Here is a 57,671-nt window from a genome sequence, read left to right on the forward strand (position 1 = left end):
GGCAAGTCCTCCGGAGGACCCCCCGGATCCGTCACCATCAGCCGCGGGCTCGAACGACTGGCACCCGCAGCAGAGATGCTACGGGTGCTCAGGGAGAATGGGCTCGCGAGATGAGACCAATGCTCAGGCCCTGGTTCGGGTCGAGGGGCGAATAGCCCCCGCGGGGCCCGGGGCAGCGCCCCGGCGCAGCGGCCCCAGGCTAGGCCTCGGTGAGCGGAATCCCGCAGAGATTCGCGATGAGCGAGACGAGTCGCCCGAGGTCCACCGGTTTCGGCACGTGCCGCTGGAATCCCGCGGCGAACGCGCGCTGGCTGTCCTCCGTGCGCGCATACGCCGTGAGCGCGATGGCCGGGGTTCGCCCGCCATACTCCGCGGGCAGCGTGCGGATGCTGCGGATCAGCGCATATCCATCCATCCCCGGCAATCCGATGTCGCTCACGAGCACGTCGGGTCGGGAGCGCGAAAGATCATCGAGGGCCTCGTCGCTCGACGCGGCGAGCGTCACGGTCGCGCCCTTCTCTTCGAGCACACGCCGCAAAAGCGCGCGCGCATCCTCCTCGTCGTCCACCACGAGCACCTTGAGCCCCGAAAGCCGCACCCGCTGCTCGTTCGCGGCCGCGGTCTCGTCCTCCGACGCACGCGTGGCAGGCGTGCTCCGGATGGGCAGCTCCACGGTGAACGTCGAACCTTTTCCGATTCCGTCGCTCACCGCGAAAATCGTCCCGCCGTGCGCCTGAACCATTTGCTTGACGAGCGCGAGCCCGAGGCCGAGCCCGCCATGCCGCCGCGCCGTGGACCCGTCCGCCTGCCGGAAGGCCTCGAAAATGTACGGCATGAACGAGGCATCGATGCCCTGCCCGGTATCCGTCACCCGGAGCAGGAGGTTCGAACCCGAAAGAAATGCGCTGAGCTCGACCGTGCCGTCCTTCGGCGTGAATTTGATCGCATTCGAGAGCAGGTTCCAGACGACCTGCTGGAGCCGTTCGGGATCACCGAGCGTGAAGCCGAGCGGGCCGAGCGCAATCGCTAGCTTCACGCCGCGCGCCTCCGCGACGGGCCGGAGGGATTCGACGGCTGCCTGCGTGACCTCCACGAGGTTCGTCGGCACCATGTCGAGTCGAAACTTGCCGCTCACGATCCGCGAGATGTCGAGCACATCGTCGATGATGCGCGCCTGCGCCCGTGCATTTCGCTCGATGACCGAGAGGGCCCGCTCGACCTGCGGCGGCGCTTTTTGCCGCGCGAGGACGGCCCAGCCGAGGATCGCATTGAGCGGCGTCCGGAGCTCGTGCGAGACCGTGGCGAGGAACTGGTCCTTCGCTTGGCTCGCGAGCTCCGCCTCGGCGCGCGCCGCGCGCTCGCGTTCGAGCAGCGCGGCGCGCTCGGCCTCGTGCGTCGCGCGCTGGAGGTGCCTGGCCACGGCCCAGGCCGCGCGCTCTGCCATCGCCGCAAAGAGCCGCTTTTCCGCCTCCGAGAAGCTCGAGGCGCGGTTCGATCCGATGAGCGCGACCCCGACGACCTCCCCGAAATGGAGGAGCGGCATGCCGTAAAGGGCGCGCGTGCTCCCCGATTGGAGGCAACCGCAATCGGGGAAAGTCGACGTGCCCTCCACCTCGACCGGCTGTTTGCCCGCGGCAATCGCCCCGCAGAGACCCTCACCGATCCGCACGGACATGCCCTCGTCCACCCCGTGCGGACCCACCGCGGCGCGCACGCGGAGCTCCTCGCCCTCCCGCAGCAGCACGGTCGCCGTATCCGCGGCGTCGGCGGCGCCGAGGAAAATATCGAGCAGCTCGCGCAGGAGCACGCCGAGGTCGTCCGTGTCGAGCGCCGCGGTCGCGATACGCTCGAAGGCCACGAGCCTGCGCACGGCCTCGTCGCGCTCCCGCGTCCGCAATTCGACCTGCGCTTTGCGGATCTCTTCCCTTTGCTGGAAGAGATCCACGAACGCCTTCACGCGGGCGCGGAGCACGTCGACGTTGAACGGCTTCGTGATGTAATCCGCTGCGCCGATTGCATATCCGCGCCGCGCGTAGGCCTCGTCGCGATGGATGGCCGTCAAGAACAGGATTGGCACCTCGCGGCCGTGCTCGGTCGCGCGCATGCGGCGCGCGACCTCGAAGCCGTCCATGCCCGGCATCTGGACGTCGAGCAGCACGACGGCGAACGGCTCGCGACGCACGCATTCGAGTGCCTCGACCCCCGATTTCGCCTCCACGAGCCGCGCGCCGAGCGGCTTCAGCACCGCGGAGAGGGCGAGGAGGTTTGCCGGTGTATCGTCGACGAGCAAGACACTCGCGAGCGGCGTCGGTTGTTCCGCGTTCATGACTTCCTGGGGGGCCATCGGTTTCAATCGAGCTGGCTCGGGCCGACGTGCTTCTTGAACCGCCAGTCGTGAATCACGGCGAGCAGCCGCTCCGGATCGACGGGCTTCGTCACGTAATCGGAGGCCCCGGCCGCGAGCGCCTTCTCCCGATCACCCTTCATCGCCTTCGCGGTGAGCGAGATGATGGGAAGCGATTGGAACTGGATGATGTCGCGGATGGCGCGGGTCGCGGTGAGCCCGTCCATCTCCGGCATCATCGTGTCCATGAGCACGAGGTCGACGTCGGGATGCACCTGGAGCAATTCGAGCGCGATGCGCCCGTTCTCCGCGTGGAGCACCTCGATCTGGCGCGCCTCGAGCACCGTTCGGAGGGCGAACAGGTTGCGGTTGTCGTCGTCGACGAGCAGCACCTTCATCCCGCTGAAATCGACATCGGGCGGCAGTCGAAGGACGGTTGTGTCCGTCGACGGCGGCATGGCGCTCGATTCGTCGCGGTCCGGCGCCTCCGGTCCGACGTACGTCGCCGGCAGGTACAACGTGAAGGTGCTGCCCCGGGCCGGCGCGCTGACGACGTCGATCGTGCCGCCGAGCAGACGCGCAATTTCGCGGCTGATCGTGAGCCCGAGGCCCGTGCCGCCGTATTTGCGGCTCGTGGTCCCGTCGGCCTGCTGGAACGCCTCGAAGATGAGCTTTTGCTTCTCCGGCGGAATGCCGATCCCGGTGTCCTGCGCGGCGAAGCTGATCATCGTCTCCCCTCGATCCCCCGGCGCCACGGCGATCGTCATGGATACGCCGCCCTCGCTCGTGAACTTGAATGCGTTCGAGAGCAGGTTCTTCAGGATCTGCTGGAGCCGATTGACGTCGGTGTAAAGTGTCTCCGGCAGCCTGGGATCCATGCGTACCTCGAACGACAGCGACTTCTGATCGGCGACATGTCGGAACGTCTGCTCCAGGTAATCGCGGACGTCCGACAGGCGGAACGTCCTCGGATCGATCGGCATCTTGCCCGCCTCGACCTTCGAGAGATCGAGGATCTCGTTGATCAGCGCCAGGAGATCGTTGCCCGACGTGTACACCGTCTGCGCGAAGCGAACCTGCTCGGCCGTGAGATTGCCATGCTGGTTGTCCGCCAGCATCTTCGACAGAATCAGCAGGCTGTTCAGCGGCGTCCGGAGCTCGTGCGACATGTTCGCGAGGAACTCCGACTTGTACTTCGAGATGAGCTGGAGCTGTTCGGCCTTCTCCTCGAGGCTCAGGCTCGCGAGCTCCACCTCGTTGTTCTTGATTTCGAGGAGCTTCGCCTTTTCGTTGAGCTCCGCCGCCTGCGCTTCGAGCTCCGCGTTCGACTTCTTGAGCTGCTGCAAAAGCTCCTCCGTCCGCATGCTGGAGGAGATCATGTTGAGGATGACGCCGATGCTATCCATCAACTGGTCGAGGAACGCGAGGTGGTTCGCGATGAACGGCCTGAACGAGGCGAGCTCGATGACCGCCTTCGTCTCGCCCTCGAAGAGCACCGGCAAGACGACGACGCTCCGCGGCGGCGCCTCCCCCATGCCCGTTGCGATGTAAATGAACCCGTCGGGTACGTCGTGGAGCATGATGCGCTTCTTCTCGAACGCGCACTGCCCGATCAGGCTCTCTCCCAATCGATACGAATTCGACAAGTTCTTGCGACCGCCGAAACCGTAGCTCGCGATGAGGTGCAAGACGGGATCGCCGCTCGGGTCGCTCTCCATCATGTAAAACGCGCCGTGCTGGGCGTCCACGAGCGGGGTGAGCTCGGACATGATGAGCCGGGCGACGGAGACGATGCTGCGCTGGCCCTGCATCATGCTGGAGAACTTGGCGAGGTTCGTCTTGAGCCAGTCCTGCTCCTGGTTCTTGTGCGTCGTGTCCTTGAGGTTGCCGATCATCTGATTGATGTTGTCTTTCAGCGCGGCAACCTCGCCTTGCGCCTCGACCGTGATGTACCGGGTCAGATCGCCCTGCGCGACGGCGGTGGACACTTCGCCGATCGCGCGAACCTGCGCCGTCAGATTGCCGGCGAGCTGATTGACGTTATCGGTCAGATCGCGCCACGTGCCGGCCGCGCCTGGCACCTTCGCCTGGCCGCCGAGCTTGCCTTCGATACCGACCTCGCGCGCCACCGTGGTCACCTGATCGGCGAAGATACGCAGCGTGTCGGTCATGTTGTTGATCGTCTCGGCGAGCGCGGCGACCTCGCCCTTCGCTTCGAGGACGAACTTCTGGCTCAGATCGCCATTGGCGACCGCGGTCACGACCTTCACGATGCCGCGCACCTGCTTCGTCAGGTTCGAGGCCATGATATTGACGTTGTCGGTCAGGTCCTTCCAGACGCCGGAGACGCCGGGGACCTTGGCCTCCGCGCCGAGTTTGCCCTCGATACCGACCTCGCGCGCCACCGTGGTCACCTGATCGGCGAACGTGCGCAGCGTGTCGGTCATGTTGTTGATCGTTTCGGCGAGCGCGGCGACCTCGCCTTTTGCTTCGAGCACGAACTTCTGGCTCAGATCGCCGGTGGCGACCGCGGTCACGACCTTCACGATGCCGCGCACCTGCTTCGTCAGATTCGCGGCCATGACGTTGACGTTGTCGGTCAAATCCTTCCAGACGCCGGAGACGCCTTTCACGTCGGCCTGGCCGCCGAGCTTGCCTTCGGTGCCGACCTCTTTCGCGACGCGCGTCACCTCCGCGGCGAACGAATTGAGCTGGTCGACCATCTTGTTGATGACGTCCTTGATCTGAAGGATCTCGCCTTTGACGTCGACCGTGATTTTCTGCGTCAAATCGCCATTGGCGATGGCCGTCGCGACCTTCGACACGTCGCGGAGCTGAACCGTGAGGTTCGACGCCATGGCATTGACGTTGTCGGTCAGGTCCTTCCAGGTGCCATACACACCTTTGACGTCGGCCTGGCCGCCGAGCTTGCCTTCGGTGCCGACCTCCTTCGCGACGCGCGTCACCTCCGCGGCGAACGAATTCAGCGTGTCGACCATCGTATTGATGGTGCTCTTGAGCTCCAGGATCTCACCACGCGCGTCGACCGTGATCTTCTGCGAGAGGTCGCCTTTCGCGACGGCCGTCGTGACCTTCGCGATGTTACGGACCTGCGTGGTGAGGTTCGCCGCGAGGACGTTGACGTTATCGGTGAGGTCCTTCCACGTGCCGGAGACACCTTTGACGTCGGCCTGGCCGCCGAGCTTGCCTTCGGTGCCGACTTCTTTCGCGACGCGCGTCACTTCCGCGGCAAACGAGCGAAGCTGGCCGACCATGACGTTGATCGTGTTCTTCAGCTCCAGGATCTCGCCACGCGCGTCGACCGTGATCTTTTGCGAGAGATCGCCCCTCGCGACGGCGGTCGTCACGTTCGCGATGTTGCGCACCTGCACGGTGAGGTTCGCCGCGAGGACGTTGACGTTGTCCGTCAGGTCTTTCCACGTGCCGGAAATGCCCTTCACTTCGGCCTGGCCGCCGAGTTTGCCCTCGGTGCCGACTTCCTTCGCGACGCGCGTCACTTCCGCGGCGAACGAATTGAGCTGATCGACCATGACGTTGATCGTGTTCTTCAGCTCCAGAATCTCGCCGCGCGCGTCGACCGTGATCTTCTGCGAGAGATCGCCCTTGGCGACGGCGGTCGTGACATTCGCGATGTTGCGGACCTGCGTGGTGAGGTTCGCCGCGAGGACGTTGACGTTGTCCGTCAGGTCCTTCCACGTGCCCGACACGCCCTTCACATTGGCCTGACCGCCGAGTTTGCCCTCGGTACCGACCTCCTTCGCGACGCGCGTCACCTCCGCGGCGAAAGAGTTCAACTGGTCGACCATCTTGTTGATGACGTCCTTGATCTGGAGGATCTCGCCCTTGACGTCGACGGTGATCTTCTGCGTCAAATCGCCATTGGCAATGGCCGTCGCGACCTTCGACACGTCACGAAGCTGCACCGTCAAATTGGCCGCGAGACCATTGACGTTGTCCGTCAGGTCTTTCCACGTACCGGAGACGCCGCGCACCTCGGCCTGGCCGCCGAGCTTGCCTTCGTTGCCGACCTCTTTCGCGACGCGCGTCACCTCCGCGGCGAACGACGAGAGCTGGTCGACCATGACGTTGATCGTGTTCTTCAGCTCGAGGATCTCGCCGCGCGCGTCGACCGTGATCTTCTGCGAGAGGTCGCCCTTGGCGACCGCGGTCGTCACCTTCGCGATGTTACGCACCTGGGCCGTCAAATTGGCGGCGAGACCATTGACGTTGTCCGTCAGGTCCTTCCACGTGCCGGAGACGCCTTGCACCTCGGCCTGGCCGCCGAGCTTGCCCTCGTTGCCGACCTCCTTCGCGACGCGCGTGACTTCCGCGGCGAACGAGCGGAGCGTGTCGACCATGGTGTTGATGGTGTTCTTGAGCTCGTAGATCTCGCCGCGCGCGTCGACCGTGATCTTCTGCGAAAGGTCCCCATTGGCGACCGCGGTCGTGACCTTCGCGATGCTGCGGACCTGGGCCGTCAAATTGGCGGCGAGGCCGTTGACATTGTCGGTCAGGTCTTTCCACGTGCCGGAGACGCCTTTGACGTCCGCCTGCCCGCCGAGCTTGCCCTCGGTGCCGACTTCCTTCGCGACACGCGTCACCTCGGCCGCGAACGACGAGAGCTGATCGACCATGACGTTGATCGTGTTCTTCAGCTCGAGGATCTCGCCGCGCGCGTCGACCGTGATCTTCTGCGAAAGGTCGCCCTTGGCGACGGCGGTCGTCACTTTCGCGATGTTACGGACCTGCGCGGTCAGGTTCGCCGCGAGGCCATTGACGTTGTCCGTGAGGTCCTTCCACGTGCCGGAGACGCCTTTGACGTCCGCCTGGCCGCCGAGCTTGCCTTCGTTGCCGACTTCCTTCGCGACGCGCGTGACCTCGGCGGCGAACGAGTTCAACTGATCGACCATCGAGTTGACGGTGGTGCCGATACGAAGGAATTCGCCGCGCACCGGGCGACCGTCGATTTCCAGGACCATCTTCTGCGAGAGGTCGCCGCGGGCGACGGCCGTGATGACGCGCGCGACCTCGTTCGTCGGGGCCACGAGGTCGGAGATGAGCTGATTGACGGACGCCATGCAGCTCGCCCACGACCCCTTCGCGGGGCCGACGGAGGCGCGCTCGTGCATCTTTCCTTCCTGTCCGACGACCTTGCCCACGCGAACGAGCTCGCTCGTCATGTGCTCGTTCAGGCCGATGATGTCGTTCAGGAGCTCGCCCGTGCGGCTCAGAATCCCGTCCTTCTGGTATTCGAAGCGGACGGTGAAATCGCCTTGCTTGACGGCCTTCAGCACCTCCTGGAGGTGCTCGACCTCGGCGCGATTGTCGTCCGAGAGGCGCTCCCACTCCGCAATGGTCGAGGCCGCGCTGCGGCTCCGGGCGCTCCTGCCGAGGCCCCTCGCGCCATTCTTGGCCGTGCTTTTGCCGTGGAGATGGCCATCGATGCCGTTCGAGGTCTTGTGCGCGCCATTCGCGCGCACGGTCCGGCTCTGCTTGGAGACGACGACTTCTTTTGCGCTCATTCCTCGTTCCCCAGGGACGTCCTCGGTCCGCTGCACGACCACCCCCTGGATGAGCGGTCCTCACCCAGCGTGGTCGAGGAGCAGGCTTAGCTTTGTTCGGGGCGGCACGCTTGCATCATCCTGCATGAGGCCGGCACGTCCCTTGAAATTCGGAAATGCACGTTCCGCCCGCCTCGCAATGCTGTCGTCGCCTGGTTGCACCGTGTTCGCGCCGGTGGTACGCCCCACGCGGGAGCGACATTGGCCGAAGAGCGCCGATTACCCGACGAGGTCGCGCGGTTCATCGCCGACCACATCACTTCGGTGGAGCAACTGGAGATCCTGTTTCTCCTGCGCGGCGCCCCGGACGAAGACTGGAGCCCCCGCGCGGTATGCGAAGCCCTGCGCACGAGCGAGCAATCGGCGAGCCGCCGCCTGGCCGATCTGGAGGCGAGCGGCCTCCTCACCTCGCGCCTCGACTCCAAGCAACGCGTGTACCGGTACGCCCCAGCTTCGCCGTCGCTCGATGACGATGTCGCTCGTTTGTCGGCGGCTTACACCGAGCTCCGTTACAAGGTGCTCGAGAGCATCTTTTCGAACCCGATCTCCAACCTGCAGGTATATGCCGAGGGGTTTCGGTTCAGAAAGGATCGGGATGGCTGAGACCGTTTATTCGCTGTGCCTGCTGGCCAGCCTGGTCTGCGCGGCGCTTCTCCTCAAGAATTACAGGCACACGCGTCTGCGCCTCATCCTGTGGACGGGCCTCTGTTTCTCCGCGATGGCTCTGAACAACCTGCTGCTCCTCACGGACCTCTTGATCGGGCCGCTCGCCGATCTCTCCATTCCGCGCGTGGTGACCGCGGTCATCGCGGTGGGGCTCCTTCTTTACGGAATGATCACGGAGGTCACGTGATCCAGCTCCTCTCGGGTGTATTCGTCGGAATGGCCCTGGCCGTCTGCCTGTTTTTCGTGCGATTCTGGCGGAAGAGTCGCGAGCGGCTGTTCGCGCTGCTCGCGCTGGTCTTCGCCCTCCTCTCCGTCGAGCGCAGCGTCCTCGCGTTCGTCCCCGGCGGCTACGAGAGCCGTCACTGGATCTTCCTCGTCCGGCTGCTGGCGTTCGCGCTCCTCATCGCGGGCATCGTCGACAAGAATCGGCGCCAGCCGCACCGCGCCGTCCCGCGGGCGCGTTGATTCACTTCGTGCAGGAGAAGACCTCGGCGTGGGGGCGGCGTAGGTATTCGCTCCAGTAGTCGACCCCGAGCGCCGCGATGCCCTCCGGGGCGACCGCGGGCGGGTGCCAGACGATATCGCGGAAGCCAGCTTCGCGCAGGGCAATCTCGTAGGTGGTGCGTTTCCGGTAATAAGCCGAGATCGTGAACGGGAGCTCCGGCACCAGGCTCTTCACCGTGACGACGTCGCCGTCCTCGCCGGGCGACGCCGCTTCGAAGCCGTATTTCCGATAATACGACGTGTCTCGAAGCTCGATGTCGGGGCTCATGCAGATGGACACGAGGCGGCCGCCCGGCCCGAGCGACGCGTGGAGGCTCGTGCACATGTCGCGCAAGACCTCCCGCGACGGCGCGTAATGCAGGAGGTAAGTCGCGGCGACGATGTCGAAGGTGCCGAGGCCGCGGGCGTTCTGCGCATCGAGCACATGGTATTCGATGCCGAGCGGCTGTGATGCTTCGAGGTGGCGGGCATAATCGACCATGCCCTCGGAGTTGTCGATGCCGACGACGCGGGCCGCGCCGCGCTGCTTGAACCGACGGCTGTAGAGCCCCGTGCCACAGGCGACGTCGAGCACCGAGCGGCCCGTGATGTCGCCGAGCGCCTGGAAAAACGTGTACTCCTCGAAAAACTTCCGGAGCGGCATGTCGGCCGTCAGGTTCGTGATCGCCGCGAGCGTGTCGTACTGGCTTCCCATCTCGTTCCTTTCTTTCAAAGTTCGATCAGCGCCTGCGCCGCGACCAGGGGAATCGACGGCCGCGCGCTCGCCATGCTGGAGAAGCGCACGGCCGCGGGGTGTGGCACCCGCGCGAGCGTGTCGAGCTCGGTGGGACGCACCGATTGATACAAAACCTCCACCGTCACGCGTCGGATCGCGGCGCCGCCCTCGATCTTGTACGTGACGCGGTCGAAGCCGGGCTGGAACGTACCGTCGCCCGTGACGCCGACGGGCCCGATCCAGTCGATCCACGGATCCGCGCTCGACCAGCCCAGGGGAAGGAGGCGATTGTCCTTGACAAACCCAACCGAGGCGAGCGGCCGGTGCGTGGGGGCCCCGGTCGCGTCTTTGGCGATGGCCTCGTAGACCTGCACCTCGGATTCCTTGGTGACGACATCATGGTGCGGCAGGACCGAATCCGATCGATCGAGCCGCGCGCCGGCACGATCCACGAGCGCGCCCGTGGCGTCGAACCCGCCCGATTCGAAGAGCACCTCGCCGCCCGCGCCCTCGGCGCGCAGATGGATCCAGGCACGCCGGCTCGGATATCCGGTGGGGAACTTGTGCCCCGCGTGATTCTCCACTTGCACCTCGACGGCGAGCGCGCTGCCCTGCATCGACGCCGAGAGAATGCTCACGACCGCTCCCTCGGCGACGTGCGCCTCGGCCCGCGCCGCCGATTGTTCGAGCTCCTCGGGCGCCACGCCCGCGCCCGTCCATTCCGCGTTGTCCGCGAGGATCCGCAGCATGTAGGCATTCCCTCCGCTGAACCGATGCTGGCCGTACGGCGTGCGCGCGCCGAGCCCGGCGGGGAACTTGGCAATAGGCGAGGAGATGTCGACCTTCGCTCCGTCCTGCGTGGGCAAATGGCAGGTCGCGCAAGGAACACCCTCCGCGAACGTGGAGTTTTTCCACTCGAGGTAGGGCGCCTGCTCGAGGAAATCCCCTACACGCTGGTCGCCTTTCATGATGGGCACGAGCACGGTGTGGCACGTCGCGCAGACCTCGCTTTTCGTGATGTGCGCGGAGGCGGTGGGCGTGTAATTCACGATGAGCTGCATCGGGTCGACCTTGGGCACGAGGTGTGGGCCATAGATCTCCCGCTCGTATCCGATGACGAACCCGCCGCCGAAGCTCTGCGTTTTTCCGAGCCCGTCGTCGGCGATCTGGTGGCAAAGCGTGCAGGTCACGCCGTCGCGGGCGAGGTTTGCCTCTTTGCCGTCGCCCGCGACGAGGGCGTCGAACGTCAAATGCCCGCCCGCCTGCGCTTGCTCCTCGGACCCCGCCGGCGCATGGCAGCGCGTGCACGTCTCCTCGACGAACGCCTCGCGGCCCGAATGCTTGACGAGCTCCTCGCCGAAGACCGCGAGATAATAAGGATCCCGCGCCGCGAAGCCCATCATCGAGCTTCGCCACAGATACACCGGGGAAATGTCGTTCCCGGCGGCGTCGTGCATGACCGTGGTCTCCGGGCCGGCGAAGTGGCATTGCCCGCACTGGCTGCTCGTCGCAAAGCGGTCGGTGGTCGTGAGAACGACGGGCGGGAGCGGATCGAGCGGCGGGGGGAGCTCGACCTCTGGCTCGGGCTCGGGCCCAGGTGTGGTGCCGCCGCCGGGCGGCGTCTCCCCGCAGGAAAACCCGAGGGGCAAAAGAAGCAGCAAGACGCCTGCGCGAAGCGCGTATCGGGTGTTCGTCGCGTTCATGGCAGATTCCTCCGATCGGTGGGCCCGGACGACATCAAACCAGAGCCCCGCACGAGAGGCGATGACATTGTGCAAGCCGCGAGAATGATGACGGAACGCAACGGAAGGTGCCTCCTAACATTCTGGTACGATGTCCACGCCGCCGAAAAACTCGTCCACGAGGATCTTCCAGGCACGGCCATTCTCCTCGGGCCCGCATTTGAACGCCGTCTTCGCGAGTTTTTCGCCGCGGAGCACGGCGCGCGTCTCGCGGTAATACCGGGCGGCGAGGTCGGCGCCGTATTCGTTCACGGCGTCGCCGTTGTTCGGCTGGAAAGCGTAATACGTGCCGCCGCGGACCATCGTGGGCGTGGGCGCGTAGGGCGCGAGGCACGAGGGCTTCGTGCTGCATTTCTGGAGGATGGCGTCGTGGATCGATCCGAGCTTCTTGCGCGACCATTGCTCCGGCCCCGAGAGCCGCGCGGCGTCGTTCAGGTGGAAAATCTCGTGGAACAGGGTCTCCCGCACGGCCTCCGCGGAGCCGTGCAGCGAGCCCGAGACGTTGTACCCGATGCTCCAGCCGCTCGCGTAGGCCGACGGGGTCGTGCGGCCGACGGAGCGGAAAAACTTCCAGGAAATGGCGCGATGTCGATACTGGACGCCTGCCTTCGCGCGGGCGGCGACCGCGTCGAAGAAGGCGTCGAAATCGGCGCTCGCCTCGGCGACCCAGCCGAGGTGTTTTTCGTAGCGGCCGACGGGCAGCTCCGGGACGATACGAATCGAGCCGCGGAAGCCACCCTCCATCACGTAAGGCTCCTCGACGCCGACGACGCTGCCGGTCTTTTCGTAGAGCGAGAGCACGGTGGCCCGCGCGGAGGCGTGCCCGTCGTAGCGTTTTCCGAGCAGGCAACGAATTCGCGCCCGCGCGTCGGCTTCGGTGCAGGCCGCGGCGGCGGACGCCTCGCCCCGGAAGAGCAGCGTAACGGCTTCGTCCGCCGAAATGGCCGGGGGCGCGGGAACGCTCGCGGGAGCGGGCGCAGGCGCGGGCGCGGAGGCGGGCGCGGAGGCGGAGGCGGAGGCGGGAACGGCAGCGGATGCGGAGGCGGATGCAGGCGCCGGATCCGACGACACGGCCGGCGCCCCGCAGGCAGCAAGCAAAAGCGACGCGACGAATCGGGGTTTGGCCAGGCGTATCATTGTTCCATCGCCGGAGGTCCGGGCCGAGGGGCGGTCAAATTCTTGCCGGTAGCATACTGCGAGTCGTGACTTCCGAAAAGGCGTGGTAGGGTGTGAGCCGGCGTCCGGGTCCCGGTCGCCGATGGAGGACGACATGCTTCGTTTTGGCTTGGTTCGTGCTGGTGGGATGGTGGTGGCGGCCGCGGCGCTCGCGCTCGCGGCGTGTGGTGGAACAGTCGAGGGAGGCGGAGAAGGCGGGTCCGGCGGATCCGGCGCGCAAGGCGGCGTCGGTGGCGTCGGCGGCGTCGGTGGCGCCGGCGGCGTCGGCGGGACGGGCGGTACCGGCGGCATCGGGACGGGCGGGGCCGGCGGCGTCGGCGGCGCAGGCGGCGCGGGCGGTGCGGGTGGCGGCGGGCAAGGCGGCTCCGGCGGCAGCGGCGGGAACTTGCCCGATTGCTCCGGCGGCCCGGAGATCGTGCTCGCCATGAATCACATGCTGATCGGCGATACGGATCCGGACGGGACGGCGAATCCAGTGAACGCCTGGAAGCAATACGGAAGGAACATCGACGGGCTCGTGTCCACGAAGGAGTCGACCGGCCTCTGCAAGCCCGCCTTCGGCGGGTCGCCGGCCGCGGTGTATCCCGACGGGATCAATGGCATCGATAATGCGTTCGGAAAGAACGTGCTGCCCATTTTCCTTGGGCTCACCGCGGACTTGAGCGCGCGGACGAACGAGGCCATCGCGAACGGCGAATACACGTATCTGCTCTCGATGTCGAACGTCGGTCAGGAGGCGTGCACGACGTCGAGCAAGCTCTTCCTCGGCGGGAACCTGGGGCAAACACCGGCCTTCGACGGGACCGACGTCTGGCCGATCGACGTGTCGTCGCTCACGGATCCGGCCGATCCGACGTCGGCGATCTGCTCGTTCTCGTCCACGGCCATCACGCAGGGCGCGGTTGACACGATTTCGCCGAGCCAGCTCACGCTGCGGCTCAGGTTCCCGGACCTCTTCGACATGCACCTGCCCATTCATGAGGCCCGCATTTCGATGCAGCTCGACGCGAATCAGCAGGGCGCCACGGGCGGCCAGATCTCGGGCGTCATCTACACGCAGGACCTCACGGACGAGGTGGCGAAGCTGGCCTCCCAGTTCGACGAATCTTTCTGCGACCCGAGCAGCCCGACGCTGCAGAGCATCCTGAATCAGCTCCGCCAGGCCTCCGACATCATGAGCGACGGGACGCAGGATCCGACGAAGGAGTGTGATGCGATTTCGATCGGGATCGGCTTCACGATGAAGTCGACGCAGCTCGGGAGCGTGGTACCGGCCGTGCCGCCGCCGCCGGATCCGTGCGTGCCCTGAGGTAACGAGCGGCCATCGCAGGGGGGAGCCTAGAGCATCGACCGGTTCGATGCTCGGAAGATCGTGAAGCGATCTTCCCTCGGGGGGTGAATCGGCCGGGCTTTGCCCGGACGAGAGGGGGACGCGAGGCGTCCCCCTCGGGACAAGAGAGCTAGAACATCGAGCGGTTGCAAACCGATCGATGTTCTAGCGCTCTCCCACGCCCGATCGAAGAAGGCGGCAATCTTGCTCCGCCCTCCCTCGGACCTCCTGATCACGCAGAGTGCCCTCGCGGCCACGGCACATCGTGCTCGCGCTAGGCCGCGAAATTTTCTAGATCAAGAAGGCCATGCAGGACCACGCCCCCATCTTCGGGTTCAACGCGGCGCGGGAAGACATCGTGCGGACCGTGATCTCGCGCGTCGTGCTCTCCACGAGAGATCCCCTGCTCGCGCTGAACGACGCGGCTTACCACGAGACGAAGCGCCTCGAAGCCAGCAAGCGCGGGCCCGAGGAGCAGAAGGAGCTCGCCGAGTGGCAACGGCTCGCCCGCGCCTTGAGCCGCATGGACGACGGCGAACGGCGCCAGAAGCTCGTGGAGATCGTCGATCACATCGGCTGGGACGTGGCCGGGAACTTCGATCCACGCGTGTTCAAGGTGTCGTCGAAGCTCCTGCCGCCGATCGTGACGTACCTGCTCGCGCCGCGGACGCTCGTGCGCCTGGCCCGCGATCCGAGGCACCTCGTGAGCCTGTCGGCGCTCGATGACAAGGTGCGCGTCGAGGGGCCGGTCGAGGAGCTGCGCGAGCTTTCGCGGCACGGGACGGCGGTGTACGTCCCGACGCACCTCTCGAACATGGATTCGATCGTGTTCGGCTACGCGCTCGAGCGCGCCGGTCTGCCACCCGCGACCTACGGCGCCGGCAAGAACCTGTTCACGAACCCCGTGCTCTCGTTCTTCATGCACAACCTCGGCGCCTACCGCGTCGACCGGAGGGTCCGGCACAACCTCTACAAGGACGTGCTGAAGACGTACTCGTGCGTGCTGCTCGAGCGCGGCTACCACTCGCTGTTCTTCCCGGGCGGAACACGCTCGCGCTCGGGCGGCGTGGAGCGGCGGCTGAAGCTCGGGCTGATGGGCACGGCGATCGAGGCGTACGCGCGGACCTTGCTCGCGAACCGGGAGCGGCGCGTGTACTTCGTGCCCGCCACGATCAACTACCTCATCACGCTGGAGGCCGAGACGCTGATCGCGGACTTCCTCGCCGAGGCCGGCAAGGGGCGCTTCATCATCGAGGACGACGAGTCGTCGCGCCTCGGGCGCGTGACCGCGTTCATGCGCAAGATGTTCGACATGCAAGGCGCCGTGGTGATCCGCTTCGGCAAACCCATCGATCCCTTCGGCAACGTGGTCGACGAGCGTTGCCGATCGTTCGATCGGCGCGGGCGCGAGGTGGATCCCGCGAGTTACGTGAAGGATCTCGACGGGCGCGTGACGCTCGATCCGGTGCGCGATGCGCAGTACACGCGCGAGCTCGGCGACGAGATCTGCAAGGCCTACCTGCGCGACACGGTGGTGCTGGAGACGCACGTGGTCGCCGCCGCGAGCTTCGAGCGGCTGCGGCGCGCCTCGCCCGCCGGGGATCTCTTCACGGTGCTCCGGCAGCGCGACGTGGTCGTGGTGCCGCGCGACGATCTCGCGCGGGACGTGGTGAAGCTCCGCGATCGGCTGGTCGAGCTCGCGGATCGCGGGGAGATCGTGGTGGGCGGGTTTCTGCGGACCGCGTCGGGCGGCGACATCGTGGAACGCGCGCTCCGGGCCTTCGCCGGCTACCACGCCTCGCCCGTGCTCGCGTCGCGGGCGGACGGGATCGCGATCGTGGACACGAATCTATTGTTTTATTACCAGAACCGGCTCGCGGCCCACGGGATGGCCTGGGACGTCATCGCGCCCCCGGGCGTGCCGCCCGCGCGGCCGCCGGTCTTCGCCAAACCCGAGGCGCAAGAGGCGGCGCAGGGAGGTTTGTCGTGACAGAACAGAGCCAGACGCCGAGCGTGGGGATCGTGGGCGGCGGGCCCTGGGGGCGGGCGCTCGCGACGGCCGCGCGTCGGACGGGCGCGGAGGTGGTGCTGCACTCGCGGCGTGATCAGCCGGACAGCGATCCGGGGCTGCATGTGACGGTCGATTACGCGGAGGTCGCGAAGGCGCGGCTCGTGGTGATCGCGGTGCCGTCGTCGGTCGCGCGGAACGTGCTCAGGGCGCTCGGCGATCACCTCGGCGGGCAGCACCTCGTGGTGCACGGGGTGCGCGGGCTCGGGTCCGAGGAGCTCGAAACGGTGAGTGATCTCGTGCGGGAAGAGACGCCCGCGCGGCGGCTCGGCGCGCTCGGTGGGCCCGTGCAGGCGGGCGAGCTCATCGAGGGGCGGCCATCGGCGATGGTGATCGGGTCGCGGTTCCCCGAGGTGATCACGGCCGTGACGCGGGCGTTCCAGAGCCCGAGCCTGAGGGTGTACGGGACGAACGATCTGCGCGGGCTCGAGTGGGCCTCGGCGCTCGTCGGATGCCTGTCGATCGGGGTCGGCTACGCGGAAGAGGCGGGCGCGGGGCCGGGGCTTTTGGCGGCGCTGATCTCACGCGGGGTCGACGAGGCGGCGCGGCTCATGGCCGCCGCGGGCTGCGAGGAGCGGACGATGTTCGGGCTCGGCGGGTACGGCGATCTGCTCGCGTCGATCGCGCTCGAAGACCGGCCAGAGGTGGTGCTCGGCAAGGCGCTCGCGCGGAAGGTGCCGCTCGATCAGGCGATCGCGATGGCGAAGCTCCGCGTGGAGGCGATCCCGCTGATCCCGCGGATCGCGCGGTTCGCCGAGGAGCACCGCGTCACGGCGGGAACGTTCCGGGCGCTCTCGGACATCCTCGCCGGCGGGCGCCCGCAGGCCATGCTGGATCGCATGTTCGCAGGGTAGTCGCGAATCTGGACGGACCACGTCGAAAATCTGCCGCTACGGCGCGGCGGATCCCGCTTGCACCGATGCACGATCCTGACCGAACATGAACTCTGTGTCTGCCGCGCAAAGCCTATCCGACAACGAGCCGGTGAGCGTCGGCAAGTACAAGCTGATCGCGAACCTCGGCCGCGGGGGAATGGCCGACGTGTTCCTTGCCGTGGTCGCGGGGCCCCTGGGCGTGAACAAGCTGCAGGTGGTGAAGCGGCTGCGCGCCGAGTTCGCCGAGGATCCCGAGCGCCGGGAGATGTTCCTCGACGAGGCGCGGATCGCGACGCGCCTGAATCACCCGAACGTGGTGCAGACGTTCGAGGTGCACGCGGAAAAGGGCGTGTACTTCATCACGATGGAGTACCTCGAAGGCGCGCCGATGAACCGGCTCATCAACCGGTCGTCGCGCACGAAGACGCCAGCGCCGCCCGGAGTGCTGCTCCGGATCCTGGCCGACGTGCTCGCAGGGCTGCACTACGCGCACGAGCTCGCCGATTACGACGGCAAGCCCCTCAACATCGTGCATCGCGACGTGAGCCCGCACAACGTGATCGTCTCGTACGACGGTCAGGCGAAGCTGCTCGATTTCGGGATCGCGAAGTCCGAAGTGCGCATGATGGAGACGCGCGCGGGAATCATGAAGGGGAAGCTCGGGTACATGGCCCCCGAGCAAGTGCGCTGCAAGCCGCTCGATCGGCGCGCCGACGTGTTCGTCGCAGGCATCGTGCTGTGGGAAATCCTCGCCGGCCGCAAGATGTGGGACAAGGCCGCCGACATGGAGGTGCTCCACAAGCTCGCGACCGGTGATCTGCCGTCGATCGAGTCGGTTCGTCCAGACGTACCTCCCACGCTCGCGAAGATCTGCGGCAAGGCGCTGTCATACGATCCGGTGGATCGATATACGACCGCCGCGGAGATGCGGACGGCGATCCTGGACTACCTCGACAGCGCGAAGATCCGCGTGACGCCGGAGGACATCGGCAAATACGTCACGGCGGTCTACGCGGACAAACGCGCCGAGATCCGGAAGATCATCGAGCGGCAGATCGCGAAGCTGCGGCAGAGCGAGGCGTCGTCGCCGTCCGCAGAGGACATGCCCGCGTCGTCGATGCGCGTGGCGCGTGTGGACACGGCGCACGGCGGGAGCGAGCCCGGCGTGGGGGCAAACCTGCCGAACCTGCGCAGCATGCCGCCGTCGATGGAGGCGCCCGACACGATCGCGCCTTCGATCCCGCCGCCGCCGAGCCTGCCCGCCCCGGCGTCGCTGGAGCCGCCGCCGGTGACGCCGACGCTCGACCGAAACGCGGGGCCAAAGACCGAGCCGCCCGCGGTGCGGAAGAAGCAGCTCACGCCCGTCGTCGTCGAGCCGCCGGCAGAGCTGGTCGAGGCGGGGCCGGAGTCGTCGCGCGGATCGGAGCGCGTTCGCTGGCTCGTGGCGCTCGTGGTGGTGCTCGCAGCGGCGGTAGGCGCGTTCGTGGCCCTCAGGCTGAGGCAAACCCATGCGCCGCCGACGCCGCCTGCGGCCGTGGGGACGTCGCCGCACGATTCGAAGCAGCCGAGCTCCGGGCCGGTCAAGCCGGCCGCGACGACGACGGCGCCGAGGAAGTGACGCGCTTGCCGGGGCGGCGTGCCCGCGCTAGTCGGCGGCTCGACATGAGCCGATTCTCCCCGCGCGCGCTGATCTTCGACATGGATGGGCTGCTCGTCGACTCGGAGCCGCTCTGGCACCACGTGGAGCGCGCGTTCGCCCGCGCACGCGGGGGCGAGTGGACCGACGAGATGGCCCTCGCCTGCACGGGGCAAGGGATCGGGCGGATCGTGCACATCATGGGGGAGCAGATCGGCTTTCCGGTGGACGAGGCGCGCGACGTGGCGGAGCTCGAGGATCGCTTCCTCGCGCACGTGGAGAGTCTTTCGCTGAAGCCGTTTGCCCGGGCGTTCCTCGACGAGGCGCGGGGGCGGCTGCCGATCGGGCTCGCGTCGTCGTCGCCGCGGCGGCTGATCGACGCGAGCCTGAAAAGGTTTGGCCTGACGGACCATTTCGACGTGACGGTGTCCGGGCAGGAGGTGCCGCGGGCGAAGCCGTGGCCGGATGTGTATTTGCGCGCGGCGGAGCGGCTTTCGGTCGGGGCCGAGGGGTGCCTCGCGCTGGAGGATTCGAAGAACGGGGTGCGGGCCGCGAAGGCCGCGGGGATGGCGGTGATCGCGGTGCCCGAGGGGGATGGGGCCGCGTTCGTGGAGATCGCGGATGTTGTGGTGAGGAGCCTGGAAGAAGCGCGGGCGCTCGTGCGGTTGCCGTAGCGCCCGCGCGCTTCGTTTCCGGTCAGCTCTGGCGACGGCGACGCGCGAGGAGCGCCGCGACGGCCGCGAAGGCGGCGAGCGAGGCGCCCGCCGGGACGCTGGAGGAGCCGGGGACCGAGCAGTCGCAGCTCCCATCGTCATTGACGGGCGGGGTGGCCGGGTTGCCGCCCGCGCCGCTGCCACCGGCGCCACCGGCGCCACCCGCGCCACCGGCGCCACCCGCGCCGCCCGCGCCGCCCGCACCACCGGCGCCGCCCACGCCCGACGATTGGTCCGGGGTGAAGGTCAGGTTCGTGAAGAGGCCGTCGCCGTCGCCGGAATTGGCGATCATCACGTACGCCGTCTTCGTGCCGGCCGGGACCTGCGCCGTGGTGGTGTACGCATTCACGCCCTGGGAGCCGCCGCCGTCCGGCGTGAGGACGACGGTGTCGTCCGTCGCTTTGAAGGGCCCATACGTGAACTGGAGGGGCTCCTCGCCAAAGCGGACGAGGACCCTGGGCTCGAAGCTGCCGCCGCCAAACGGAGAGCCGCCGCCCGTGGTCGCGCCGTCGAAATCGATGGTGAGCGCGTCGGTGTTCTCCGGCAGGGTCACGCGGACCTGGACGACGCCGGGCACGTACCCCTGCTGGTTCGAGCCGACGTTCGCCGCAGCCACGCTCGGCGCGAACCAGACGCCGAGGGGGGCGCCGCCGCTGGTGCCGACGAGGAGCGGGCCCTGCATCGTGGAGCCGGTGAATTCGAGGATACGCTTGCACTCGGGCAGGACGCCGCGCGTGGTGAAGGCCGCCTCGAGCTGGGTGGCGACGGCGTCGCCGAGCGCGGAGGTCTTGACCTGGGCAAGGATGAGCTCGGCCATGTCGTGGTAATGGAGGTCGCCCGAGGGCGCGGCCTCCATCGCGGCGAAGACGGCGAGGTCGAGCTCGCCTTTCTGCACCTCGGTCAAACCCTTGCGGACGTCCCAGAGCGCGCCGGAGAAGAGGGTCGCGTCCTGGTGGACCTCGCCCGCGATGGCCGTGGGACAGGCGTCGGGGGCCGCGAGGCTGCGAATGGCCTTGCCGCTCGGATCGGCGTCCAGAACGGCGTATTCGCCGACGTCGGGATCGCCGGTGATGGCCGACGAGAAGTAATCGGCGAGGCCCTCGTTCATGCCGCCCGGCGAGTAGACGATGCCATACGCGTCGAGGTGCGGGGTGCCGACGAGCTGGATCGTCGCATTGACGACGGCGTGCGTGAACTCGTGGTAAATGACGTCGCCGTCGTAGGCGTAATCCTTGACCGGGCCCTGGCCGAACATCATGGCGCCGCCCGAGATGTTGAAGAGCGAGCCCAAGGAATCCGGCGGCGAAAAGAAGGCATTCTGGAAGGGAACGAGGGGAACGTTGGGGTTGCCGATATTGGCCGGATTGCCGCCGAAGAGGCCGTCGGGCATGCGCAGGTTCGCGACCGCGTCGAGCGGGCCCGCCTGGACCAGGAAATCGGGCTTGAAGGTCCGGAAAAACCGGTATGCGATCTCGGTGTGCGCATACATGTGGAGCTCCGAGAACGGATCCTCGGCCGCCGTGTCCTCGGCCGGCGTCGTCGACGTGAAATCGAGCGACCCCGAGTCCGCCGTCACCGTATGCACGAGCTCACAGGTGTGGATGGTGATACCCATGATGGTCGTCGTCGTCTTCATGTCGATGCAATTGCGCGCGACGACGAGGGGGCTCGAGAGTTGGTCGGCCCCGTCCGGCAAGTTCAGCGTGATGGTCTTCGTCTGCGGCGATTTGACCGGGTTCGACGGGAAGACGTCGGCCTGGTGCACCGAGACGGCCGCGTTGTAGCGCGCGACGACGTCGCCGGTCTTCGCGTCGACGACGACCACAGGCGCATACGGCATGGGAAGACCGGGCGCATAAAAATGCCAGGCGAGGACATTGCCGCCGCCCGAAGGCCAAATCACGAGCCGGGCCGTCTTGGGGTTCATTTTGATGCCGGCCGATTTGGAGGCTTTTTCAGCGACGTCCTCGGCCGAAAGCGCGGGCACGACGTCGGCGGGCAGGTCCTCGGCGAGGCGCGCCGTGACGATATGCGCGATGCCGTCGTCGCCGTACGAGACCGTGGCGCCACGATGAAGCACGGGCACGCCCTGGTGCATCTGCGGCATCTTGACGATGCGCCGGCCGTCACGCAGCGTCGCGTTGCGCGCAGGGCCGAGCGAGAGGCTCTGCGACCAGGGCGCGCGCTCCGCGAGGATGGTGCGCGCCGAGGCCTCGAGCGCCTGGGGCTCCGCACCCTTGACCGAGGCGAGCGACTTCTGCGCGGCGGGCGCGAACGAACCCACCTCGAGCAGTGTGCGCGGCCCGGAGGCGGCGAACGCCGTCCCGCCGAGCGCGAGGACCATCAAGCTTGCCGAGAAGGAGGAAAAAAAGCGCATCGTTGACCCTTGCTTTGGGAAGTCCGAGGACGTGGGACACGCACGGGAAGGGCGCGTCCGAATGGATCCTAGGAAGCCCCGAAAGCGAGGGCAACGATTGGAATCGTCCGACGAGAATGTAGCGTCGGAAAATTGACTAGTCGCGGATGCTTTCGCACCGCGGGCAAGCCGCCTTGAGCCGCTCACTCGCGCGATCGATGCGCTCCTGCGCGGCGGCACAACGATCGTCCTCTTTTCCAGCGAGGTCGCAGAGGCGCGTGGCGGCGCGTTTCATCGAGGCGTACGCGCGACACGCGCCATGGCAGGGGCTCTCGTCGCCGCCCGCCGCCGACATGCCCTCGGGCGCAGGCGTCGTCGGCTTGGTAGGCGCCGCAGGCGCTCGCTTGTGCTGCGGCGCTGGAGGCGCATCCGCGGCAGCCGAGGACTTCCTTTCCTCGTCCGGCACGCCCATCACGTTGAGGAACGTGCTCTCCCAGCGCGAAAGGGCCATCTGGGCGTCGTCCGGGGTCCGCAGGTCGTCGGAGGAGACCTCCGACGGGGCCATGGCCGTGGCCGCAGGCGGCGGCGGCGCCGGCGCCGGCGCGGGCTCGGCCGCGAACTCGGTCGCCGTGGTCGGGGCGTCCGAGGACTTCGGGGCCGCCGCGCAGGCGGTGAGCGCGAGGAGCGCGAGCGGAAGGGAAAAAGACGCCGGACGTAGGAGACGCAAGGACATGTCGAAACCCCCAAACGCGAAAAAGGCCGGCACCTTACGGTGACCGGCCCTTTTCTCTTTCTGACTCGCGGTCCGTGTGGACCGTTTCGGGGTGCGAAGGGGGGGACTTGAACCCCCACGGTGTTACCCGCTAGCACCTCAAGCTAGTGCGTCTGCCAATTCCGCCACCTTCGCTCGGAACCGCTTGCTTCGAGGCGACGGAACCTACCCGTTCCGCCTCCAATGTCAAACACTTTTTTCACGAGGCCGTCGAGCACACCCATCAAACCGTGAGCGCCGCTACAATCTCGCCGATCTCGAAGGGCTTGCGCACGGCTTTGACCTCGAAGGACGCGGGCAAACCCGAGAGGTCTCGCACGTTGCCCGAGATGAGGACGATCCGCACGGATGGGTGCGTCTCGCGGATCTCCACGAGCGCGCCGGGCACGTCCGCACCGAACGGCGAGAGGTCGCAGAGCGCCGCGTCGAGAGTGCCCGTCTTCAACGCACCTCCAAGCTCGGCACGCGTGCGCGCATGCACGATGGTCGCGCCACGCGCCGCGAGCGCCGCCTCGAGCAGATCGAAGACGGCGTCGTCGTCCTCGACGATGAGGATACGTTTGCCCGCGAGGACCATCGCAGGCTTGCGGGCCGAGTGCGGCGGCGCCGGCGGCGAGGAGGGGCGGCGAGGCCAGCGAAGCTCGAAGCGCGCAGAAGGCTCGGCACGCACGAGCGAGAGCGTTCCGCCCGACTCGCGCGCGAGCGCCGCCGCGAAACGAAGGCCGATGCCCGCGCCACCCGCGCGCGTGGTGACGCCCGCGTCGAGCAGGTTCGCGCGGCGCTCGACGGGCACGCCGGGGCCTTCGTCGGTCACGCCGAAAACGACGTCGTCGAGTCCGTCGAGCTTCGCGTCGAGGAGCACGGCGCCACGCGCAGGCGAGACGGCGACAGCGTTGAGCAGGAGGTTCGTGAGGATCTGCAAGATGACGGAAGTGCCCGGCAAATGCGCCATTTCGAGTGCAGGGTCGAGCGAGGTGCGGAGCTCGACGCCGCCACGCTTGGCCTCGGGCTCGCAGCCCTTCGCAGCCTCGGCGAGGATCGACGCGACGGACGCAGGGACGTCGTCAGGGACGTCGGCGCCGATCGCACGGCGGACGATCTGCCGCGCATGGCGCGCGCGTGATGCCGCGATGGCGAGCGCGTCCTCGACGGTGGGGAGCGAGTCGATCTCGCCGCGCGCGCGGTCGATCCATCCGAGCACGACGGTGAGCGCGTTCGAGACCTCGTGGAGGACGCCCGCGAGGTCTCGATCGGTCGGGCGTCGCGACGTTGGGTCGACGTCGCTCCGCGCGCTCTCTTTGTCGGCCAAGGGCCCGCGGCTCACGTCCTCGGAAGACCCTCGTCCGCGCGCCGCCTCGTCCCTACCACCGGTGTCGGACTCCGCCACGCCTCCAGCCTATCCCGGACCGAGGCGAGCGTGTACCCCCGGGACGCAGACGCGTGGCAGCACGCGGGCCTACCTCGAAAGCGCGAGGGACGGAGCGAGGGGCAACTGGTAACGACCGTCGAAATCCGTGGCTCCCTCCGCAATCTGAATCACCACGGTCTCCTCGGTGCCCGATGCCTTGACCGGCATCCACGCGCGAAGGGTCGCATTCGGCACGATCTGTCCCAGGGGATCACGGACCTCGCCGCGGAGCACGACGGGATACGGGAGGACGAGCGTGTCGAAGTTGACGGCCTGGCCGACCACGACCTTGGCCTGCGGGTTCGCGATCCACGGATAGAGCGAGCCAGGCGGCGGGACGACGAGCAGATCGGCAAGGCCAGGATCGGCGAGCAAGGAGAACTCGCCCGCGAAGCCGAGCGGCGTTGACATCGGCTGCGAGGCCGGCGCGTCGGCGAGGAGGCTGCGCGAGAGGTACGGGCGCGCAGGCGTTCGCGAAGGAAAAACGGAGGCCGAGCCCATCGAGAGGGGGCTGCCGTTCGGCAGGACGACCTCGCCGGAGACGACGGATTTGTCGTGGACCGTAAAACCCTTGCCGCAGACGCAGTCGCCGTCGGCGGGGACCTCGAAGCCGTCCTCGGTGGTGACGGCTTTCGTGAGGTCGAAGGTGGGGTGCGTGGTGACGCGGTACTTGCCGGGCGGGAGGAGCGCCGTGAAGATGCCCTCGTTGTCGGTGTCGACGACGGCGCTGTAGATGGCGCTGTTCGAAGCGTTGCCGGAGAGCTCGAGGCTGCGGAAGGAGACGGTCGCGACGACGGCGGCGTCGTGGGCGTCGACGACGTACGACGTGACCGTGCGGCCGACGGCGTCGAGGTCGATGAGGGTGAGGTCGGCCTGGATGTTCTTGTTGTCGGGGTTGAGCGGGCTCAGCGAGGCGACCTGCCAGAAGAACTTCGGCGCGTCCGGATCGTCGGGCGGCGGCCGGAGGCGGAGGATGGGCGAGCTCTCCTGGCCGAAGTCCCAGTAGTACTCGAGGTTGTATTTCGTGAAGAGCGCGAGGGGCGGGTCGACGGTGAGGACCTGCGTGCGCGAGACGGGGATGCCGTGCTTGGGCTCGACGACCTCGATGGACCAGCCGTTCAAGTCCTTGCCTTCGGGGAAGGCGATGCTGCCAGAGATGACGCGCGGTGCCTCGGAGAGGTGGAGGTCGATCTTGCCGCCCTGGTTGAGGTCGATGCCGCGGTAGTACATGGGCGGCGGCGGAGGCGCGGGGCAGTTCGCAGGCGCGCGCGGGACGACGTGCACGTCGTAGATGCCAGGCGGGATCTCGACGGAGTAGGCGTCCGTGCTGCCCTCCTGGATGACGGCCTTGGCCTCGTGATCGGGCAGGCCCGCGTGCTGGGCGTCGCGGAAGAAGGTGAAGTCTGCTTCGAGTTTGCCCTCGGGCGAGAGGGGGCAGCCCTTGTAGTCGTAGTCGACGTAGAGCTCGATCGGCGAGACGACGACGTGCGAGAGCCGGATGTCGTGCTCGACGACGAGGCCCGCGCTCGAGTGGTCGACGAAGCCCTCGCCGCCGAACGGGACGAGGTAGGGCGTGTTCGCGCCGGAGTTCGCCTCGGCCGTGGGGCGCACTTCGAGGATGAGGCCAGGAAGATCGGCCTTGGTCCCGACGCAGGTCTGGAAGCCGTCGACGCTGGCGCAGACGCCGCCGCCCTCGCAGTCCTCGTCGGAGGAGCAAGCATTCACGGCCTCATCCGCGAGTCCCCCGAGCGCGAAGCATCCGGAGAGGGTGGGCACGGCCGCTAGCACGAAGAGAGCAGAAGTCAAGGAGAAGGCGCGTTTCAAGGTCAACCTCCCGTGGTCCCGGCGTCGTTCGGGTCGCTCGTCACCACCGTGGGATCGAGCGGGCAGCTAACTTCGGCGGTTGGACAATTCTCCAGGACCGGCGGACAGTCGCCGACGTCGCATTGCCGGAAATGCCAGGTGATCTGGCTCGAATCCCGGAGGTCTTTGGGACAACCGGTCCTGGTATCGAATTCATGCGTGACGACGAGCGTCAGGCGATGGCAGCCGGGCTGAAGCGCAACCACGCCCACCTTGTAAAGAACCCCCACGAGCGGGCGTGGCCCGTCCGCCAGCGTCGCCGCCGGTAGCTCCGGGAAATTCGGCAAGATATTCCGGAAGGGCTGTTCCAAGGGGTTCTCGAATCCGTAATCGATGTAAAGAGCGGCCTTGACGGATTCCCCGGCGTCCTCGGAGGCCACCGACGCAGCAATCGGAAATTCGGGCAAGCCGAGGTCGCCGCCCACGAGCAGGATGGAGCGCGGATCGGGGTCGAGGCCCGAGGCGACGAGGATCGGCGGTGTCTGCTGCGGCTCGTACGTGACGGGCTCCGCGGTGACGAGGCAACCCGGGGCGAGTACGACGAGCCAAAGCGCATGAAGCGATCTTCGGGCCAGCGGGCCAAGGCCCAGGAAATGGCCTTCAGGCGAAGACGGACGGCGCGGCACCCCTGACAGCGCTGTCAGGTCTTGGAATGCCTCCGGCACGGGCCTTCGAGGCGCGCTGCGAGGTTCGAGCCGACACGCGGGCGAGAGGGCGGGCGAGAGCGGACGAGCGACGAGCAAGGGCACCTCCTTCTGGGGCGGGGCACGGCGCAGCGGCCGCCGCGCGAGCCCCTTCCATCAAGTGCCACGGAAGCGGCTCGGCGGTCCGTTCTTGTTCCCTTCGGTGGAAGGCGCCGCGCGGAAGCGGGCCTCGGCATACTCGCTACGCGTGGCCAGTCGAACGAGATCGGCGAGGGCCGGATGCGCCGCGCAAGCCCGCGCAAGGCCCCCCTCGGCCGTGAGGGGCATATCGAGCTCGAGCTTGAGCTCGGCGACGACGAGGCGAAGCGCCGTGGGAAGGTCGCCGCTCGCAAAAAAGCCGGCGCGGCGGGCGGCACGGCGGGCGCTTTCGATGGCGGCCTCGTAGGTGATGCCGTCGGGCTGGGCGAAGATTTCACGGAGGCGACGGTCGCCACGAGGCGGGACGATTTGCCAGAGGTCCTGGCCGAGTCGCGCGACGCCGGGGTCGGTGCCGCCAGTGGGGCCGACGGGGCCGAAGGCGGCGCGGAGGGCCTCGATGAGGGTGCGCAGGTGCTCCTCGGGGAGGCGGACGAGGACGTGCTCGGGCATGGCGCCGGCGATGGAGGCGCCGAGGAGGTAACGAAGCTCGGGGGTCTCCTCGCGGATCTCGCCGGTGAGGACGACGGCAGGCGGCGCGAGGAGCGCGACCTGGACGTTGAGGGCGGCCTGGTTCGGGGCGCCAGCGGGAGCGCGGCGGTGGAAGAGCGGGGGGCGCGCAGCGCCGAAGACACGCGTGACGGAGCCCCAAACGTCGCCGAGGACGGTGGGGGCGCCGGGCTGGACGCGGAGAGCGCCGGTGAGGCCGTAGTGGCTCGGCTCGCGGCGGTAACGGCCGGTCTCCCAGGTGATGGCGAGGGCCTCGTTGATGGGGCTCTCGACGTTGCGGAAGAGGAGCGCGAGGACGAGCTCGGGGGCCGAAGCAAGGGCCGAAAGCGGTGGCGGCGCGACGGCGCGGCCGGCCGGATCGAAGCCGGCGAGGACGTGATCGACGGCGCGGGCATAAGCGCCGTTGCGGTCGAGCAGGGCAGCCTCGTGGAGCTTCTGGAGCGTGGCGCGATCGCCGGGGCGCAAGGAGGCCTGGTGCTTGCGCACGACGAGGAGGTCGCGCGAGCGCGCCTCGGCATTGCCGCCGTAGAGCTCGACGAGGCGCTCGCCCGCGTCGTACGAGCCGGCCATGAGCTGCTCGAAGAGCGCGGTCTCGCGCGCAGGTCCGCCGCCCGGCGCGGGGGTCGGCGGCGCGGTGCGGGCGCGCGGCTGCGCAGGCGGCGAGGGCTCCTCGACGATCGGCGTGGGGAGCGGCTTCTCGGTCGGCGGAGGCGGAGGACGGAGGCCCGTCGGCATGGAGCGGATGGCGCTCGCCGCGAGGGGGATCGGGATGTCGTCGTCGTCGTCCGCGGCTTCGCCGAAGGCGTTCTCGAACGCCTGTTCGAGGTCGAAGACGAGGGCCTGGCCATCGTCGGCGAGGGGCTCGTCGGCCGGAGGCGGAGCCGGAGGCTCGGAGGGCTCGACGATGAGGCGGGGCCTGCGCGCATGCGCGAGTTCCTCGGCGATCTGCGCGGCGAGGTTGCGATCGGGGGCCGCGAGGGGGAAGGCGTCGGCGTAGAGGCGAATGGCCTCGTCGGGATCGGTGGCGACGACGAGGCGGCCGAGCTGGTAGAGGAAGCGGGCGCGATCGAGGCCAGCGCTCTGGCGGATGAGGTCGAAGAGGGCCGCGCGCGCAGCCTCGGGTTCGCCATACCCCGCGATGAACTCGAGCTTCTTGCGCATCGCGATCGGGCGGGTGTCGGGCTCGACGGCGGCCGTGTCGAGCAGGCGCGAGGCGGTCTCGAGCTGGCCCGCGGCGAGGGCGGCGTCGGCCGCGGCGAGGGCGACACGTCCGCGGCTGCGGAGGCCGCGGAGGTCGCCGCTCAAGGCGCGCTCGAAGAGGGGCAAGGCCGCGTCGAAGTTCTTGTTGCGTACGAGGCGCTCGGCCATGCCGAGGGCGATGAGCGGCGCGGGGCCGAACGCAGCATGCCGGCGCGAGAGCTCGCGCATGCCGGCGCCGCCGCCCTGGATGACGTCGAGCTCCTCGGCGAGGAGGAACGCCTGGAGCTCCATCTGCTCCGGCGTGAGGTGCTCGCCGATGCGCATGAGCTCGTCGATTGCGTGCTGGGCTTCGCGAGGCGTGCCGCCGCCACGCGCGCGGTACTCGAGGCGGCGCGCTTCGAGGACGGCCTCGGCCGAGTGCGGAGCGAGGCGGACGGCGCGGCGGACGCGGTCGAGGGCGGTGGCCTCGTCGCCGGTCGAGGAGGAGGCGCGGGCCGCCTCGACGAGGTAACTCGCGCGTTTGTCCGCGGGCTCGCGGGAGGCGGTGGCGAGCTGATCGAGGGCCTCGGAGAGGGTGCGGGCGTCGCCCTGGTGGCGAGCGATGGAGACGCGCAGCTCGATGACGGCGTCGCGCGCGGCGATGGGCGCGATGCTCTCCAGGATGTTGCGCGCAGCCTGGGCGTTGCCGCCGGCGAGCCAGTCGTTCGCGGCGCGGATGCCGTATTCGGCGCGCTCGTCGGTCTTCGCGGAGAGCTCGCCGAGGCGCTGCCAGAGGGGCGCGGCGCGGAGGGGCGATCCAAGGCGCTCGCGGATGTCGGCGAGGAAGCGGAGCGCGCTCGGATCGTCGGGCGTCTCCGCGAGGAGCGCGTCGAGCTCGGCGCAAGCGTCCTCGAGGCGGCTGAGGCGCTGCTCGAGGACGGCGGCGCGGCGCAGGCGGAGCGTGCGGCGGAGATCGGGCGCCTGTGCGGCGGCGATGCGCTTGCCGAGGATCTCGGCGACGGCGGCGTGATCACCCTGCGAGGCCGCGTGCGCTTCGAGGCCTTCGAGGGCCTCCTCATTGTCGGGCGCGAGCTCGCTCGCGGCCTTGAGGTGGGCGACGCCGGCCTTGTGATCACCGAGCGCTTCGAGGAGCGCCGCGAGCTCACGCAGGATGGAGGCGCGCGTGACGGCGTCCTCGGTGCGCTGGAGCTGGAGGTTCAGGAGCGCGACCTGCGCGGGGCGATCGCCGGTGCGGCGCGCGAGGCGCAGCGTGGTCGCGAGCAGCTCTTCGGTCGGCTCGCTGTCCTGGAGGATGCGCTTGAGGACGTCGAGCGCGGCTGCGTCCTCGCCGCGGCCCGCGAGCATGGTCGAGAGGTCGACCGCGATGCGCACGCGGGACATGGGCCCGAGGTCCTGGCGCGCGAGCTCGGAGGCGAGCACGGCCTCGGCCTCGCTCGCGCGCTCGGACAGGACGAAGAGCCGGCGCATGCTCGAGAGCGCGGCCTCGCGTTGCTCGGGCGTGATGCTCGGCGAGCGCAGAGCGCGCTCGAGTGTCTCGATCGATTCGGCGAAGTTGCCCTCGCGCTCCCTGCGCTCGGCGACGTGCAAGAGGGCCGCGAGGCGAACGTCGGGAGGGACAGCGGTGTCGAGGTCACGCGCGAGCGCCGCGTCGCCCGAGGCGAAGACGGCTGCGTCGGCGTCGCTCACGAGCAGCTCGTCCTCCGGGGCGCGGCGCGCCGCCTGGACGAGGAGCGTGCCCGTGACGAGCGGATCACCGAGCGCATGCGCGAGCTTTCCGCCGAGGCGGAGGAGCGCGACGCCCACGCTCGCGTAAGGCTTGGCGACGGCTTGCAGCAGCGATTCGAGGAAGGCACGTGCCGCTGCGGCGTCGCCCGCCGCAGCCGCGGGCGCGAGCTCGACGAGCGTGTCGTACTCGTCGATGTCGCCGTCCGCGGCCACGGCGCGCTCGACGAGCGAGAGCCCGAGCGCGTGCGCGCCGAGCGCGCTGAACGCTACCTTGGCGAGGGCCACGGCGACGCGCGCGCCATCCGGCCCGTCGGTGCGTTTCAACGCGGCGAGGGCCGTGTTCTCGAACCGGGCGACGAGCGGCCCGACGTGGCTCACGGACGCGACGAGCTTGCGCAGCGTCTCGCCGATCTCCTCGACGGTCCCGAGGTCCGGCCGCGCCGAGAGGGCGCGCAGCAGCAGGTCGAAGCGCATGCGGCTGCCTTCGCCCGCGGCCTTCGCGAGCGAGGCGGCGCGCTTAAGCCACGCGGCCCGCGCGCCTCCTTCGGCCGCCTCGGAGACACGCTCGATCGCGCGGATCGCCTCGGTGGGGTTGCCGCCGCGCTCCGCGAGGCGCGCCATCAGGAAGTACGACGTGCCCTCGGACGGGACGGCCTCGAAGCACGCGACGGCATGGCGCAGCGCCGCTTCGATGGCGCCTCGCCGTTCGAGCTGACGCGCGCCGCGGTAGTGTGCCGCGCGCCGTCCGTAACAACCGAGCGCGGCCGCGGCGAGCACGTCGTACGTGCGATCGAGCACGTCGATCCCACCCTCCACGGCGGACGATCGTTCGACGATCGCCACCGCCTCGGCGCGTGATGGATCGATCTGGATCGCGCTCGCGCCGATCTCGAGCGCGCGCTTCGGCAGCCCGTTCGCGACGGCCAGGTTCGCCGCCTCGATGAGCAGGCTCGCGCGCCTGCGCGGCTCGTTCGTGAGCGTCTCCGAGCGCCGCACGATCGCGTCGAGCGCGGCCGAAGATCCCGCGAAGGTCACGAGGTCCCGCGCGTACCGCTCCATCCCGCCGCGCGGCGCGGCCACCGCGGCTCGCCAGAACGCGTCCTCCGCGCCTGCCGGATCCTGCGCGAGATCCCAGCGCACGGCCCCGAGATCTCGAAGCCCGCTCGACAGGTTCTCCAGGGCCGACTGCTCCGGCCCATCCACGAGCTCCCCGAGCGCGCGCACCCTCGCCTCAACGAACGAGACGAGCCCATCCGAGCCGAGCGACGCGCCGCTCTGCTGCATCTTGTCGTCGAGCGCGTCGAGGTGCTCGTGCAGGTGATGCGACTCCGCGCCCTTCCCCGCGGCCCGCGCGAGCTCCGCTGCCGCCCCGTCCCAGTCCTCCGCCGCCGCGCGCCGCTGCGCCAGATCGAAGAGCCGCTCGATCGTGCGCTCGTTCTTCGTGTCGGCCGACACGAGCCGTTCGAGCAGCACCACGCCGAGCGCCGCGTCCCCCGCGCGATCACTCATCGCGAGCAGCCGACCTCGGAGCCCGGGCACGCGCGGCCCGTACATGTCGAGCGCGCGCCTTCCGACGTCGATCGCCCGCGGCGCGTCGAGCTCGAAGAGCAGCGCGAGCGCGTCGCCGAAGAGGCTTGCCATGTCGTCGAGGGGCCGCGGCTGCGCGAGCACCCACCCGAGCGCGTCCTCCAGCCGGTCCGGATCGTACGCCTGTGAAGCGAGCCGCACGAGCTCGCGCATCGCCTCCGGGCACCCCGGTCGGAGCGCGAGCCAGCGCTGCGTCCACGTCACGGCGAGCGCCATCTCCCCGACCGTCTCGAACGACTTCGCGAGCCCCTCGCAAAGCGTCGAGCGGATGAGCATCGTCGACGCGCCGCCCTCGACCGCCATTGCCGCGTCGAGATCGGGAAGCGCGATCGTCGCCCTCGCCAGCGCCGAAAGGGCCCGCGCCGACGTCGGATCCGTGAGGCACGCGTCTTCGGCCGTCCTCCGCGCGAGCGACGCGATCCCGAGCCCGAGGTAGCCCTCCGCGGCCACCGCGAGCAGGCTCGCGCTGATCTCTCCGCTCGTCTCGGCCGCGATCTGCACGAGCGCGTCGGCACGCTCGCGCTCCTTCGACGCGCCGAGCGTCGCCTGGAGCAGCGCCGCCGCCGCGACCTCCGAACCTTTCGCGCGCGCGGCGATCGACGCGATGCTCCCGCCCTTCTGCCGGAGCTCACGCCGCACCGAGGCGATCCCGTCAAGTGACGCCAGCGCGACAGCGCGATCCGCGAGCAGCCCCAGATCACTCTCGACCTCGGCCACGATCCCCGCGTCGAGCACGGCTGCGATCGCGCGCGCCGCGTTCCCCTCGTCGAGCGCCCGCGACACGCGGCGCAGGTGCACCTGCCGCGCGCGGTACCGGTTCGTCTGGAAGGCGGCGAGCGCGTGATCACGCAGCGCCTCGTCGGCCGCTCCCGCTGCACCGCGCGCGGCGAGCGCGTCCACCATCGTGTTCGCCGCCATCTCGTCTTCGGGCGCGATCTCGAACGCGCGCAGCCGATCCTCGAGCGCGCTGTCCGCGTCTTCGAGCGCCTCGTGCCGCGCCGCCGCCGTCAAATACCCCGCCGCCGCGTCCGCCTTCGGGATCGCTTCCTGCGCCCAGGCCGCGATCGTGCCGATGAGCTCGAGCGGCATGGGCTGGCTCGAATCGAGCGCCGCCGCCTCCTTCAACGCCGCCGCCGCGCCCTTCGGATCGGCGCCTCGCGCGAGCAGCACCGCGATCTTCAAGAGCGTCTGCGCCGACGAAGCGGGCCGCGACGGATGCACCGACGCACGCAGCACCTCCGCTGCCGCGACCGGCTCGCCGAGACCCGCGAGCCACTCGGCGACATCCGAACGCAGCGCCTCGTCCTCGCCGAGCTCGAGCGCGCGCCGCGCCGTGTTCACGGCCGTATCGAGCTCCGTCTCGCGCGACGCGAGCAACTGCGCCAGCGCCTGCGCGGATTCGCGCTCGCCCGCCGCGTCACCGGCCTCTCGACAACGCGCGACCCTGCCCCGCAGATAGGCGATCTCGGCGCGCGGCCCGTTGTGCCGCAGGATCGGCTCTTCCGTGCGGTTCGCCTCCAGCACGAGCGAACCTGCCGAGGTGGGCGCCGGCCGATCGGCGAGCTCGGGCGGCGGCATGGTGGCTCGCCGCGCGACCGGCGCGGCGTCTTCATCCGTCGCGGAGAAATGGGCCGATGAGCTCATGGAAGGGCGCGGCCAGGCTATCAGAGGCCGCGGACGAGCGGTGAGCTCAACGCACGATCAGGCCGAACGGCATGGCCGCGAGCGTTCGCTCGCCCGAAAGAAGGGGCGCCATCGACCCCAGATAGCGGGCGACCTCGGGCAGAAGCGCGCCCACCTCGGGCAAAAGAGCGTCCACGGCGGCCTGCCGCGCCACCTTCGCCGCCGCGCTCTCCTGCGCCGCGCCCGCCTCACCGTTCTCCGACGCTTCCAGGAGCTCCAGGAGCCCCCCGCCCTCGCCCACCACCTCGGCCGGCGCATCATCCGGCAGATGCGCGAGCTTTCGCGCGAGCGTCACCGCGTCGACGAGCCCGCCGAGCTCATCGACGAGACCCCGCTCCTTGGCCTCGACGCCACCGAAAATCCGACCCTCGGCGCTCTCGGCCACCTTCTCGACGGCCATCCCGCGCCCCTCCGAGATGCGCCGGACGAACAGATCGTAGATCGACTGCATCGACCCGAGCACCTTCTGCCGCGTCGGATCGTCCCACCCCTGGAACGGCGACATGTACGTCGCGCGCTTCGCCTTCAGCGGATCGGGCGCGGCCGCGATCGTCTCGGTCGTCACGCCGATCTCTTCGAGCGTCTTGCCCACGGCGAACTTGCCCGACACGACGCCGATCGACCCGAGGATGCTCGTTGGTTCTGCAACGATCTTCGTCCCTGCGCAGGCCAGGTAATACCCGCCGCTCGCGGCCATGCCCCCGACCGACACGACGAGCGGTTTGTCCCCGCGCAGCTTCATCAGCCGCTTCCACAGGAGATCCGACGCGAGCGCCGATCCGCCGGGCGAGTCGATCCGCAGCACCACCGCCTTCGTCGACTCGTCCTTCTCCAGCCGCGCGATCGTCTTGCCCAGATCACGCTCGTTGATCCCCTCGCTCCCGCCGAGCGGCGACGACGGCGCGCCGCCCATCGAGATCGCGCCCGTCGCCGGCACGATCGCCACGTGCGGCTCTCCGCCCGAGCCCGGCCCGGCGAGCACCCGGATCACGTCGATGATCCCGCCCGACACCGGCTCCGGCGACGCGCCTCCGCCGAACCGCACGCTCACGCGCTCCGCGCCCGCGAGCTTCTTCGCCTCCTCGCGCGCCTCGTCCGCGTAGCCGACCTCGTCGACGAGCCCCTTCGCCTTCGCCTCCTCCGGCGGGAACGGCCCATCCTCCACGATGTCTGCGAGCGCGGGTTTGCCCCGCCCCTCCGCGATCGCCGACAGCCACGCCGCGCGCAGCCCACGCAGCGCGCCCTCGACCGACTGCCTCGCCTCGGGGCTCGCGCTGTCGCGCGTGAACGGCTCCTGCGCGCCCTTGTATTTCCCGACCTGGAGGAAATTCACCTCGACGTGGAGCTTCTCCAGCAGGCGATGACCGAACACGAGCTCGGCCGCGATGCCCACCGACTCCACGCCTCCCGCCGGGCTCACCCAGACCCGATCGCAGCCCACGGACGCGAGCAAGAGCGTCGCGTTGCCGAGATCGTCGGCATGACAAACCACGGGCTTTTTCGCCTTGCGGACCGACGCGAGCAGGCGCCCGACCTCGTTCGCCCGCGCGAGCCCGAGCCCTGTGGTCCCGAGCTTCACGAAAAACCCCTTCGTCGTCTCGCGCTCGTTCGCCGCGCCGATCACCTCCACGAGCTCGGCGTGCGTGCGCCCGCGCGGCGAGCCGAAGAGCCCGCCTTGCGACGACTCGGGCGCCCCACGCGACAGATCGATCTCGACCACCGCCGGCCCCGTGAGCGCCGACGAGACCCGCGCGTTCGTCGTGCTCCGCGGCCTTCCCTCGCAGCCCGCGCCCGCGATCGCGAGCGCCGCTCCGATCGTCACGCCGATCGCCCCCAGACGCACCCGTCGGTCCCGCCGCTTTTTCATTAGGGCTCCCAGGAATCCGCGAACTTGGCGAGCCGCTCCTTCGCGCGCTTCGTGTGCGGGTTCGCGTCGCCGCCCTTCTCGATGATCTTCCGATACAGCGTGCTCGCCGTCATGCGCTCGCCGTTCTCCCACCGGAGATCCGCCAGCGCCGCGACCGCGTCGAGCAGCGTGCCGTCCGCGGCCACCGCCTGCTCGTAGAACCGGATCGCCGCCGCCCGGTCGCGCTTCTTCTGCGCGAGATCCCCCTGCGCCTTCAGCACCTTCGCGTCCTTCGGCGTCTTCTCCGCGAGCTCCTTCAAGAGCGGCTCGGCCTTGTCGAGCTCACCTTTCTCGATCGCCTCGGTCACGGTCTTCAGCGCGTCGTCCCCCGCCCCCACCTTGAGGCTCGCGGCCTCGACCTCCGGCTTCTTCGCGCTCTCGGCGCTCGCCACGAACGCGCGCAAGGACGCCACGAGCGGATGCGGCCTCGGCATCGCCGCGAGCCGTTCGAGCTCGGCCTTCGCGCCGGCCACGTCACCCGACCGTGCGAGCGCATAGATCAACATCGACCGCGCGCGCCCGAGGTTCTGCTCGTCCCGCGCCGCGGTCTTCAGCCGCTCGATCACCGTCGCCCACACCGGCACAGCCTCGGCCAGATCGAGCGTCGCAAAGAGCAGCTCGTCGCTCGCCTGCGGGGTCGACTTCGGCAACGTCGCGACGAGCTTCCTTGCGCCGTCGACGTCTCCTGCGATGCGAAGCGCATCGATTCGACAGCGCGTCACGTCCGCGTCGGCCGCGGCGATCGACTGCGCCCGCTCCGCCGCTTGCTTCGCGCGCCCCACCACGAGATCGAGCTCGCGCCGCGCGTTCGCCAGATCCGGATCCGACGCGGCCAAGAGCCGCACCTTGAGCCACGCCACGTCCGCGCGCACGGCCGCGAGGCGCGCGAGCCGCACCGCCACGCGCAGATCCGCGTCCGCGATCGCGCTCGCCTTCACGTACGACTCGTTCGCCGCGTCGAGATCGCCATCGCGCAGATCGCGATCTCCTTGCTCCAGCAACGTTCCGAGCCGCGCGTCACCTGGCGTCGGCGCCGCCGCCCCGTTCCCCTTCGGCAGGTACTCGCGCCCGACCATCACCGCGCCGAGCGCGCCCGCGCCGAGCAAGAGCACCCCCACGATCCAGCGCGCCGCATGCGGGCGGCGCGGCGGCACGCCCGACACCGAGAGCACGTCGTCGTTGTGGAGGAGCGCCGACGACGGCGGCAGCGACGTGGGCCCGCTCGACGGCGTCTTCGCCGACGGCGTCTTCGAAGAGATCGGCTTCGCCGGCTCGACCTTCGGCGGCGCGGGCGTGGCCAACGCGGACTTCGCCGCCGTGATCTGCGGCGGACGATCCATCATCAGCGTCGGCCCGTCGCTCGTCGGCGGCCGCTCCATCATGAGCGTCGGATCCTCGCCGCTCGAAGGCCCCGCTTCCTGCACGTGCGGCGGCTCCGGCGTCGCCTTTTTCGGCGGTGGCGGAGGCTCCGGCGGCGGGAACATCGGCGCTGACGCCGCGGCCTTTCGGGCCGGCGGCGGAGCCTCCGGCGGCGGGAACATCGGCGCTGACGCCGCGGTTTTTCGCGGCAAGGGCGGCCCTTCCACGGGCGGCGACGGGAACATCGGCGCCGAACCCGCTTGCTTGCGCGGCGGCGGCGGCGGAGGCGGCAACGCGCTGATCCGCTCCACGGTCCCTCCCCGCTCCTCCGACGACGAACCCGAAGGCGCGCGCATCGGCGGCGGCGAACCGAAGCCACCGTTCGTCCGCGTCGAGACCGGCGCCTCGACGACATCCATCGTGTTCAGCTCTTCGAGCCCGCCCGGCACGCGCGGCGGTGTGAGCGCCGGCATCTCCGAGCCCTTGTCCGCCCCGGCCGCCGCGGGCGGGCGCACCGACCCTGGCCTGCGTCCGAGAAGCGCGCCGCCCATCGCCACGGGCGGAGGCTGAGGCGCGGCCGCTTGGGCTTGCTGCTGGCGCCCGGGCAACGCGAACACGACCGAACCTTCTTGCCGCGGCGGCTGCGCCGTCCCGCCCCCGAGGCCTGCGGGCGTCCTCGTTCGCGTCCGCGCACCCGGCGGCGGCGGCGTCGTCCCGGTCCCGGGCACGGTCATGCCGATGCGGTTGAAGAACGGATCTAGCTCGGCGATCGAACCGAGCCTGCGAGGCCGGCTGCTCCCGCGGGAGAGCACGTCGTCGCGGGTCACCTTCCCGTCGTGGATCGCGCCTTGAAGCTCACGCAGGGCGGAGAACTCGATCTCGCGCCCGTCGACGGTGCGAACGACCCACGTGTCGGGGACGGTCCCCACGGATGCGCGACGCACCTTGAACTGGTGCCCGCATGTCGTGCACTTGACGGAGGTGCCGCGCTCGGAGACGAGGGCGTCGTCGAAGTCGTACACCGTGCCGCAGCGCTCGCAGGTGACTTCCATGGGGAACTTGGCAGCTTTCCTCTTTGTGCACCGGGACGCAACGGCCGCACAGACCGGCGCCGCGGCGCATCAGGCTCCCTACTTCTACCGCGCTTGCCCTGTCCTGCTCCACTCTTCGACGTGCTCGGCCCGTGGATCCTACGCGCCCGGCCCGCCGGATCCTGGATGCCACAGCCGATCGTGAACGCCCTTTCACGATCCGCCCCACGCGGCGCCCCCGATCTCCCCTTCCGACGCGGAAAACCGCCGCGATCGCGCGGCCTTGTGCAGGGCATGTCGCTTGCTAGGCTCCCGCTGTTGCCCTGGCCTTCGTCAAGGCTCGGGCCCACTCTCTTCGCGCCTTGGTCGGTGCTTTTCGGGAGACGGTATGAAGCGACTTTCTCTGCTGGGCTTCATCGGCATGATGGCGACGTTCCTCGCAGGCTGTCCCATCTACGACGACGACGGCGAGTGGAACGAAGGCCCCTGCACCTCCGGGGATTGCTCGAACGGAGGCTGCAGGGACTCGAGTGACTGCGGCCTGAACGAGACGTGCGGCAACGACAACCAGTGCCACACGGGCGACTGCACGGTCTGGGGCTGCTCCGAAGGCTTTTCGTGCGTCGTCACGGGCACGGAGGCGAGCTGCCAGCCGGGCAGCGGTGGCACGGGTGGCACAGGTGGCACGGGCGGGACCGGCGGCACGGGCGGGACCGGCGGGACCGGCGGCACGGGTGGCGGATCGGTCACCTGGTGCGGCAACCCGGATGACTGCCCCATGGGGGAGACCTGCGCGCCCGACGGCACCTGCCAGCCGGGCACCTGCGACACCGTCGGCTGCGTCTACGGCTACGCCTGCGAGGCCTCGCAGTGCGTCCCGCAGAACCCCGCGGCGTGCGGCACGGACGCCGACTGCAGCGCGCTCGGCGCCGGCTACGCGTGCGTGAGCGGCGTCTGCACCGCGCCCTCGGACCAGTGCACGGACCAGACCCAGTGCCCGGCGAACAACAAGTGCGTCGACGGCAAATGCACCCCGTCGTGCAGCGACAACACCGACTGCGACGGCGGCTACACCTGCGACCCGGTCCTCGGCGTCTGCACCGTGCCCGCCGAGCCCTGCACCATCACGAACGACTGCGGCTCGGCCGATCAGGTCTGCGTCGACGGCGCGTGCGTCCCGCGCAGCGACATGGGCACCTGCCCGCCGGGCGACGTGTGGGTGGAGAACGGCTGCATCCCGAACCAGACAGCCGCCTTCTACTGCAACCAGGATGGCGTGCAGGACGCCTGCGCCGCGGGCTCCATCTGCCTGCACCACGCCTGCTACATCTCGTGCGCCCCGCCAAACGACAACGCCTGCAACAACCTGCCGTCGTTCGACGTCTGCAAGACCGTCTCGACGATGTCCGGCGACCACCAGGTCTGCGGCTCGAACAGTAACCTCGGAAACGAGTGCGATCCCACGGCCGGGCTCGCCTGCGCGTCGGGCAAGATCTGCATCGACGGCTTCTGCAAGTAGCTCCCGCGTTCTCGCATCGTCCCCTCGCACGGCGCCGCGGACATCCTTGCGGCGCCGTGTGCGCTCCCCCTGCCCGCTCCCGTCGTGGCATGCGCGCTGCCTGGGGCCTCCCACGCGGATTCGATCGGGCCTTCACGTGGTTCGTTGTCCGCGCGGAGCTCCGGGTCGCCACAGCGACCTCACGCTCCGCGCTCCCACGTGAGGCTTCGATCCATCCCCGACGGAGAGCCTGCACGATGAAGAACTACGGTTTCATCCAGCGTTTGTCGGATTCGTTCCCTTACGAGCGCAAGACCTCGGGGAGCTGGCTGTTGCCTGCTTCGATCGGAGTCGGCATCGGCGTGGCCCTCGGCGTGGGCATCGGCCTGCTCTACGCGCCGCGCCCGGGCGAAGAGACCCGGGAGCGGCTCCGCCAGGGCGCCGATCGGGTCAAGGACCGCGCGCGCTTCGCCGCCGGGCGCGTCCGGGGCGAGCTCGAACAGGCCGCCAGCCAGGTCCGCGAGCGCTCGTTCGCCACGTCGAACGAGGTCGGCCAGAACCGCTAGCGAAAAGGCGCGCGCCCCGCGTTCGTGGCGCGCTCTACACACCTCGACGTGCGAACCGTGTACGCGCTGCGTGCACGGTTTGCACGCTTCGAGGCTTTGCGGCTGCTGCGCGGTTCGTCCGCGCGGAAGGCCTGGCAACGACGACCGCGCGCCGCGTCCCTCACGCGGCCGAAGACGCACCATGAAACACGAGATCCTCATCGCTTTCTTCTTCGAACGCACGCACGCGGAAGGCGCGCTCGCCGAGCTCGCCTCGCTCGGCGTCCTGCCCGGCGACGTCAGCGTCATCCCCAAGCACGTCGGCCATCGAGGCGACCTCGGCCTCCACCTCGGCAGCAAGGCCTCGGAAGGCGCCGCGATCGGCGCTGCGATGGGCGGGCTGCTCGGCGCAATCGTGGGCGCGCTCGGCGCCGCGGGCTCGCTCGTCGTGCCCGCGACCGGCTCCGTCTTCGCGGGCCCCGTCGTCGCGGCGGCCGCGGGCGCCGGCGTCATCGGCGCGCTCGGTGTGGCGGTGGGTGGGATTCTGGGAGCGCGTCACCCGGAGTTCGAGGCGCGCCTTCTCGACGATGCCGTCGGCATGGGCGGCTCGCTCGTCGCGGTCCGGGCCTCGCCTGCGGCGGCCGGCGCCGTCGAGCGCCTCCTCGAGGCGCGCGGCGCGAGCTTCGTACGGCGGCAGGAGACCGAGCCCTGAGCTCGGCCCGAGGGGAACGCCTCGCGTCCCCCTCTGATCCTGGCCGTTCGGGCGCTCAGCGCGCCCCAGCGCTTCCGATCCGCTCCGCGAGCCCGTGCTCGAGCCCCGAGAGCGTCTCCTCCACGGTCGCGCGGAAATATCGCCGCGCCGCGAACAGCGCCGCTGCGCCGACCAGCCGCGGCGTCAGGCCTCCGCCGAGCAGAAAGCCCACCGCGACCGCGCCTGCGAGCGCCGCGTGCGGGTTCGCCCGGGCCACGTTGCTCACCATCGTGAGCACCTCGTTCGGATCGACGCCCCCGAGTGCTGCGAGCGGACCCTTGTCCGCCCCTTGTTCCGTCGTGCCGCTCTGCTGTCTCTCGCCAACCATGAACCCCTCCGTTCTCATCCCTGACGCGTCATCACGCGGCCGAGCACGTACCCGAACGCGAGTGCCACTCCGAGCGCGACGAGCGGCCGCTCCTCGACGAAGGCGACCAGCTTGTCGTCGGCACGTTTCACCTGACGAACCATCCGCGCGGCCCCGGTCCCGTGACCGTTGAGGTGCGCGCCGCCCATTTCCGACTTGTGAGGATCTTCGTGCATCGCCACGCGCTCTCAGCAACGGGCGCGCCACGCAGCCTGAGCAAGGCACGCACGGTCGAGGCGCCCGATCACGCTTCGAGCGGGATGCACAGCCGACAGATCGTCCCCTGCCCCTCCACGCTCTCGACCGACAAACGGCCTCGGCAGAGCGTCGCGAGGTGGTGTGCCAGGTACAGACCTACACCCAGCCCGCGATACAGGTAGCTCGGCGCGTTGGAACCCCGATAGAACTTCGTGAACACCTGGCCGAGCTCGCGCGCCGGGATGCCGATCCCCCGGTCCTCCACGACCACCGTCGCGTTCGTCGCGTCCTCGGAGATCACCCGCACCGAGATCGGCGCCTCGGGCGGCGAGTACTTCACCGCGTTCTCCACGAGCGACGTCACGATCTGCTCCACCCGCTCCGGATCGCACCGCACGCGCACCGGCGCAGCGGGCTCGTGCAGCGCGAACGTCCGGGACTCCAGCATCAGCTTCGCCTCGCCCACCGCCCGCCGCACCGGCTCTCGGAGGTCGAACGAGAGCGCTGCCACGCGCAGCGATCCGTCCTCGATGCGGGGCAAATCCACGAGCAGCGCGTCGATCAAACGGCCCAGCCTGCGCGCTTGCCGCATCGTCCGCGGGAACGTATCGGGCGGCACGCTCGTCCCTCGTTCGAGCGCCCGCGCGATCGTCGTGAGCGAGAGTTCCAGCGGCAAAAGCGGGCTTTTGAGTTGGTGCGCGACGAGCGCGAAGAACGTCCCGAGCTCGAGCCGCGCCTCCTCCGCGGCGGCCTCGCGCGCCGCGCGCTCTTGTGCGAGCCGCTCGTTTTCCCGGCGGAGGCGCTCGTTTTCCTCCTGGGCCTCGGCGAGCCTCGCGGCGAGCGCCTCGTGGCTCGGCTCAATGCGGCGGGCGGCTTTCATCGTGGTTCCCCCGATGGGTCGCCGCCACGCCTGGGCCCTCCGGCCAGTGCCTCGGCAGCACCAGCGAGAAGGCGCTCCCTCGCCCCACCTCGCTCGCGACCGTCAAGCTCCCGTGCAGCCGCTTCGCGAGCCCTTGCGCGAGATAGAGCCCCACGCCGAGCCCGCTCGCCGAGCTCGGCACGTTCGAGCCGCGGTAGAACTTGCCGAACACGTTGGCTTGCTCCGCCGCGGGGATCCCGATCCCTTGATCGATCACGCGCACCCGGACGCGCGACTCCGTCCCCTCGACCTCCACCGTCACCACGCGCTGCCGCCCCGAGTACTTCATCGCGTTGTCGATGAGGCTGATCAGGATCTGATGCACCCGATCCGGATCGGACATCACGGGCACCCCGTCGCCGGGCCCGTGGTACTCGAGCCGCTGCGTCGGCGCGGCCAGGCGGAAGTCCTCCACGACGTCGCGCGTGAAGACCGCGAGATCGAAGGCCGACACGTGCACCTCCAGCGTGCCTCGCTCGATCGCCGCGGCGTCGCTCAGGATCGCGTCCACGAGCCGCCCGAGCCGGAGCGTTTGCCTGAGCGCGCGCGCCATCGTCCCGTCGGGCGGCGCCTTGCCGAGCGCGAGCGCGCGCTCGATCGTCCGGAGCGAGTTCAGCACGGGCTGGATCGGCGCGCGGAGCTGATGCGCGGCCATCGACAGGAACGACTCGCGCTCGGCGGTCAGCAGCTTCGTCGTGACCGAACGATCACTCGCCGACAGGTCCCGCACGAACGCCGTCGCGAACGCGCGGCTCCCGGGTGGAACGAGCGACACTTCGAGCGGCACGTCTGTCCCGTCCTTGCGGTGCCCGATGGCGCGCTCCGGCGCGACCGTCGCCTCGTCCCAGCGATGCGCTTGCCCTCCGGGCAGCGCCACGAGCTCGGGGAACGATTCACCGACGAGCTCTCCGGGCAAGCGCCCAAGGAGTCGCTCCGCCGCTGGATTGGCGTACACGATCCGCCCACGTTCGTCCGCGCAGACCACCCCATCGGGGGCCCGCGCGATCACTTCCGTCCAATCGATCGTCGTCTCCTGCACGGTTACCACCTTGCGTTCGTCGACGATTGCTTCATTAGGGACGGAGGGGTTCTCTGCCAGTGGGGGGCACGAAATTGGGAAAGCGCTCGCGACCAACCGTTCTGATCGTCGATGACGACGACGAGATTCGTTATTCGATGCGCAACCTCCTGGTCGTATCGGACTTCGACGTCTTGCTCGCCGCCGACGGCGTCGAGGCCCTCAAGCTGCTCGAGCGCCAGCGCGTGGACGCGCTCGTCATCGATTTGATGATGCCGCGCCTCGACGGCGTGGGCGTCATTCGGGCCCTGCTCGGAAAACCGCCCGAGGAGCGGCCGAGCGTGATCATCGTCGTCTCGGCGCACGTCGAGCTCCGCCGTCGCATCATGGGCCTCGACGTCCGCCGCGTCTTCCCCAAGCCCTTCGACGCGCTCGCCCTGGTGAACGAGCTCTCGACAGCATTCACCCCGACGAACGGCGACTCGGCCAAGGACAAACCTTCCGAGCCGACCCTCGTCGCCGTCCCCCGCGGACACGAAGGGCGCCCGGTTTGACCCGGACGCCCCTCGATTTCCCGACACGTCCCGATTCGCTCAGCCGACCTCGTCCGAAGTGCCGATCCGTTTCCGGATCGTATCCTCGATCATTTCCCGGACAACCTGCCACAGCGCGTCCTGGTTCGGGCAGGCCGCGAGCGGCCCGAGCGGGATCTGGAATCCACCTTTGCCGCGCCGCCCGCCGCCGTAGGGCATCCCGAGCGGACCGATGCCGAACGCGTCACGCAGCCACGTCGCCGGATCCAAGGACGCGTCCGTCGTACGCAACGAGCCGTCGATCCACCCTTCGACCAAGCCGAACGTGATCGCCGTCTTGATCCCCTCGCGCCGGAGGAGGAAGTCGGCGGCTTGCCCGATCGCGTCTCGGTCCTGCGAGCGCACCTGCCCCACGCCCGCGAACACCCACGTCCCTTCCACCTGCATCGCCTCCAGCGCTCGCCGCATGATCCGCATCGAGCTCGACGGGATCGCGTACCGTGACAGCGCGCTGAGCACGTCCGTGTCCACGAGCTCGATGATGCTCGCGAGCGCCCGCAGGTCGTCGGCGCTCGCGTGGAGCAGATCGTCCGTGTCGCTCCGGATTCCGTAGGCCAGGGCGGTCGCGAGCCTCGTCGCGATCGTCCCGCTCTCCAGAACCCGCGTCGGCGCCTCGATCACGTACTCTGTGTAGATCGTGCTCGCCGCGCCCACGCCGAGCCGGATGTCCACGAAATCCGCGACGGGTTTTCCCTGAATGGCGTGATGATCCACGATGGACACGCAAGGCAGCCCTGCGCTCCTCGGCAGCTCGATCGAGTTCGCATCGACCAGGCTCAGCGCGCTGTACCGGTCGAGGTCTTCTGGCGCGGTCACGCGAACGAGTGGCAGATCGAGCAAGTTCACCATCGCCCGATTTTCCGCCCGGCTCACGAGCGGCAGATGGGCGATGTCGCACTCGATTCCCACGCTCGCGGCGAGCTTTTGATGGGCCCACGCGCTCGCCAGGCTGTCGGGGTCCGGGTATCCCCGGATGACCACGACGTGCCGGCCTTCGTGCTTTCGCAGCGCTTCGAGGAGCTGGCCGACGCGGCTCTCGGCACCGTCCACGCGCCGCGGCCCGCGCAAATCGGGAAGGTGGGGGCTGCTGCTACGGTCGGGTTCGATCCGCAACGCTTCTTGATGGTTCACCGTCTTGCCCTGGAGGTGCGGGCCTGATGCCGCACGGTCCGCCACCCACGAAAGCAAGCTACGCGCCCATCCCGCAGCCGGGCTATCCCGTACGAACGGAAATGAGCGTTTGCCCGAACCGCTTCAGAGCTTGAACATGGCCATGGCCGTTTCGCCGGGACGAACGGTCACGCTCTTCGACTTCGCAGCGCCACTCGAGGGCTTGCACGTCACCGAGTAGGTGCCGGCCTTGAGCGACAAACGGATCGACGACGACTTGCCCTTCGAGGCCCCGTTCACGGTGAACGAGCACGGACCCCCGACGGCCACGGCAACGAGCGTCCCGTTTGCCGCGGCGGGCGCGGGCGCGGGCGTCGCGGGGGACTTGCTCGTCGTCTCGGACGCGCCTGCGCCTGCTTTCGGCGCGGCGTCGTCTCCCCCCGAGGGAGGCGGCGTGGCGGCCGCGACGGCGGACGCGGAGGATGCCGGCGGCTCGGCGGGCGCGGCCGCGGAGGCGCTCTCTGCGGGAGCGGGCGCGGCCGAAGGAGCCGGCGTGCTCGCCGGCGTGGCGATGGCCGAGGGAGCGGGCGTGGCCGCGGGCGGCGGCGTGGGGACCGCGATGGGCCCGTTCTCCTGGGACTGGTTCGTCGTCGCGGCGGTCGGCTCGGCCGATTGCTTGCGCAGCAGCATGACCATGAGCACGACGATGCCGAGCAAGCCAACCGCGCAGAACGCGAGGAGCACGCGGATGACGCGTGAGTTATCCGGCGCGGGCGCGGGCGCAGGTGCAGCAGCGAGCGCGGCGGCAGGTGCAGACGCAGGCGCGGCGACGGCCGCGGGAGCAGGCGCGGGCGCAGCGGCGGGCGCAGGAGCAGGCGCGGCAGCCGGCGCAGGCGCGGGCACAGCAGCAGCAGGCGGGGGCGCAGCCGCAGGCGCGGACGCAGCCGCAGGAGGAATGACGGGCCCGGAGAACACCTCCGTCATCGGCTCGTCCATCGGCGGCTGCGGGGACGCAGACTGCAGCGCCGTCGCCATGTACCTTTGCAGCACCGGCGTCTCTTGGTTCGCCGAGCCCGGATGCACGCCCGTCTCGGCGTCATCGTCGGCGGGCAGGTGCGCGAAGGCGTGCGGCACGACGCCCCCGGCCATCGGCGGCGGGTTCGGCGCGGGGAGCCACGCGGGCGCGGAGGCCGGAGCCGACGGCGGCGGCGCGGGCGGCGGCACCGAACCGGTCGTCTTCCGCTCACGCGCGGAATGCGCGATCTGCCCGATCCGATCCACGAGCAGCCGGCCCTCGGGCGGCGAGAACGGCAAGAGCGCATGCGCGAACGCGTGCACGCTCCGGAAGCGCGCCTCCACGTCCTTCGCGAGTGCCCAGCCGAGCACCGTGTCGAGCTCCGCAGACACGTCGCCGCGCAGTTGCGACACGCGCATCGGCTCCTCGCGCGTGATCTGCAGCATCAGGTACGCGGCTTCGCCCTGGAACGGCGGACGACCTGCGAGCATCTCGTAGAGGATCGTCCCGAGCGACCACACGTCCGTGCGCGCGTCGACGTCCTTCGCCTTGCGCACGAGCTCCGGCGACGCGTACGGCGTCAGGCCGAACATCGCCGTCCCCGTGAGCTCGCCCGTCGCGTCCTGCGCGCCGCCGAGCAGCTTCGCCGTGCCGAAGTCCGTGATCTTGATCAGCGGCGCGCCGCCGGTCCGTTGCGTCACGAAGAGGTGCGACGGCTCGAGGTCTCGCACGACGATGCTGTTCGCGTGCGCCTCGGCCACGGCCTCGCAGGCTTGCAGCACGAACAGGATCGCGTCGTGCAGCGGCAGCGGGCCGGTCTTGCGGACGTAGCGCTCGAGGTCGGTGCCTTCGAGGTACTGCCGGACGAGGTAAAACGTCCCGTCGGCCTCGTTGCCGACGTCGATGATACGAGCGACGTGCTCGGAGGCGATCCTCGAGAGGGCGCGCGCCTCGCGGCGGAAGCGCTCGATCTCGCGCGCGTCGGCCTGGTGGGGCAGGAGCAGCTTGATGATGGCCCGCTGGTCGAACGCGGTGTGAAACGCGTCCATCGTGAGGCCATGTTTACGCCCGAGGATGGCGCGAACGCGGTACTTACCGCCGATCAGGGCGCCGGGATGGATGTCGTTGGCGGAGCGCATGACTCGTCGTTGTCGGCGAACCGGATCGCGCGCCCATTCTTGCATGACCTCGGCGGGAGGGGTAGGAGCGTGCGTCCGGGCGAGAGACGCCCGCGCTCCCCACCATGAAGCGCTACCGGCCCGGCCCCTACGACAACCTCCCCGACGTGCGAGATGGCTTGACCCGCAAGGAGCGCATCGTGCTCTGGGTCCTCCACCAGACGCAGGAAGAGCGCCGAGGCCGCAACGTGCCTACGGCCATGCTCTACGGCCGCGTCGTCGAGTACATCGACATGAGCGTCGAGGAGCTGCAGCGCATCCTCGCCCGCCTGGCCGCTCCGCAGGAAAATACCCGCGGCAAGCCCTGACAGGCTGTTGAGAAACGCCGCGAGCGCCCTGGAGCTAGGGAGGAGGACGCAGGAATACAGGCGTATTCCGAGGACGACGACCGACGATCCAGGGCGCGCAGCAAGTTTCTCAACAGCCTGCTGACGGCCGGACGCGCTCAGCCGGCCTTCGGGAGCGTGATCTTCGGCTCCTTCGGGTGACGCCGGTAGAGCAGGATCGTCCGGCCGAGCACCTGGACGAGCTCGGCGCGCACGGCGGGCGGGATCTTCTCGGCGAGGTCGCCGCGCTCGTCGGGGCACTCCGTCCCTACGCGCACCTTGACGAGCTCGTGCTGCTCGAGCGCGTCATTCACGGCGGCGACGATGCCGTCGGTCAGCCCGTGTTTGCCGAGCTGGACCACGGGATCCAGGTGATGGCCGAGCGCGCGCAGGTGGCGGCGCTGCTTTCCTGTCAGACTCATGCGGTCCTCTTTACTCGGCCAACGCGGTCGAGGGACGGCCGGCCTAGTCCCCCCGCCCCTCCACGTCAAGCGCGCCTGCGCTCCATTGCCGGATGCACCTGCCCCCTCCATGTTCCGCGCGTCCGCGCCGACGAGGCGCGAGAGGAGGGACGCGTGCAAGAGGAACGCGTGCAAGAAACGGAACGTATCACGTTCGTCCTCATCGCCGATGCGAGCCGAGCCCGCCTGTTCAAGCGGAGCGCCGAGGCGAACGCCGCGCTCGAGCTCGTCGAGCAGTTCGAGCACCCCGAAAGCCGCGCCATGGCCCGCGACCTCATGGCGGACAAACCCGGCCGTGCCTTCACCGGCGGCGGCCAGGTCGCTGGTCGCAGCGCCAAGGAGTACGCCACCGACCCGAAGGACGTCGAGGCCCAGAAGTTCGCGCGTAGCCTCGCCGACCGACTCGCCTCGCTGTACGACGCGCACGCCTTCCACGAGCTCGTCCTCGCCGCGCCGCCCAAGTTCCTCGGCCTCCTGCGCGGCACCCTGGCGGCGCACACGAACCACGTCGCCGAGGCCGTCGTCGCTTCCCACGAGAAGGACTACACGCAGCTCGACGTACGCACGATTGCCGAACGTATTGCCGCCTGAGATCCGGGCACGGAATCGTCGGGCGCCCCCCCGCGGGTGAGGGTATACCGGGGCCTTCCATGAGTGACGTGGCCCCGATTCCCAGTGCGTCGCGCATCGTGGACGAGACCTCCAGCGATGGGCCGAAGACTCTCCGCGCGGAGCTTCGCGAAATTGCGGCCCTCGGCGGACCCATCACGCTGAGCTTCGTCGCCAATCAGCTCCTCGGGTTCGTCGATACCGCCATGGTCGGCCGCCTCGGCGCCACGTCGCTCGCCGCCGTCGGCATCGGCAACGGCATCTTCTTCTCGATCACCGTGCTCTTCATGGGCCTCATCCTGGGCATGGATCCGCTCGTGTCCCAGGCCGAGGGCGCGGGCGATCGACACCGCGCCCGCGCCGTCCTCGGCCAGGCTGTGCGCCTCGGCTTCCTGCTGTCGGTCCCGTGCATGGCGCTCCTCGTCATCGCGGGCCTGCTCATTGGCCGCGCCGGCATCGACGCCGAAACCTCGCAGAGCGTCCTGCACTTCCTCCTCGGCCGCCTCCCCAACATCGTGCCTTTCCTCCTGATCACGGCGTGCCGCGTCTACCTCCAGGCCCGCGGCCTCACGCGCGCGCTCGTGTGGTCGGCCGTCTGGGCGAACGTCACGAACATCATCTTCAACATCCTCCTCATCTACGGCGACGACGGCCTCGTCGCCGTCGGCCTCCCGCGCGTCGGCTTGCCTGCGCTCGGCGTCCTCGGCTCGGGCCTCGCGTCGAGCCTCGCTTCGTTCGTCGCGTTCGGCGTCGTGTTCCGCGAGATCGTCCGGCGCGAGGGCGCGATCCGCGCCGAGGAGCTCCGCGTCGAGCGCGAGACCACGCGTACCATCGTCCGCGTCGGCTGGCCCATCGGCACGCACTTGCTCGCGGAGGTCGGCGCCTTCTCGATCGCGGGCATCTTCGCTGGCTGGATTGGCCCTCAGGCGGCTGCGGGCCATCAGGTCGCGCTCTCCCTCGCGAGCCTCTCGTTCACCATCGCGCTCGGCATGTCGAACGCGACCTCCGTCCTCGTCGGCCGCGCCGTCGGCCGCGGTGATTCCACGGGGGCTCGCCACGTCGGCCTCGTCGGCATCGTCGCGACGTCCGGCGTGATGGGCCTCTCCGCCCTCCTCTTCGCCGCGGCTCCTGCGTTCTGCGCGCGGATCCTTTCGGACAAACCCGACGTCATCGAGGCCGCGATTCCGCTCATCCGCATCGCGGCGATCTTCCAGCTCGCGGACGGCGCGCAGGCGGTCGCGGCGGGCGCGCTTCGGGGCACGGGGGACACGACGTCGGCGCGGAATGCGAACGTGGTCGGGTATTACGCGTTCGGCATTCCGCTCGCGCTCCTGCTCGGGTTCGCCGTCCGGATGGGCGCGGTGGGGATCTGGTGGGGGCTCACGGCGGCGCTCTTCGTCGTCGCGACGGCGCTCGTCGTCCGGTTCGCGCGGCTCACGCCGGCGCAAATGAAGCGCGTCTGAGGGGCCGACCTTGCGGTCTTCCAAGGGTGGCCCCAGAGGCGCGCTCTTCGGAGGCGTTCATGACGAGCCACCTTTCCAGAACCATCGTTCAAATCGCTCGCTTCATCGATTCGAGCCGCCACCTCGTGGCCTTCACGGGCGCCGGCATCAGCACCGACTCGGGCATTCCGGATTTTCGCGGCCCTGACGGAGTCTGGACCCGCCGCGACGCGGGCCTCCCTCCGCCGCGTTTTCGGGTCCCGCCGAGCGGCGTCGAGCCGAATGCCTCGCACCTCGCGCTCGTCACCTTGCAGGAGCTCGGCCTGCTCGCCTACCTCATCACGCAGAACACGGACAACCTCCACCGCCGCTCGGGCATCGACCCCGCGCGCCTGGCCGAGCTGCACGGCAATGGCGACCTCGTGCGTTGCCTCGCCTGCGACCGCCAGTTCACGCGGCGCGAGGTCGGCTGGGATCCGAGCCGGTTTGGCCCCGGCTATCGAACGTACGCGCCGGTGCGCGGCCAGCCGAAATGCCCCGGGTGCCAGGGCCGGCTCATTTCGTCGGTCGTCAATTTTGGCGATCCGGTCCCCACGCGTGAGCTCACCGAGGCCCGAAATCACGCCGAGGCTTGCGACCTCATGCTCGTCCTCGGCTCCTCGCTCGTGGTCAACCCCGCGGCGGCGCTCGTCGCGGTCGCGATCGAATCGGGCGCGCGCGTGATCCTCGTCAATCGCGGCGAGACCCCGTACGACCCCTACGTCGATCTGCGCGTCGAAGCCGGGATCGGCGATGTCCTGCCGCCTGCCGTCGAGCGGGTCAGCCGACGGAGGCGCCGCGTGCCTGCCTAGTGTTTGACACCATCCGAATGAGCCTTGCAGCGCCTGGGGAGCTCGGATACGCGTTGCGGATGCGGCCCGTCCTCCTCTCGATCGCCTACGCGCTCACGCTTGCCATTGCGTCTGCCTGTTCGAAAGGAAAACCCATGCCGCGTCCGAACGTGACGATCCCCTCCGCGATGCAGGGGCACCCGCTCGCCCGCGAGGCGCCGCCGGGGCATGCGTTCGTCTACGACTCGAGCGTCGTCTTCCACGAGAAGATCGGGCCGTCCGATCCCGAGTTCCGCGTCGTCGTCCTCGAGGCAACGCTCGAAGGAACGTACGTCAATGAGACCTACCGGGCGACGCGCCTGGGCCATGCGACGATGCAACCCGATGCCCAGGGCTGGGACATCTTGCCCATCGACGGCAAGCTCACGGTCACCGAAACATCGGTGCGCGTCGAGCTGGCTGGCGATGAAGCCAAGTGGAATGGTGAGTATTTGACGGCTGCCGAGGCGCAGCAGCGACAGTGGGCAAACGCGCCGAAAAATGAGGCCAAGGACGGGGGCACCGCGCCCCCGTCCCCGTGCCAGCGTTACAGCGATTGCACCTGCGCGCTCGACGCGGCGGCCACGCTGAAGGGCGGGGATAACCCCTTTCGCAAGGCCTGCGACGAGTCCAAGGGCTTACTCCTGCGCGCGCCGGACGATCCGAAGGTGTGCACCTACGGCCTCTCCGTGCATCGGGAGCTCGCGCCGAAGCTCGGTTATACCGTCCCGGCCGCTTGCGCCGAGTGACCGACCGCGTACTGCAGCAGCAACACGCCATTGCGGTACACCTTCGTCGACAAGAGCGTGAGGTTCACATGCGCGGGCAACCGCGAAACCAGCGGAATGCCTGCGCCGAGCAGCAGCGGGTTCAACTTGATCAAGAGCTCGTCGACGACGCCCTCGGCGAGCAGCATCCCTGCGAGCTCTCCGCCGCCGGCCAGATAGATGGGTTTCCCCTCTTCTGCCTTCAGCTTCCGGACGACACCGACGGCGTCCTCCGCGACGACCTTCACGCGCGGATTCGGGCTCTCCAGCGTCCGCGAAAACACGTACGTCTCCATCATCGGATACGGATCCGTGACCCCGAGCTTCAGCCCGATGTCGTATGTGCGGCGCCCCATCAGGACCACGCCGTAGCCCGCCCACGACGCGAGGTAATCGTCGACGTGCGGCCCTTCGTTGACGAAACAATCGAACGAATGGTCTTCGCGCGCGATGAAGCCGTCGACCGTGACGGCGACGTGATACACGACTTTTCTCATACCGATCTCCAGACACACGCCGGCCCAACCTGCCGGCGTCTGAACAGGCAGCAACCACGGTTTCGGAATCCGCCACGAGCAGACGACCGGCGCTCGACTTCCACCCATCCCATCCACGATGGACGGACGGGGAGGAACAGCGGTGTTCGCAATGGCGGGGGCTCGTGCTCAGCGCGTGGAGATCATAGACGACGCTTCGTCAGCGTCGCGGCGACCTTACCCACCCCCCGCGGGCCTTGCAAGAGAATTCTTTATCTCCCCGTACGGTTCGTCCCGACAGCATCATTTCGTCATCCGATTGTTTGTGGACAAAACGTTTCGTCGATGCCACCCTCCCCGGTCATGGCCCGCCTGCTCCTCGTTTCGAACCGTCTGCCCGTCACCGTGAAGGTCGAGCATGGCGAGGTCCTCGTCACCCGCAGCGCGGGAGGCCTCGCGACCGGCATGAAGGGGCCTCACGAGCGCTCCGGGGGCCTCTGGCTCGGCTATCCCGGCGACGTCTCGCGCCTCCAGCCCGATCAGCGCGCCGCCCTCGAAGCGCGCCTGGAAGAGCTCCGCTACGTCCCGCTCCACCTCTCGCCGGGCGAGGTCTCCAGGTTTTACGAGGGATTCTCCAATGGCGTCCTCTGGCCGCTCTTCCATTACATGCTCGATCGTGTCCCGCTCGGCGGCGAGCGCGACTGGGAGAGCTACCGCCGCGTGAACGAGCGATTCGCCGACCTCGTCGCCGCCCACCACCGCGAAGGCGACATCGTCTGGGTCCACGACTATCAGCTCATGCTCGTCCCCGGCCTCCTGCGAAAGAAAATCCCGAACGCGCGGATCGGTTTTTTCCTCCACATCCCTTTTCCCTCTTCAGAAGTCTTCCGCATCCTCCCCTGGCGCACGCAGCTCCTCGAAGGCCTGCTCGGCGCCGATCTCATCGGGTTTCACACACTCTCGTATCTGCGCCATTTCGCGTCCGCGCTCCTCCTCGTGAACGGCCTCGAAGCCAACGTCGATCGAGTCTTCACCGAGGGCCGAGAGGTCCGGCTCGGCGCCTTTCCCATGGGCATCGACGCCGCCGCGCTCTCCACCCTCGCCGGCTCGCCCGAGGTCGCCGCCGAGGCGCAGGCCTTCCGCCAGCCGGGCCAGCGCATTCTGCTCGGCATCGACCGCCTCGATTACACGAAAGGCATCCCGCGCCGCCTCCTTGCCCTCGAGCGCCTCCTCGAACGCGAGCCCTCCTTGCGCGGCAAGGTCCGCCTCGTCCAGGTCACCGTCCCCTCGCGCACGAACGTCGAGGCCTATCAGGGCTTCCGCAGCCGGGTCGACGAGCTCGTGGGCCGCATCAACGGCGCCTACGCCACGGTCCATTCGGTGCCCATTCACTCCATGTATCGCTCCTTCAACGAACGCCAGCTCGCCTCGCTTTATCGCGCGGCCGACGTCATGCTCGTCACGCCCTTGCGCGACGGCATGAATCTCGTCGCCAAGGAGTTCGTCGCGTCCCGCACCGACGAGGACGGCGTCCTCGTCCTCAGCGAGCTTGCCGGCGCCGCCTCCGAGCTCGCCGACGCCTTGCTCGTCAATCCGTACGACATCGGCGGCGTCGCGGCCGCCCTCAAGCGCGCCCTCACCATGCCCGAAAACGAGCGGCGCCAGCGCATGCAAAACCTCCGGCAGCACGTCCTCGAGCACGACGTCCACGGCTGGGCACAGAGCTTCCTCTCCACGCTCGAAGAGCAATCCGAGGCATCTCATGGACGCGCCCTCGGCGCGACCACGTCCGCGGCCCTCGAAGTCCTCACGACCGAGCTCCGCCAAGCGCCGCGCCTCACCTTGCTCCTCGATTACGACGGCACCCTCGTCCGATTCGCCCGCGCTCCCGACCAAGCCGCGCCCGATCCGGACCTCCGGCACCTGCTCACGGCCCTCGCGCGACGCCCCGGCACGCGCGTGCACGTCGTCAGCGGCCGGTCGCGCGACGCCCTCGAACGCTGGCTCGGCGACCTGCCCATTTCGCTCGCAGCCGAGCACGGCTTCTGGACGCGCGACGCAGAGGCGCGGGAATGGCGGGCCCGCAAGAACATCCCTTCCGATTGGAATGCGAAATTCCTGCCCTTGCTCCGCCAGTTCGTCGCCCGCACCCCGGGCGCATTGCTCGAAGAAAAGAACGCCTCCCTGACCTTCCATTACCGCATGGCCGACCCTGAGTTCGGCGTGCTCCAGGCCAAGGACCTACGACTCCACCTCGGCGATCTGCTCAAGAACACGCCCGTCGAGATCCTCCCCGGCGACAAGACCGTCGAAATCCGCCCCATGGGCGCGGGGAGCGGCGCGCTCGTCGCCTCCTTGCTCGAACGCGCTCCCCCCGGCGCCCGCCTCGTCGCGCTCGGCGACGACCTCGTCGACGAGGAAATGTTCGCCGCGCTCCCCGCGCCGCACGTCGCCATGCACGTCGGCCCGCGCCCGAGCCGCGCTCCCTACCGTTTGTCCGGGCCCGCGGCCGCTCGCGCCTTCCTCCAGGCCATTGCCGCGGACTAACAGGCTGTTAGCCGCGCGGGCACTTCCGCATCACCCTCTCGGGTGGTGCGAGTCCGGCGGGAATCAACCCGTGCGCGTCGAGCGATCGCACGATTCGTGTCGTCCCCGAAATCCCCTCGCCCCGCGCCGCCTCGATCCGCGCCGCCGCCTGATGCCACGCGGGCACGTACCTCAAGGCCGGCGGCAAATGCCTCGTCCCGTGCAGCGCGCCGAGGGCGAGCTCGTACGCGCGTTTTGCTTCCGCGTCCCAGGGCAAACCCACCGCGCTCCGCCACCGCTCCGGCAAGAGCCCCGCGCAAAGCCTCGCGGCCCCGCGCATGTAGGGCGGCCCAAACAGCACCCGCAGGATATCTCGCGCCATATCCCCGAGCTCGAGCTCTCCCTCCACCATCCCCTCGAAATACCGGTCGAAGCTCTCCCAGTCCGGCGGCAATTGCTCCGGGTGCAAACCCACCGCGGCGCCCCAGCGCTTCGACTCCTCGTAAAACTGCGCCCGCTCATTCCGATCGAGCGGCTCGATGGCCGCCTCGTACGTGGTGATCGCCCCTTGCACCAGCGTCGCGAACACCCATTGCATGGCGGCCGGATCGTTCGCGCGATACCGCTGCCCTGCCCTTCCTTCGCTCGAACGCGCGGAGATCCTCCCGCGAACGCGCTCGTGGAGCTGGAAGATCCGCCCCCCCACCTCGAGTGACATCGAAACGTCCCCGAAAACGAGCGCATGCGTCGCGTACACCGTCCGCCGCGTCCTCGCCATCAGCTTCGTTTGATAATCGCTGAACCGCCCCACGCCCTCGGCCACCTCGGGCAGGAGCACCTCCAGAACGACCGCCGGCGGAATGGCGGCCAGCATCGCCCATTCCCGCCAGATTCGCCGCACCATCCCGTCCTGCGCGAAGAGCCCCTCCACCGGGCCCTCCGCATGCTCACGCGCGTACGCGAGGCAACGCTCCTTCCGCTGTCTGTCCTGCTCGAAAGCCTTCGTGGAAAGGGGAGAGACGTCTGGGGCCATTGCATCAACGTATCACGGAGGCCGCTCCCTCCGCAGCCTCCCTGCGCGCTCGATCCCGACCCCCGCGATCACACCGGCCGCGTAATAAATGAGGTCCATCGCATGGAATCCATGTCCAAGCGCGAGCCCACCGAGCCGCGTCGCGCGGATCGCATCGATCCACGGCGCGTGATAGAGCTGACTGGCTTCGATTGCGTAACAAAAGATCAGCGCGGCGGTTGACGCTTGCGCGGTCCCGGACGCAGGAGCGACGAGCCCCACGAGCCAGAAGCTCATCGTGGCATAAAGCGCGTCCCCCGCGCCCTTCGAGAGCCACGCGGGCAGCCCCGGGATGTTCCGCGAAAGCAAGCCGAGCCCGATCGTCACGAGCACGAGCGCCGCGGAAAGCCCACGCGAACGACGGCACTCGGTTCTTCTCGACGAATGCTCGGCCATCAAAGGCAATGCCGCTTGTACTTCTTTCGACCGGACGCATCGATGAAAAAAGGCGGATCGCAGCCATCCCTCGGCGCGGCCGTCTTCACGCGCGTCGTCGTCGAGCGCGGCGGCGCGGTCACGCTGGGTGAAAGGGTGGGCGCCGCCGATACGACGCTCGTGGCGGAAGGCGCCGGCGTGGGCGTTGCGGAAGGCGCGCTCGGGACCACGGATTCGGGCGCGGTGAGGCTCGCCGCCATCGAAGGCGCGCCCTGCGCAGACGCCGCGCTCTCGGGGCTCCCCCGCAGCAGAACGACGATCAGCGCCACCACGAGTATCCCGACGAGCCCGACGAGCCCGAGCACCACGGGCGTCACGCGTCGCTCGGGCGTATTCGCCGGCGCCGCATTCTGCGACTCCGTGTTCGCCACCGAAACCGCCGTCACCGCCGCTACCGGCGCCGGCGGCACGGGCGTGTCGAGCAGCGTCACCTCCTCGCGGCTAGGCACCAACTTCGCCGGCTCCTTCGCGAGCGGGGGCAACGACGTGCGGCGCTCCTCGCTCTCGATCGCCTGAATCAATCGCGCCCGCTCGGCGAGCATCTCCCCCGCCATCTCCTCGACCCACGCGCCGATCTCCGACGGCGTCGCCAGCGGCCCGCACGCCTCGAGCGCCATCGCCATTTCGAGCGCCGTGGCGTATCGCGCGTCCGCGTCCCGTCGCAGCGCGCGCAGCGTGACCTCGTCGAAACACGTCGGCAGATCGGCCACGCGTTTGCTCGGCGCCTCGACCTCGGCTTCGAGCAGGCGCACGAGCGCGAGATCCTCCGACGCCCCCGCATACAGCCGCCGGCACGTGAGCGTCTCCCACAGCACGACGCCCGCCGCATACACATCCGCCCGCCGATCGAGCACCTCGCCGCGGAGCTGCTCGGGCGACATGTACGCGAGTTTGCCCTTGATCGTATGGTCGCTCGTCACGTGCGCCCGCCCGGCCGCGCGCGCAATGCCGAAGTCGAGCACGCGCGAAACGCCGTCCGCGCCGACGAGCACGTTCTGCGGCGACACATCACGATGCACCACGCCGAGCGGCTCGCCCCGCGCGTCCTTGGCCTCGTGCGCCGCGTGCAACCCTCGCAGCGCGTTCGACAGCACCGCGGCCACGATGCGCGGCGGGATCTTTTGCTTGCGCTTGCTCGCCGCACTGATGAGCCGCGACAAGGGCTCGCCGTGCACGTACTCCATCACCAGGAAGACCTCGCCTTCCTGCGACACCACGTCGAGCGTGCCTACCACGTTTGGATGCCGGATCCGCGCTGCGATCCGCGCCTCGTCCGTGAACATCGCGACGACCTCGGCGATCCGCGCGTGCCATGGATGGAGGCGCTTGATCGCCACCGTCCGCAAAAATCCCTCGTCTCCGATGAGCCGCCCGAGATGCACCGTGGCCATGCCACCCGCGGCGATCTCGTCGTACACGCGGTAGCGGCCCAGAATGAGCGCCCGGGGCGAGCCGCGTTCGGCTTCCATGAAGCCCCGAGATTACCCCTTGTGCCGCGCCTTGATGAGCTGAAAGTAGCGCCGCGCAATCCCCGACGCCGCCGCGGCCGCGCCCACGTTGCCGCCGTGCGCCGCGAGCACCCGCTGTACGTAGCGTCGCTCGAATTCCTCCACCACGCGCTCGCGTGCCCGCGGCAAAGGCAGGTCGAGCGCGAGGATCTCCTCGATGAAACCCGCCCCCGACGCGGGCCTCGGCGGCGAGCTCGGCCGCGGCACGCCGGGCGCGCGCGGCGGGTTCGGACGCAGCGTCGCGATGGGCGCGAGCTCGCCGAGCGCCACGCGACGCGCGACCGCGTTGTAGAGCTCGCGCACGTTGCCCGGCCACGCGTAGTCCGCGATCCGCCGCGCGAAATCAGGAGGAAACGGCATGTCCTTGCCCGCGAGCTGCCGCCAGAAATGTTGCGCGA

At 69.2% G+C, this 57,671-nt stretch carries 43 protein-coding genes and 1 tRNA gene (1 of these 44 running past the window's edge); 18 read left to right on the top strand and 26 right to left on the bottom strand.

From position 1 onward, the window contains the following. Nucleotides 1-199: 199 nt before the first annotated feature. Both KEG57_RS20845 and KEG57_RS20850 read right to left on the bottom strand, forming a co-directional pair. On the bottom strand, nt 200-2,326 hold the full coding sequence (locus KEG57_RS20845) for a response regulator (protein ID WP_272421387.1): 2,127 nt from the start codon (nt 2,324-2,326) through the stop codon (nt 200-202). A gap of 23 nt (nt 2,327-2,349) precedes the next feature. Continuing rightward, on the bottom strand, nt 2,350-7,887 hold the full coding sequence (locus KEG57_RS20850; RefSeq protein ID WP_272421386.1) for a HAMP domain-containing protein: 5,538 nt from the start codon (nt 7,885-7,887) through the stop codon (nt 2,350-2,352). Nucleotides 7,888-8,127: 240 nt separating this feature from the next. On the opposite strand from KEG57_RS20850, the gene KEG57_RS20855 reads away from it, so the two are divergent. Genes KEG57_RS20855 through KEG57_RS20865 form a run of 3 tightly spaced genes read left to right on the top strand, consistent with a single transcriptional unit; the run spans nt 8,128 to nt 9,057 of the window. Further along, entirely contained in the window at nt 8,128-8,529 is a 402-nt protein-coding gene (locus KEG57_RS20855; RefSeq protein WP_272421385.1) for a winged helix-turn-helix domain-containing protein, read from the top strand. Further along, nucleotides 8,522-8,779 carry a DUF5985 family protein gene (locus tag KEG57_RS20860; protein ID WP_272421384.1) on the top strand — a complete coding sequence of 86 codons (258 nt, stop codon included), beginning with the start codon at nt 8,522-8,524 and terminating at the stop codon, nt 8,777-8,779. Before KEG57_RS20855 ends, KEG57_RS20860 begins: the two co-directional genes overlap by 8 nt. Further along, a complete protein-coding gene (locus tag KEG57_RS20865; RefSeq protein WP_272421383.1) occupies nt 8,776-9,057 on the top strand; it encodes a DUF5985 family protein in 282 nt (93 codons plus the stop codon). Before KEG57_RS20860 ends, KEG57_RS20865 begins: the two co-directional genes overlap by 4 nt. A gap of 1 nt (nt 9,058) precedes the next feature. On the opposite strand, the gene KEG57_RS20870 is transcribed toward KEG57_RS20865, so the two are convergent. From KEG57_RS20870 to KEG57_RS20880, 3 genes are all read right to left on the bottom strand, one after another. Beyond that, on the bottom strand, nt 9,059-9,790 hold the full coding sequence (locus KEG57_RS20870; RefSeq protein ID WP_272421382.1) for a class I SAM-dependent methyltransferase: 732 nt from the start codon (nt 9,788-9,790) through the stop codon (nt 9,059-9,061). 14 nt (nt 9,791-9,804) lie between these two features. Beyond that, the gene (locus tag KEG57_RS20875) at nt 9,805-11,514 is read right to left on the bottom strand and encodes a hypothetical protein (RefSeq protein WP_272421381.1); all 1,710 of its coding nucleotides are present in this window, start codon (nt 11,512-11,514) and stop codon (nt 9,805-9,807) included. 114 nt (nt 11,515-11,628) lie between these two features. Then, nucleotides 11,629-12,690 (bottom strand): hypothetical protein, encoded by a 1,062-nt coding sequence (locus KEG57_RS20880; RefSeq protein ID WP_272421380.1) that lies wholly within the window; start codon nt 12,688-12,690, stop codon nt 11,629-11,631. A 133-nt stretch (nt 12,691-12,823) separates the two neighbouring features. Here KEG57_RS20880 and KEG57_RS20885 point away from each other — a divergent pair, with 133 nt between their 5' ends. From KEG57_RS20885 to KEG57_RS20905, 5 genes are all read left to right on the top strand, one after another. Next, nucleotides 12,824-14,038, top strand: coding sequence for a hypothetical protein (locus KEG57_RS20885; RefSeq protein WP_272421379.1), 1,215 nt, complete (start codon nt 12,824-12,826; stop codon nt 14,036-14,038). A gap of 328 nt (nt 14,039-14,366) precedes the next feature. Beyond that, on the top strand, nt 14,367-16,049 hold the full coding sequence (locus tag KEG57_RS20890; protein WP_272421378.1) for a 1-acyl-sn-glycerol-3-phosphate acyltransferase: 1,683 nt from the start codon (nt 14,367-14,369) through the stop codon (nt 16,047-16,049). Continuing rightward, nucleotides 16,046-16,981, top strand: a complete 936-nt coding sequence (locus tag KEG57_RS20895) for an NAD(P)-binding domain-containing protein (protein ID WP_272421377.1) — start codon at nt 16,046-16,048, stop codon at nt 16,979-16,981. Before KEG57_RS20890 ends, KEG57_RS20895 begins: the two co-directional genes overlap by 4 nt. 85 nt (nt 16,982-17,066) lie before the next feature. Continuing rightward, nucleotides 17,067-18,620 carry a serine/threonine protein kinase gene (locus KEG57_RS20900; RefSeq protein ID WP_272421376.1) on the top strand — a complete coding sequence of 518 codons (1,554 nt, stop codon included), beginning with the start codon at nt 17,067-17,069 and terminating at the stop codon, nt 18,618-18,620. A 44-nt stretch (nt 18,621-18,664) separates the two neighbouring features. Continuing rightward, nucleotides 18,665-19,312 carry an HAD family hydrolase gene (locus tag KEG57_RS20905; RefSeq protein WP_272421375.1) on the top strand — a complete coding sequence of 216 codons (648 nt, stop codon included), beginning with the start codon at nt 18,665-18,667 and terminating at the stop codon, nt 19,310-19,312. Nucleotides 19,313-19,334: 22 nt separating this feature from the next. Here KEG57_RS20905 and KEG57_RS20910 read toward each other — a convergent pair whose 3' ends face one another. The 9 genes from KEG57_RS20910 to KEG57_RS20950 form a co-directional block, all read right to left on the bottom strand. Next, the gene (locus KEG57_RS20910; protein ID WP_272458726.1) at nt 19,335-21,728 is read right to left on the bottom strand and encodes an MYXO-CTERM sorting domain-containing protein; all 2,394 of its coding nucleotides are present in this window, start codon (nt 21,726-21,728) and stop codon (nt 19,335-19,337) included. Nucleotides 21,729-21,864: 136 nt separating this feature from the next. Beyond that, nucleotides 21,865-22,440 (bottom strand): hypothetical protein, encoded by a 576-nt coding sequence (locus KEG57_RS20915; RefSeq protein ID WP_272421373.1) that lies wholly within the window; start codon nt 22,438-22,440, stop codon nt 21,865-21,867. Nucleotides 22,441-22,532: 92 nt separating this feature from the next. Then, nucleotides 22,533-22,614 (bottom strand) — tRNA-Leu (locus tag KEG57_RS20920). A gap of 88 nt (nt 22,615-22,702) precedes the next feature. Next, nucleotides 22,703-23,866, bottom strand: coding sequence for an ATP-binding protein (locus tag KEG57_RS55655; protein WP_272421372.1), 1,164 nt, complete (start codon nt 23,864-23,866; stop codon nt 22,703-22,705). 69 nt (nt 23,867-23,935) lie between these two features. Continuing rightward, nucleotides 23,936-25,711, bottom strand: a complete 1,776-nt coding sequence (locus tag KEG57_RS20930; protein ID WP_272421371.1) for a carboxypeptidase-like regulatory domain-containing protein — start codon at nt 25,709-25,711, stop codon at nt 23,936-23,938. A gap of 2 nt (nt 25,712-25,713) precedes the next feature. Continuing rightward, nucleotides 25,714-26,493, bottom strand: a complete 780-nt coding sequence (locus tag KEG57_RS20935) for a hypothetical protein (RefSeq protein WP_272421370.1) — start codon at nt 26,491-26,493, stop codon at nt 25,714-25,716. A 57-nt stretch (nt 26,494-26,550) separates the two neighbouring features. After that, nucleotides 26,551-33,255 carry a hypothetical protein gene (locus tag KEG57_RS20940; RefSeq protein ID WP_272421369.1) on the bottom strand — a complete coding sequence of 2,235 codons (6,705 nt, stop codon included), beginning with the start codon at nt 33,253-33,255 and terminating at the stop codon, nt 26,551-26,553. Nucleotides 33,256-33,301: 46 nt separating this feature from the next. Continuing rightward, nucleotides 33,302-35,161, bottom strand: a complete 1,860-nt coding sequence (gene sppA / locus KEG57_RS20945; RefSeq protein WP_272421368.1) for a signal peptide peptidase SppA — start codon at nt 35,159-35,161, stop codon at nt 33,302-33,304. Next, nucleotides 35,161-37,611, bottom strand: a complete 2,451-nt coding sequence (locus tag KEG57_RS20950; RefSeq protein WP_272458727.1) for a zinc-ribbon domain-containing protein — start codon at nt 37,609-37,611, stop codon at nt 35,161-35,163. Before KEG57_RS20950 ends, sppA begins: the two co-directional genes overlap by 1 nt. A 367-nt stretch (nt 37,612-37,978) precedes the next feature. Between KEG57_RS20950 and KEG57_RS20955 the strand changes: the two genes are divergently transcribed. The 3 genes from KEG57_RS20955 to KEG57_RS20965 all read left to right on the top strand — a co-directional run bounded on the left by KEG57_RS20955 (nt 37,979) and on the right by KEG57_RS20965 (nt 40,345). After that, entirely contained in the window at nt 37,979-39,109 is a 1,131-nt protein-coding gene (locus KEG57_RS20955) for a hypothetical protein (RefSeq protein WP_272458728.1), read from the top strand. 236 nt (nt 39,110-39,345) lie between these two features. Beyond that, the gene (locus tag KEG57_RS20960) at nt 39,346-39,654 is read left to right on the top strand and encodes a YtxH domain-containing protein (protein WP_272421365.1); all 309 of its coding nucleotides are present in this window, start codon (nt 39,346-39,348) and stop codon (nt 39,652-39,654) included. A gap of 181 nt (nt 39,655-39,835) precedes the next feature. After that, nucleotides 39,836-40,345 carry a hypothetical protein gene (locus KEG57_RS20965; protein ID WP_272421364.1) on the top strand — a complete coding sequence of 170 codons (510 nt, stop codon included), beginning with the start codon at nt 39,836-39,838 and terminating at the stop codon, nt 40,343-40,345. A gap of 55 nt (nt 40,346-40,400) precedes the next feature. On the opposite strand, the gene KEG57_RS20970 is transcribed toward KEG57_RS20965, so the two are convergent. The 4 genes from KEG57_RS20970 to KEG57_RS20985 all read right to left on the bottom strand — a co-directional run bounded on the left by KEG57_RS20970 (nt 40,401) and on the right by KEG57_RS20985 (nt 42,907). Continuing rightward, a complete protein-coding gene (locus KEG57_RS20970) occupies nt 40,401-40,712 on the bottom strand; it encodes a hypothetical protein (RefSeq protein ID WP_272421363.1) in 312 nt (103 codons plus the stop codon). A 14-nt stretch (nt 40,713-40,726) separates the two neighbouring features. Next, nucleotides 40,727-40,927, bottom strand: coding sequence for a hypothetical protein (locus KEG57_RS20975; protein ID WP_272421362.1), 201 nt, complete (start codon nt 40,925-40,927; stop codon nt 40,727-40,729). Nucleotides 40,928-40,995: 68 nt separating this feature from the next. Next, entirely contained in the window at nt 40,996-41,829 is an 834-nt protein-coding gene (locus KEG57_RS20980) for a sensor histidine kinase (protein WP_272421361.1), read from the bottom strand. Next, complete coding sequence (locus KEG57_RS20985; protein WP_272421360.1) at nt 41,807-42,907, bottom strand: PAS domain-containing sensor histidine kinase; 1,101 nt, start codon at nt 42,905-42,907, stop codon at nt 41,807-41,809. Before KEG57_RS20985 ends, KEG57_RS20980 begins: the two co-directional genes overlap by 23 nt. Nucleotides 42,908-42,966: 59 nt before the next feature. Between KEG57_RS20985 and KEG57_RS20990 the strand changes: the two genes are divergently transcribed. Next, nucleotides 42,967-43,440, top strand: coding sequence for a response regulator (locus KEG57_RS20990; protein WP_272421359.1), 474 nt, complete (start codon nt 42,967-42,969; stop codon nt 43,438-43,440). Nucleotides 43,441-43,479: 39 nt separating this feature from the next. Here the strand turns inward: KEG57_RS20990 and KEG57_RS20995 are convergent, their stop codons facing one another. After that, on the bottom strand, nt 43,480-44,529 hold the full coding sequence (locus tag KEG57_RS20995) for a DHH family phosphoesterase (RefSeq protein ID WP_272458729.1): 1,050 nt from the start codon (nt 44,527-44,529) through the stop codon (nt 43,480-43,482). A 204-nt stretch (nt 44,530-44,733) separates the two neighbouring features. Then, a complete protein-coding gene (locus tag KEG57_RS21000) occupies nt 44,734-46,743 on the bottom strand; it encodes a serine/threonine protein kinase (protein WP_272458730.1) in 2,010 nt (669 codons plus the stop codon). A 104-nt stretch (nt 46,744-46,847) separates the two neighbouring features. Between KEG57_RS21000 and KEG57_RS21005 the strand changes: the two genes are divergently transcribed. Beyond that, nucleotides 46,848-47,090 (top strand): hypothetical protein, encoded by a 243-nt coding sequence (locus tag KEG57_RS21005; RefSeq protein WP_272421356.1) that lies wholly within the window; start codon nt 46,848-46,850, stop codon nt 47,088-47,090. 137 nt (nt 47,091-47,227) lie between these two features. On the opposite strand, the gene yhbY is transcribed toward KEG57_RS21005, so the two are convergent. Next, nucleotides 47,228-47,530, bottom strand: a complete 303-nt coding sequence (yhbY, locus tag KEG57_RS21010; protein ID WP_272421355.1) for a ribosome assembly RNA-binding protein YhbY — start codon at nt 47,528-47,530, stop codon at nt 47,228-47,230. A gap of 153 nt (nt 47,531-47,683) precedes the next feature. Between yhbY and KEG57_RS21015 the strand changes: the two genes are divergently transcribed. The 4 genes from KEG57_RS21015 to KEG57_RS21030 are packed head-to-tail and all read left to right on the top strand — an operon-like array spanning nt 47,684 to nt 51,238. Next, nucleotides 47,684-48,160 (top strand): host attachment protein, encoded by a 477-nt coding sequence (locus tag KEG57_RS21015; protein ID WP_272421354.1) that lies wholly within the window; start codon nt 47,684-47,686, stop codon nt 48,158-48,160. A gap of 59 nt (nt 48,161-48,219) precedes the next feature. Beyond that, on the top strand, nt 48,220-49,641 hold the full coding sequence (locus tag KEG57_RS21020) for an MATE family efflux transporter (protein WP_272421353.1): 1,422 nt from the start codon (nt 48,220-48,222) through the stop codon (nt 49,639-49,641). Between the two features lie 59 nt (nt 49,642-49,700). Continuing rightward, nucleotides 49,701-50,471, top strand: coding sequence for an SIR2 family NAD-dependent protein deacylase (locus tag KEG57_RS21025; protein ID WP_272421352.1), 771 nt, complete (start codon nt 49,701-49,703; stop codon nt 50,469-50,471). Nucleotides 50,472-50,530: 59 nt separating this feature from the next. Then, a complete protein-coding gene (locus tag KEG57_RS21030; RefSeq protein WP_272421351.1) occupies nt 50,531-51,238 on the top strand; it encodes a hypothetical protein in 708 nt (235 codons plus the stop codon). Here KEG57_RS21030 and KEG57_RS21035 read toward each other — a convergent pair. After that, nucleotides 51,208-51,753 (bottom strand): dihydrofolate reductase family protein, encoded by a 546-nt coding sequence (locus tag KEG57_RS21035; protein WP_272421350.1) that lies wholly within the window; start codon nt 51,751-51,753, stop codon nt 51,208-51,210. The two genes, KEG57_RS21030 and KEG57_RS21035, sit on opposite strands and share 31 nt — an antisense overlap. Nucleotides 51,754-52,095: 342 nt before the next feature. On the opposite strand from KEG57_RS21035, the gene KEG57_RS21040 reads away from it, so the two are divergent. Continuing rightward, entirely contained in the window at nt 52,096-54,279 is a 2,184-nt protein-coding gene (locus KEG57_RS21040) for a bifunctional alpha,alpha-trehalose-phosphate synthase (UDP-forming)/trehalose-phosphatase (RefSeq protein WP_272421349.1), read from the top strand. Between the two features lie 7 nt (nt 54,280-54,286). On the opposite strand, the gene KEG57_RS21045 is transcribed toward KEG57_RS21040, so the two are convergent. The 4 genes in view from KEG57_RS21045 to KEG57_RS21060 are tightly spaced (at most 12 nt apart) and all read right to left on the bottom strand, a layout consistent with a single transcriptional unit that may run on beyond the window. Next, on the bottom strand, nt 54,287-55,291 hold the full coding sequence (locus KEG57_RS21045) for an oxygenase MpaB family protein (protein ID WP_272421348.1): 1,005 nt from the start codon (nt 55,289-55,291) through the stop codon (nt 54,287-54,289). Between the two features lie 12 nt (nt 55,292-55,303). After that, nucleotides 55,304-55,726 (bottom strand): ribosomal maturation YjgA family protein, encoded by a 423-nt coding sequence (locus KEG57_RS21050; protein ID WP_272421347.1) that lies wholly within the window; start codon nt 55,724-55,726, stop codon nt 55,304-55,306. Further along, nucleotides 55,726-57,234 (bottom strand): serine/threonine protein kinase, encoded by a 1,509-nt coding sequence (locus KEG57_RS21055; RefSeq protein WP_272421346.1) that lies wholly within the window; start codon nt 57,232-57,234, stop codon nt 55,726-55,728. Before KEG57_RS21055 ends, KEG57_RS21050 begins: the two co-directional genes overlap by 1 nt. Nucleotides 57,235-57,246: 12 nt before the next feature. Beyond that, nucleotides 57,247-57,671: the 3' end of an FHA and sigma-54 interaction domain-containing protein gene (locus KEG57_RS21060; RefSeq protein ID WP_272421345.1), read on the bottom strand. Its footprint extends 970 nt past the window's final position; only the last 425 of its 1,395 coding nucleotides appear in the window; its start codon lies off the right edge, out of view; its stop codon occupies nt 57,247-57,249.

The sequence above is a fragment of the Polyangium jinanense genome, from assembly GCF_028435365.1.

Bases quoted from the DNA above. Each gene is read 5' to 3' on its own strand.
- KEG57_RS20845 (WP_272421387.1), bottom strand. From the start codon at position 2,326: ATGAACGCGGAACAACCGACGCCGCTCGCGAGTGTCTTGCTCGTCGAC.
- KEG57_RS20850 (WP_272421386.1), bottom strand. From the start codon at position 7,887: ATGAGCGCAAAAGAAGTCGTCGTCTCCAAGCAGAGCCGGACCGTGCGC.
- KEG57_RS20860 (WP_272421384.1), top strand. From the start codon at position 8,522: ATGGCTGAGACCGTTTATTCGCTGTGCCTGCTGGCCAGCCTGGTCTGC.
- KEG57_RS20870 (WP_272421382.1), bottom strand. From the start codon at position 9,790: ATGGGAAGCCAGTACGACACGCTCGCGGCGATCACGAACCTGACGGCC.
- KEG57_RS20875 (WP_272421381.1), bottom strand. From the start codon at position 11,514: ATGAACGCGACGAACACCCGATACGCGCTTCGCGCAGGCGTCTTGCTG.
- KEG57_RS20880 (WP_272421380.1), bottom strand. From the start codon at position 12,690: ATGATACGCCTGGCCAAACCCCGATTCGTCGCGTCGCTTTTGCTTGCT.
- KEG57_RS20885 (WP_272421379.1), top strand. From the start codon at position 12,824: ATGCTTCGTTTTGGCTTGGTTCGTGCTGGTGGGATGGTGGTGGCGGCC.
- KEG57_RS20890 (WP_272421378.1), top strand. From the start codon at position 14,367: ATGCAGGACCACGCCCCCATCTTCGGGTTCAACGCGGCGCGGGAAGAC.
- KEG57_RS20900 (WP_272421376.1), top strand. From the start codon at position 17,067: ATGAACTCTGTGTCTGCCGCGCAAAGCCTATCCGACAACGAGCCGGTG.
- KEG57_RS20905 (WP_272421375.1), top strand. From the start codon at position 18,665: ATGAGCCGATTCTCCCCGCGCGCGCTGATCTTCGACATGGATGGGCTG.
- KEG57_RS20910 (WP_272458726.1), bottom strand. From the start codon at position 21,728: ATGCGCTTTTTTTCCTCCTTCTCGGCAAGCTTGATGGTCCTCGCGCTC.
- KEG57_RS20915 (WP_272421373.1), bottom strand. From the start codon at position 22,440: ATGTCCTTGCGTCTCCTACGTCCGGCGTCTTTTTCCCTTCCGCTCGCG.
- KEG57_RS20940 (WP_272421369.1), bottom strand. From the start codon at position 33,255: ATGAGCTCATCGGCCCATTTCTCCGCGACGGATGAAGACGCCGCGCCG.
- sppA (WP_272421368.1), bottom strand. From the start codon at position 35,161: ATGAAAAAGCGGCGGGACCGACGGGTGCGTCTGGGGGCGATCGGCGTG.
- KEG57_RS20950 (WP_272458727.1), bottom strand. From the start codon at position 37,611: ATGGAAGTCACCTGCGAGCGCTGCGGCACGGTGTACGACTTCGACGAC.
- KEG57_RS20955 (WP_272458728.1), top strand. From the start codon at position 37,979: ATGAAGCGACTTTCTCTGCTGGGCTTCATCGGCATGATGGCGACGTTC.
- KEG57_RS20960 (WP_272421365.1), top strand. From the start codon at position 39,346: ATGAAGAACTACGGTTTCATCCAGCGTTTGTCGGATTCGTTCCCTTAC.
- KEG57_RS20965 (WP_272421364.1), top strand. From the start codon at position 39,836: ATGAAACACGAGATCCTCATCGCTTTCTTCTTCGAACGCACGCACGCG.
- KEG57_RS20970 (WP_272421363.1), bottom strand. From the start codon at position 40,712: ATGGTTGGCGAGAGACAGCAGAGCGGCACGACGGAACAAGGGGCGGAC.
- KEG57_RS20975 (WP_272421362.1), bottom strand. From the start codon at position 40,927: ATGCACGAAGATCCTCACAAGTCGGAAATGGGCGGCGCGCACCTCAAC.
- KEG57_RS20980 (WP_272421361.1), bottom strand. From the start codon at position 41,829: ATGAAAGCCGCCCGCCGCATTGAGCCGAGCCACGAGGCGCTCGCCGCG.
- KEG57_RS21000 (WP_272458730.1), bottom strand. From the start codon at position 46,743: ATGCGCTCCGCCAACGACATCCATCCCGGCGCCCTGATCGGCGGTAAG.
- KEG57_RS21005 (WP_272421356.1), top strand. From the start codon at position 46,848: ATGAAGCGCTACCGGCCCGGCCCCTACGACAACCTCCCCGACGTGCGA.
- yhbY (WP_272421355.1), bottom strand. From the start codon at position 47,530: ATGAGTCTGACAGGAAAGCAGCGCCGCCACCTGCGCGCGCTCGGCCAT.
- KEG57_RS21020 (WP_272421353.1), top strand. From the start codon at position 48,220: ATGAGTGACGTGGCCCCGATTCCCAGTGCGTCGCGCATCGTGGACGAG.
- KEG57_RS21025 (WP_272421352.1), top strand. From the start codon at position 49,701: ATGACGAGCCACCTTTCCAGAACCATCGTTCAAATCGCTCGCTTCATC.
- KEG57_RS21030 (WP_272421351.1), top strand. From the start codon at position 50,531: ATGCGGCCCGTCCTCCTCTCGATCGCCTACGCGCTCACGCTTGCCATT.
- KEG57_RS21035 (WP_272421350.1), bottom strand. From the start codon at position 51,753: ATGAGAAAAGTCGTGTATCACGTCGCCGTCACGGTCGACGGCTTCATC.
- KEG57_RS21040 (WP_272421349.1), top strand. From the start codon at position 52,096: ATGGCCCGCCTGCTCCTCGTTTCGAACCGTCTGCCCGTCACCGTGAAG.
- KEG57_RS21045 (WP_272421348.1), bottom strand. From the start codon at position 55,291: ATGGCCCCAGACGTCTCTCCCCTTTCCACGAAGGCTTTCGAGCAGGAC.
- KEG57_RS21050 (WP_272421347.1), bottom strand. From the start codon at position 55,726: ATGGCCGAGCATTCGTCGAGAAGAACCGAGTGCCGTCGTTCGCGTGGG.
- KEG57_RS21055 (WP_272421346.1), bottom strand. From the start codon at position 57,234: ATGGAAGCCGAACGCGGCTCGCCCCGGGCGCTCATTCTGGGCCGCTAC.